Origin of the sequence: Rhodanobacter aciditrophus, from assembly GCF_050026795.1 — a bacterium.
GTDB lineage: Bacteria > Pseudomonadota > Gammaproteobacteria > Xanthomonadales > Rhodanobacteraceae > Rhodanobacter_A.
On record NZ_JALBWP010000012.1, the window covers coordinates 564,825 to 619,297 of the forward strand.

The following is a 54,473-nucleotide window of genomic DNA, read 5'->3' on the forward strand; positions in this document are numbered from 1 at the left end:
CCAGCTGGGGGATGAAGAAGGCATTCATCACCGTGGCCGAGGTGATCCTGAAGTTCACCGGCGTGTCCACCGGGAACGCGATCTGGTTGACGCTGGCCACGCCGTAGTCCGGGTAGATGAACAGCCATTTCCAGTCCATCGCCACCGCCTCGATGGTCACCGGCTTCACGTCGGACACCAGCGGCTTGTACGGGTCCAGCGCATGGGTGCTGCGCCAGGTGATCACGGCGAGGATCGCGATGATGACGCAGGGAATGCCCCACATCGCCGCCTCGATCTTCGTCGAGTGCGCCCACTTCGGCGCATAGGTGGCCTTGGTGTTGGAGGCGCGGTAGCGCCACGCGAACCACAGGGTCAGCACGATCACCGGAATCACCACCACGGACATCAGCCCGAGCGCGATCAGGATCAGGCTCTTCTCATGCATGCCCACGTCGCCCTTGGGCGAGAGGACCTCCATGTTGCAGCCGGCGAGGAACACGGCCATGCCTGCGCACGTCCAGCGCAGGGCGGAAACGACAGTACGTTTGCTCACGAACGACTCTTTGGGACGGCTATGAATGGGGATGCCGTGGGGAACGGCGCGCGCATCGTAGTGACAGGCGACCCGAATTGACACCCTGCCGAGACACAATGTCGCAGTTGAAATTTGCTGCGTGATGATCTTGCGCGTTGCATGGCGCGCACCGTTGTGGCAGGCATCCGGCCACAGGCGTGCCTGCTACCATGCCGCGCATGAGCAACCCCGTTCCCGCCCGGATCGCCGCGCTGCGCGCGGCCATGCAGCAGCACGGCATCGCCGCCGTGGTCGTCCCCAGCGCCGACCCGCATCTCTCCGAATACCTGCCCGGGTACTGGCAGGCGCGTGCGTGGCTGTCCGGCTTCACCGGTTCGGCGGGCACGCTGGTCGTGGCCCGCGAGCAGGCGGGCCTGTGGACGGACTCGCGCTATTTCGCGCAGGCCGAACAGCAGCTCGCCGGCAGCGGCATCGCGCTGATGAAGCTCCACGTGCCGCATACGCCCGAGCACATGGACTGGCTGGCCGCCCACCTGCGCGAAGGCGACGTGCTGGCGGTGGCCGGCGACAGCGTGTCGCTGGCCGGCCTGCGCGCGGTGGAGGGCAAGCTCGGCGAACACGGCGTGCGCGTGCGCACCGACCTCGATCTGCCCGGCATGGTCTGGCGCGACCGCCCAGCCCTGCCCCAAGCGCGCGTCGTCGAGCACCCGATCGCCTGGGCCTGCACGCCCCGCGCTGACAAGCTGGTGCGCCTGCGCAACGCGCTGCGCAAGCGCGGCGCGACGCACCATCTCGTCTCCAGCCTCGACGACATCGCCTGGCTCTGCAACTTGCGCGGCAGCGACGTGGAGTGCAACCCGGTCTTCCTCGCCCATCTGCTGGTGGCGGCCGAAGGCAAGGCCACGCTGTTCGCCGAGCGCGGCAAGTTCGACGACGCACTGGTGGCGCAACTCGCCGCAGACGGCGTCGCCATCGCAGGCTATGCCGGCGTCACCGGCGCACTGGCGGAACTCGGCAAGGACGACGTCCTGCTGCTCGATCCCGCCCGCGTGGTCTGCGCGGTCAGCAGCGCGGTCCCCGCCGACGTGCGGCGCATCGAGGCCGCCAACCCCAGCACCGCGTACAAGGCGGTGAAGAGCCCTGCCGAGCTGGACCACGTGCGCGAGGTGATGCGCCGCGACGGCGCGGCGCTGGCCGGCGCGTTCCGCGAGATCGAGCACCAGCTCGCGCAGGGCAAGCCACTCACCGAGCTGGACGTGCATCGCCTCGTGCACGCCGCGCGCGCCGCGCAACCCGAGTTCGTGGGCGAGAGCTTCGCCACCATCGCCGGCTACCAGGCCAACGGCGCGCTGCCGCATTACCGCGCCACCCAGGAATCGCACAGCGCGCTGCAGGCGAAGGGCCTGCTGCTGATCGACTCCGGCGGCCAGTACCTCGGCGGCACCACCGACATCACCCGCGTGCTGGCGCTGGGCGAGACCACTGCCGAACAGCGCCGCGACGCCACCCTGGTGCTGAAGGGCATGATCGCGCTGAGTCGCGCGCGCTTCCCGAAAGGCGCCAGCGGCCCGCAGCTCGACGCGCTGGCGCGTGCGCCGCTGTGGGCCACCGGCTGCGACTACGGCCACGGCACCGGCCACGGCGTGGGCTACTTCCTCAACGTGCACGAAGGCCCGCAGGCTATCCGCCCGCCGCTGAGCGGCGGCGCCCTGGTGGCGCTGGAGCCGGGCATGATCACCTCGATCGAGCCCGGCCTGTACAAGCCCGGCCGCCACGGCATCCGCCACGAGAACCTCGCGGTGGTGGTCGAGGCCGACCGCACCGAGTTCGGCGACTTCCTCGCCTTCGAGACGCTCACGCTGTGCCCGTTCGATCGTCGCGCGCTGGAGCCCGGCCTGCTCGCTCCCGACGAACGCGCCTGGCTGGACGACTACCACGCCACCGTGCGCGCTGCACTGGCCCCGCTGCTGGACGGCGCCGACCTCGCCTGGCTGGAGCGCCATTGCGCGCCGCTCTGAACCGCTTGACCCTCCGCCAGCCCGCCGCCATGCTGCGGCGCTTTCCCCGGTCCGATCCCCACGCATGAGCAGCCGCTACAACGCCGCCGACATCGAAGTCCTCTCCGGCCTGGACCCGGTCAAGCGCCGCCCCGGCATGTACACCGACACCACCCGCCCCAACCACATGGCGCAGGAGGTGATCGACAACTCGGTGGACGAGGCGCTGGCCGGCCACGCGAAAGCGATCGAGGTAGTGCTGCACGCGGACGGCTCGGTGGAAGTCACCGATGACGGCCGCGGCATGCCGGTGGACATCCATCCCGAGGAGGGCATCCCTGGCGTGGAGCTGATCCTCACCCGCCTGCACGCGGGCGGCAAGTTCAGCGGCAAGAACTACAACTTCTCCGGCGGCCTGCACGGCGTCGGCGTGTCGGTGGTGAACGCGCTGTCGCAGCGGGTGGAAGTGACGATCCGCCGCGACGGCAACGAATACCGCATGGCCTTCGAGCACGGCGACCGCGTCAGCGAGCTGGAAGTGATCGGCACGGTGCCGAAGAAGAGGACCGGCACCACCGTGCGTTTCTGGCCGGACCCGAAATACTTCGACTCGCCGAAGATCTCGCTGCCCAGGCTCAAGCACCTGCTGCGTGCCAAGGCCGTGCTGTGCGCGGGCCTTTCGGTGAAGCTCACCGACGAGGCCAGCGGCGAAACCAGCGAGTGGTTCTACGAGGACGGCCTGCGCGACTACCTGCGCGGCGAGCTGGACGGCGGCGAGGCGTTGCCGGCGGAACTCTTCGTGCACCACGTGGCGCGCGACACCGAGGGCATGGACGTCGCGCTGGCCTGGCTGCCGGAAGGCGAGCTGGTGCAGGAGAGCTACGTCAACCTGATCCCCACCGCGCAGGGCGGCACCCACGTCAACGGCCTGCGCTCGGGCCTCACCAACGCCATCCGAGAGTTCTGCGACATCCGCAACCTCCTGCCGCGCGGCGTGAAGCTGGCGCCTGAGGACGTGTGGGAGCGGCTCGCGTTCGTGCTGAGCGCCAAGCTGCTCGATCCGCAGTTCGCCGGCCAGACCAAGGAGCGGCTGTCCTCGCGCCAGGCCGCCGGCATGGTTGAGGGCGTGATCCATGACGCGTTCAGCCTGTGGCTGAACCAGAATGTGGAAACCGGCGAGCGCATCGCCCAGCTGGCCATCGAGCGCGCCAGCGCAAGGCTGAAGGCCGCCAAGCAGGTGGTGCGCAAGAAGATCGTGCAGGGCCCCGCCCTGCCCGGCAAGCTCGCCGACTGCACGTCGACCGACCTTTCGCGCACCGAGCTGTTCCTGGTGGAGGGCGACTCCGCCGGCGGCAGCGCCAAGCAGGCACGCGACAAGGAGTTCCAGGCGATCCTGCCGCTGCGCGGCAAGATCCTCAACACCTGGGAGGTGGAATCCACCTCGGTGCTGGCCTCCGAGGAAGTGCACAACCTCGCGGTGGCGATCGGCTGCGACCCCGGCAAGGACGACCTGGCCGGCCTGCGCTACGGCAAGGTGATCATCCTCGCCGACGCCGACTCCGACGGCTTGCACATCGCCACGCTGCTTTCCGCGCTGTTCCTGCGGCACTTCCCGCACCTGGTCAGCGAAGGCCACGTGTTCGTGGCGATGCCGCCGCTGTTCCGCGTCGACGTGGGCAAGCAGGTGTTCTACTGCCTCGACGAAAACGAGAAGCAGGCGATGCTGCAGAAGATCGAGCGCGAGAAGATGAAGGGCGCGGTCAGCGTTACCCGCTTCAAGGGCCTCGGCGAGATGAACCCGCCGCAGCTGCGCGAGTCCACCATCCACCCCGACACCCGCCGCCTCGTGCAGCTCACCGTGGAGGGCGACGACGGCACCGCGAAGGTGATGGACCTGCTGCTGGCCAAGAAGCGCGCCGGCGACCGCAAGGCCTGGCTGGAGGAAAAGGGCGACCTGGCGACGCTGGAGGTCTGACCGCTCAGGCCTCCTTTCGACGTCGCGCCGCCGCCGGGCTGTCCGGCGCATGGATCGCCCACAACCGGCGCAACTGTCTGGCCGACCCCAGCCCGGCCCGCTCGGCAGCGGACTCCACGGTCTCGCCATTGGCCAGGGCCTGGCGCGCCAGCGCCAGCCGCAAGCGTGCGTGATACGCGTTGACCGACATGCCGCTGGCCTCGCGGAAGTGCCGCGTCAGGCTGCGCACGCTCATGTGACCGAACCCGGCCAGGCGGGCCAGCGGCCAATCCTCGGCGGGAGCGCGGGACAGCGCGTCCTGCACGCGGTGGATGCGCGCATCCATGTGATTGCGGCCTTCCAGCCAGGGCGAAAGCGCCGGGTCACCGGGTGCGCGCCGCAGATAAACGGCCATCTCGCGGGCCACTGCCGCAGCCAGGCGGGGCGACCCGAGCTCGCCGATCAGATGCAGGGCCAGGTCGATGCCGGCGGTAATGCCGGCGCTGGTATAGACCCCGTTGTCCTCGACGAAGACCCGGCTGTCCAGCACCAGGGCCTTCGGCGCGACGCGCCGCAACTGCTCGACCAGGCTGTGATGGGTCGTGCATTCGCGCCCGTCGAGCCATCCCGCCACTCCCGCCAGCAATGCGCCCGAGCAGATGCAGGCGACGCGCCGCACGCCCAGACGACGCAACCAGGCCACGATGGCCCGGCCGCCCGCCGAACCGAGCACGCTCTCGCCCGAGCCGGTGGCGCCGCAAAGTATCACCAGCGCATTCCCTGGCAGGTCCCTGGGCAGCGGCTCGACTCCGGCCAGGCCCACGCCGAGGGCAGTCGGGGCCATCTCTCCGGGAGCCAATGGCGCGGCATACCGAAGACGAACCGGAAGGCCCATCGCCGTGGCGATCCGGAACGCGTCGGCCGCGCCGGCGAGATCCAGCAGGATCAACGCCGGCGGGAGCACGAACCAGACCTCAAGCGCCTGCGAGGACGTCGGCGACGGTGCGGATGCGTGCAAAGCGCCCATCGAGAACCAGTTCCGTACGTTGTTTGATGTCCTGGACATCGTAGCGTCGTCCGCTGGTCGCGTGGATCATCGGGAAGGTCAGTGTCGCCTCGGTCACATAGTCCACCGAAAAGCCCAGGTCGGAAGCGACGCGCGTGGTCGTTTCGCAACACTGCTCCGAACGTATGCCGGCGACGACGACGCGCCCGATGCCGCGCCGGCGCAACCACGCTTCCAGTCCGGTGCCGGTGAACGCGTTGTGCACGTGCTTCTTGAACACGACGTCGTGATGTCCGGGTACCCAGTCCATCGGGCGCACCAGGCCGGAATCGGCGGTGAAATGCGCGTCGCCATCCTCGTGGAGGATGCGCACGACCGGCCAGCCGCGCGCCGCGGCACCCTCGATCAGTGCGACCAGGCGCTCGCGGAACGCAGGCAGGTCGTCTTCGCGCCAGTACGGCGCATGCAGGAACGATTGCTGGACATCGATCACCAGAACGGCTGGACGGTCGGACATGGGTAACTCCTTGGCGAGGGAGGTGCCACTCTAGGGTTGGCCGGCCCACCCGACGAGGCCGTAGCGGGACCATGGGCGGACCGATCCGGCCACGGATTCGCCCCGACGGACGTTTATCTCCCCCTGCGGCGGCGCTAAGGTAGTGCGGTCTTCCACGGACAACCCGCATGGCCCTCACCCCGCCCTTCAACCTGCAACGCTGGATAGACGAGCACCGCCACCTGCTGAAGCCACCGGTGGGCAACAAGTGCATCGTGGACGGCGACTTCATCGTGATGATCGTGGGCGGTCCGAACGCGCGCACCGACTACCACTGGGACGAGGGTCCGGAATTCTTCTACCAGCTCGAAGGCGAGATGGTGCTTAAGGTGCAGGACGACGGCGAGGCGCGCGACCTCCCGATCCGCGCCGGCGAGATGTTCTACCTCCCGCCGCGCGTACCGCACTCGCCGCAGCGCATGGCCGGCTCGATCGGGCTGGTGATCGAACGCCGGCGCCTGCCGCACGAAAAGGACGGTCTGCTGTGGTTCTGCGAGTGTTGCAACCACAAGCTGTATGAGGAGTACTTCACGCTCGACAGCATCGAGCGTGATTTCCCGCCGGTGTTCGAGCGCTTCTACCGCTCACGCGAGGCGCGCACCTGCGGAGCCTGCGGCCACCTCAACCCGGCGCCGGAGCGGTACGCGTAGGGGCGCCCCCGGCTGCGGGCGCGCCTTTCGCGAGCGGTGCATCACCCAGGGGGGCACCCCTGCGGCGCGCGCGCCAGCCACTTGCGCGCCATGCGTCGCAGCGACGCATCGGCCTGCGGATCGTCGGCGATCCCGCGCACCGGTTTCCACGCCAGCGCCAGCGACTCTCCACTGACCTCGAAGGCCTCGTCGCCGTTCGCGCGCACCACGTGGCGCACGTCGTAGTGCCAATGCTCCGGCTCGCTGCCGCGCGCCGGGATGCGGTGCGCGTCCAGGTCGAAGATCGCCGGCTCCACCGCCAGGTCCTGCAGGCCCGATTCCTCTTCCGCTTCGCGCAACGCCACGCGCGCGAGGTTGGCATCGCCATCGGCGTGGCCGCCCAACTGCAGCCAGCGGCCCAGCTTGCGGTGGTGCGTGAGCAGCACGCGCGCACCGTCCGCACTCACCAGCCAGGCCGAACCGGTGAAGTGGCCCGCAAGATGACTGCGCTCGAACACGGCCGCGTCCGACGCGAGGAAATCCGCGAAACAGGCGACCGTGTCGCCCTCCTCCGGATGGCGCACACGGTAGTCGTCCAGGGCCGTGGCAAGCTGCGGAAATACGAGCGACATGACTTGTGGCAGGGGTGCGGGAACAGCGGGCATTCTAGCTGCATCGCGTCTTGTACCCCTCCAGTCGCTCCGCTATGGTTGGCCGTCCGTCGGCTCGTCGCGTCCCTCTTCGTCGCGTTTCCGTTCGAGCGTGACGTCGCTGTTTCCCGGGGAGCACCGCATGCTGTTCAAGCGCATCAAGCCGATCGACCAGATCATCGCCACGGCGGAAAAGAAAAGCCTTACCCGCCAGCTCGGCGCCTTCCAGCTCACCATGCTCGGCATCGGCGCGATCATCGGCACCGGCATCTTCGTGCTCACCGCCGAGGCCGGCCAGAAGGCCGGCCCCGGCATGATGATCGCGTTCGTGATCGCCGCGGTGGTCTGCGCGTTCGCCGCGCTCGCCTACGCTGAACTCGCCTCGATGGTGCCAGTGGCCGGCTCCGCCTATACCTACACCTACGGAGTGCTCGGCGAGGGCGTCGCGTGGATCGTCGGCTGGGCGCTGGTGCTGGAATACACCATCGCCGCCAGCACGGTGTGCGTGGGCTGGGCCGGCTACGTCAACGGCCTTCTCACGCACGCAGGATTCGGTCTGCCGCACTTCCTGCAGGTGGGCCCGATGGACGGCGGCAGCTTCAACCTGCTGGCCTGCCTGATCGGCCTGGCGGTCACCTTCCTGCTGGTGATCGGCACCTCGAAGTCGGCCAAGGTCAACACCGTGCTGGTGCTGATCAAGATCGCCGCCCTCACCGCCTTCATCTTCGTCGCGCTGCCGGCGGTGAAGGACCAGAACTTCACGCCATTCGTGCCGAACGGCTGGGGCAGCCCGATGGGCGGCATCGGCGTGCTGGGCGCGGCGGCCTCCATCGTGTTCGCCTACATCGGCTTCGACGCCATTTCCACGGCGGCCGAGGAAACCAAGAACCCGAACCGCAACATCCCGATCGCCCTGATCGGTTCGCTGAGCGTCTGCACCATCTACTACCTGCTGGTGAGCTACGGCGCCGTTGGCTCGGTGGGCGCGCAGCCGATGCTGGGCCCGAACGGCATGGCGCTCGAGCCGGGCACGCCGGCGTTCGCCGCAGCCTGCGACGGTTCGCAGGCGCTGGTGTGCAGCAAGGAGGCGCTGGCCCACGTGGTGCGCCTGCTGAACCACAACACCATCGCGGCCTTCATCGCCTTCGCCGCCGGCATCGCGCTGCCGTCGGTGATCCTGACGATGACCTACGGCCAGACCCGCATCTTCTTCACCATGTCGCGCGACGGCCTGCTGCCTCATTCGCTGGCCAAGATCCATCCGCGCTTCCACACGCCGCACGTGATCACCCTGATCACCGGCACCTTCGTCTCGCTGTTCGGCGCGCTGTTCCCGGTGGGCATCCTCGCCGACATCACCAACTCGGGCACGCTGTTCGCGTTCATCATGGTGGCGGTCGGCGTGCTGATCCTGCGTCGTACCCAGCCCGAGCGCCCGCGCCCGTTCCGTACCCCGCTGCCATGGCTGGTCTGCCCGCTGGCGGTGATCGGCTGCCTGCTGCTGTTCCTCAACCTGTCGAAGGAAGCCAAGATCACGTTCTTCGTGTGGGGCGCGATCGGTCTGGTGGTGTACTACCTGTACGGCTACCGCAGGAGCCACCTGGCCCGCGGCGTCGAGGCGAACTGATTCCCGCACGCCCGCCCACCGACTGCCACGCCGCCGGCACGACCTCGTCGTGCCGGTTCCATGTTTGGAAGCACCATGCTCAAGCAACTGCTCGCCCGCAAGACCGCATTCGGCACCGACGCCGCCCACGGCATCGCCCTGCAACGCACGCTCGGTCCCTGGGGCCTGACCGCGCTGGGCATCGGCGCAGTGATCGGCGGCGGCATCTTCGTGATCACCGGCCAGGCGGCGGCCGAACATGCCGGCCCGGCGATCATCCTGTCGTTCATCATCGCAGCGATCTGCTGCAGCTTCACCGCGTTGTGCTACGCCGAGTTCGCCACGCTCATCCCGATGTCGGGCAGCTCCTATTCCTACGCCTATGCCACGCTGGGCGAACTGGTGGCCTGGTTCATCGGCTGGAACATGGTGCTGGAGTACGGTGTCTCCGCCTCGGCGGTGGCGGTGAGCTGGACCGGCTACTTCACCAGCCTGCTCGACAACATCGGCGTGCATCTGCCCGCGGTGCTGACCAACGCGCCGTTGGCGTACCAGGACGGGCATCTCGTCGCCACCGGCGCGCTGTTCAACCTGCCTGCGGTGGCGATCACACTGGCGCTGACCTGGCTTTGCTACGTGGGCATCCGCGAATCCAGCGGCACGAACCTGGCGATGGTGATCCTCAAGGTCGGCCTGATCGTGATCGTGATCGTGGCCGGCTGGCAGTACGTGAACCCGGACCTGTGGCACCCGTTCATCCCGCCGCAGCAGGGGCCGGAGAAATACGGCTGGGCCGGCATCATGCGCGCCGCGACCCTGGTGTTCTTCGCCTACATCGGCTTCGAGGCCACCTCCACTGCGGCACAGGAGGCGAAGAACCCGCAGCGCGACCTGCCGATCAGCACGCTGGTGTCGCTGGCGATATGCACCGTGCTGTACATCGGCATGGCGGCGGTGATCACCGGCCTGCTGCCGTTCGACCAACTGGGCACCCCCGAGCCGGTCGTCACCGCGATAAGGGCGCACCCCGAGCTGGGCGTACTGCGTTGGGTGGTGGAGATCGGCGCGCTGATCGGCCTGTCCTCCGTGATCTTGGTGATGATCATCGCGCAGCCGCGCATCTTCATGATCATGGGCAACGACGGCCTGTTGCCCCCGGTGTTCGCGAAGATCCACCCGCGCTACAAGACTCCGCACATCAACACCGTGATCACCGGCATCGGCATCGCGGCGCTTGCGGCGGTGTTCCCGCTTGACATCCTGGGCGACCTCGTCTCGATGGGCACGCTGATCGCGTTCGTGGCGGTCTGCGCGGGCGTGCTGATCCTGCGCTACACCCGACCCGATCTGCCGCGCACCTTCCGCGTGCCATGGGCACCGCTGATCTGCACGCTGGGCGTGCTCAGCTGTCTCGGCCTCCTGTACTGGGAAAACTGGTACCAGTGGCTGTTGATGGGCATCTGGACCGTGATCGGGCTGGCGATCTATTTCGGCTACGGCTACCGGCACAGCCGCCTGCGTCGCCCAGCGGCGACTGGTGAGCCAACTTGAGCTCGAATATCGTCAAAATGCGCCGAATGTCTTCGATTCCATAGCATCTGGCAGATAGTGGCTGGTTCAGGGGGCCGCTCGGCTTTTTGCTCCCGGCGGCAACAAAAAAAGCCAAAAAAATCCTTGCCCTTGAATGGCTTAACGGAATATTTCCGAAAGAATCTCGACACCCGGCCGCCCATTTGCCCCGCCCAGGGGTATCATCCCCAGTCCGAGGGTTGATCACTTGGCAGTGGGCCCCGGATCGCCGCCCGGCGCGTCAGCTGGCCAGCTCCTCAGCCTGACGCGCCGGGCAGCACTTTTCCCGCCCCCCCCCCCCCGCTTGCATCGACGCGACGCCGCCACGCGGCAGACGCGCGCCTGCGCACCGACGATGCGAAAAGGCCGGCAACGAGTGCCGGCCTTTTGCTGTGCCCCCTGGAGAACAGATTGCGCGATCAACCCGCCTTCGGCGAATGCGACACGCACCAACCCTTCGCGTTGACGGACTTGCCCGGGAACAGCGCGCAGGGGCCGTAGCCGCTGGGGCCGCCGGAGTAGAACTGGCAGTTGGAACAATTGGCGCCAGCCTTGTGCTTGGGGTTGGTGGTCTTGCTGGCGTCCTCGACGTAACCCAGCGCCTTGGCGGTCGGATCAGCGTCGGTCACGTGCGGCAGGTCGGCGGCGCGCGCGAAGCGCGGCAGCCCGCCCAGCACCGCCGCAGCCGCCGTGGTGCCGGCCGCCACCTTCAGGAAACGGCGACGCGATTCGAGATCTTTTTCGTTCGACATGGGCAAAACCTCCGTCTGTGAAAAATCCGGCGCAGCATGCGGCGGGATGAGTGGAACGCGATGCGGCGATCTTAACCCGTTTGCTCGCGATGCTTGCTGACTTGCGAGAATGGATCGCATTACTGCCGGGCACGCGCACGACGCATGTTATAGTCGGCATCTGTTTGGACGTCCATTCGTCATGCACCAGAAACTTCCGGACACGATCCCCGCCGCCCTCTTTGCCGCGTGCGCCGATGCCATCGCCGACGCCGCGCGTGAGCTGGCGCTGGCCGGCTGGACACCGGCCACCAGCAGCAACTTCTCGATGCGGGTGGATGCGGAGCTCATCGCGGTCACCGTCTCCGGCCGCGACAAGGGCAAGCTGGGCCGCGACGACATCATGCTGGTGGACATGCAGGGCCGGGCCGTGGGTACCGACGCCCGCCCCAGCGCCGAAACGGCATTGCACACCCAGGTCTACCGCCGGTTTCCCGCGGCCTCCGTGGTGCTGCATACCCACTCCCGCACGCAAAGCGTCGCCTCGCGGCTGTTCTCCGCAGCGGGCGCGGTGCGGCTGGAAGGCTGGGAGCTGCAGAAGGCCATCTCCGGGTACACCAGCCACGAGGGCGTGCTGGAGATCCCGGTGTTTCCCAACACCCAGCACATGCCCGAACTGGTGGCACGGGTCGACGCCTGGCTGGACGCCGGCATGCCACTGGCGGCCTACCTGATCGACGGCCACGGCATCTACACCTGGGGCCGCGACATGGCCGAGGCGCGCCGCCACCTGGAGGCGCTGGAGTTCCTGCTCGCTTGCGAGCTCGACCTGAAAAAGCTGAGGGCATCATGAGCCGACTGCGCATCTTCGACGAAACCCGGCCGCAGGCGCCGTTGACGATGATCGACGAACACGCCGCGATCGCCAGGGAGCTGGGCGTGGTCGGCGTGCGTTTCGAGCGATGGGCCGCGAACCGGCCGATTGCCCCCGGCGCCGCCCAGGACGAGGTGATCGCCGCCTACCGCACCGACGTCGACAGGCTGATGCGCGAGGAAGGCTACCAGTCGGTGGACGTGATCAGCCTCAGGCCAGACCATCCCGAACGCACCGCGCTGCGCCAGAAGTTCCTCAGCGAACATACCCACAGCGAGGACGAGGTGCGCTTCTTCGTGGCCGGCGCTGGACAATTCACCCTGCACATCGACGGCAAGGTCTACGACGTGCTGTGCGAGGCGGGCGACCTGATCGGCGTGCCCGACGGCACCCGCCACTGGTTCGACATGAGCGAGGCGCCGTACTTCGTGGCGATCCGCCTGTTCACCAACAAGGACGGCTGGGTGGCAAACTACACCGGCAGCGACATCGCGCAGGGCTTCCCGCGCATGCAGCCCATCGCCGCCAGCGACTGAACCGGCGACCGCCACCGGACCGTCGGCGGAGCAACGCCGTCCTCAGCGCTTTCGCCGGTGCCGGCGTACTGCCAGAATGCAAGGCTCGGCAAGGGGAGCCATGCATGGAAACCAGCTTCAAGTCTTCGCTCAACGCATCACGCGCTTCCGGCACGCGCAACATCGGGCTGCTGATCGGCGCACTCGTGCTGCTGGCGGCGCTTTGGTCGAGCATCGTCACCATCGGCCCCGGCAACCGGGGGGTGCTGATGACCTTCGGCGCCGTGCACCCGGGCGTGCTGAACCCGGGACTGCACTTCAAGCTGCCGTTCGTCCAGACGGTGAAGCAGATGAACGTGCAGATCCAGAAATCGCAGACGAACGAAACGGCGGCCAGCCGCGACCTGCAGAACGTCTCGACCGAGGTTGCCGTGAACTGGGCGATCAACCCGCTCGACGCCGAATGGGTCTACCAGCACCTCGGCGACGAATCCGAACTCGCCAGCAAGGTGATCGCCCCGGTCGTGTCCAACGCGGTAAAGGCAGTCGCCGCCCGGTACAACGCCGAGGACCTGATCGAAAGCCGCGACAAGGTCGCCACGGAGATCCAGCAGCAGATCATCACCGCCCTGAACCAGTACAAGGTGCAGGTGCAGGGCGTGAACATCACGAACTTCCAGTTCAGCCACGTCTACACCGAGGCCATCGAGCAGAAGCAGGTGGCCCAGCAACGCGCGCTGCAAGCCACCTACGACCTGCAGCGCACCAAGATCCAGGCCGAACAGGAAGTCGCGCAGGCCGAAGGACAGGCGCAGGCGCAAAAGCTCCTGCAACAGACCATCACCCCGCAGATCATCCAGCTGAAGGCCGTGGAGAAATGGAACGGCGTGCTGCCGCAGGTGATGGGCGGCAACGGCGCGATCCCGATGATCGGGCCCGTCACCCCGGCAGGCAAAGGCGGCGCGGTGGCCGACTGACGCCCGCGCGGAGCATCGAACCGGTGCGCCGACGCGGCGCGTTGGCGGGGCACCAGCCCGGGTAAACTGGCCGTCCCGCCACCCGTTTCCCCGGCCATGCCCGAAATCCGCGCCATCGTCACCGACATCGAAGGCACCACCAGCTCGATCAGCTTCGTCAAGGACGTGCTGTTCCCCTACGCGCGCAAGCGCCTGCCCGCCTTCGTGGAAACCCATGCCGATCGCCCCGATCTGCAGCACTGGCTGCACGAAGCCGCGAAGGAGGCCGGCTACGTCGAGGCAAGTCGGCAGGAGGTGATCGAACTGCTGCTGCGCTGGATCGACGAGGACCGCAAATCCACCGCGCTGAAGGCGCTGCAGGGCATGATCTGGCGGGATGGCTACGAAGCAGGCGACTACCGCGCCCATGTCTACCCCGAAGTGGCGTCGCGGCTGCGCGCCTGGCGCGCCGAGGGCCTGCGGCTGTACGTGTACTCCTCCGGTTCGGTGCCGGCGCAGAAGCTGTTCTTCGGCTACAGCGAGGCCGGCGACCTCACGCCGCTGTTCGCCGGCTACTTCGACACCGAGACCGGCCCCAAGCGCGAGCGGGCCTCCTACGAAAAGATCGCCGCGGCGATCGGCGAGCAGCCCGCGCACATCCTGTTTTTGTCCGACATCGTCGAGGAACTGGACGCCGCACAGGCCGCAGGTTTCCGCACCGGCTGGCTGCTGCGCCCGCCCCACGCGCTGCCGGCACAGCCACGCCACCCGGCCTACGCCGATTTCGACGCCGTCACGCCCTGACCCTCGAGACCCGCCACCGCATGCGCACCGTCCTCACCATCCTGCTCGCCTCGGCCGCCGGCATGTTGCTGATGCTGTGGCTACCCGGCCACGCCCCCGCGCCAGGCACCCATACGGCCCGGGCCGCGACGGCAGACAGCCTCGCGGTGACCGGCTCCGTGGCAGCCAGCGACACCGGCGACGACGACCAAGGCAGCACCGACTGGCCGAACAACGGCCCCACGCCCGAACAGGTGCTCTACGCCCAACCGCAGATGGTGCGCGATGCACTGGCGAAGCTCGCTCCGCGCGTGCCCGGCAAGCCCAACCTCTACCTGGTCGCCTTCGCCGGCGACGGCAGCGAAAACGTATTCCGCAATGAGGCCGAATACGCGGCCCGGCTGTTCCGCCGCCGCTTCGGCGCCAGCACCCATGTGCTGGTGCTGGAAAACAACCCCGCTTCGCTGGCCACGCATCCGCTCGCCAGCTGGAGCAACCTGGAGGGCGCCCTGGACGGCCTCGCCAAGATGATGCATCCCGACGACATCCTGATGCTCTACCTGAGCACGCACGGCAGCGAGGACCACGAGCTGCTGGTGGACATGGATCCGCTGCCGCTGGACCAGATCGGCGCACAGGACCTGGCCGGCATCCTCAAGGAGCACCCGTTCAAGTGGAAGGTGGTGGTGGTCAACGCCTGCTACTCCGGCGGCTTCATCCCGCCGCTGGCCGGCGACGGCACCCTGGTGCTCACCGCCGCCAGCAGCGACCACAGCTCCTTCGGCTGCGGCAGCGAATCCGAGCTCACCTATTTCGGCCACGCCTGGCTCGTCGACGCACTGAACCGCACCGACAACTTTGCCGATGCCTTCGCCAAGGCCAAGGTCGAGATCGCGCAATGGGAGCGGCGCGACAAGCTCACGCCTTCCGAGCCGCAGAGCTATGTCGGCAAGGGCATCCGGGCGCAGCTCGATGCCTGGCGCAAGGGCATCACGCCGGGGCCGGCCGTGTCCTTCGTGCCGGCAGCGCCCGCGCCTGCCGCCAGCGCCGCCGCCGCGACGTACTGAAGAGCCGCGATCAGCGCCCGGCGTGCCGTTCCGCCAGCACGGCCACCGCGTCGGCCAGCGACAATCCGCGGGCGCGCAGCAGCACGGTGAGGTGGAACATGAGGTCCGCCACCTCGCCCAGCAGTTCCCCGTCGCCCTGCGCCACGGCGGCGAGCGCGCTCTCCACGCCCTCCTCGCCCACCTTCTGCGCGATGCGCCGCGTACCGGCCTCGAACAGCCCGGTGGTGTAGCTGCCCTGCGGGCGTTCGGCATGGCGCTGCGCCACCAGCGCATCGAGTTCGGCAAGGAAGCCCAGCGGCGGGCGCGCGTCGGCACCGAAACAACTCGGCGTGCCCAGGTGGCAGGTCGGCCCGTGCGGCTGGGCCTGCACCAGCAAGGTGTCGGCATCGCAGTCGACGCGGATGGATTTCAGCGCCAGCACGTGGCCGGAGCTCTCGCCCTTCGTCCACAGCCGCTGCTTGCTGCGGCTCCAGAAGGTGACGCGACCGCTGCGCCGCGTTTCCGCCAGCGCCCCCTCGTTCATGTAGCCCAGCATCAGCACTTCGCCCGTCAACCAGTGCTGCACGATGGCGGGCAGCAGACCGTCGCCCTTGGCCCAGTCGAGGCGGGAAAGACCGGTGTTGGAATCAGTCATCGGAATACCTGCTGCCAGCATGCGTCGACGCATGCGATGAGATTGGATTCTTCCGTCATTCCAGCGACTGGATGCGCCGTCACTGTACCGAAGATGCTGGATGGCCAGACATTCGTCTGTTGAAAACCCGGCTTTCGCCGGAATGACGAGCTAGGGAACACGTATTGCGACGCCCTGCTCCTGCAGGTATCGCTTGAGCGCGGGAATCGCGATCGCGCCGGAGTGGAACACGCTGGCCGCCAGCGCGCCGTCCACGTCGGCGTCGGCAAAGGCGTCGCGGAAATGCGCCGGTTCGCCCGCACCGCCGGAAGCGATCAGCGGCACCCGGCAGATCGCGCGCACCGCCTTGAGCTGTTCGATGTCGTAGCCCTGCCGCACGCCGTCGCTGCCCATGCAGTTGAGCACGATCTCGCCGGCGCCGCGCCGCTGTACCTCGATCACCCAGTCGAGCGTGCGGCGCGCCAGGGCGCGCGTCTTCGCCGGATCGCCGGTGTACTGGCGCACGCGCCATTCGCCGTCGTCGTCGCGCAGCGAATCCACGCCCACCACCACGCACTGCACGCCGAACGCGGCGGCCAGTTCGTCGATCAGCCCCGGCCGCTCCAGAGCCGGCGAGTTCACCGAGACCTTGTCCGCGCCGGCGTGCAGCACCGCGCGCGCCTCGTCCACCGAGCGGATGCCACCGGCCACGCAGAACGGGATGTCGATCACCCGCGCCACCTTCTCCACCCAGCCGCGGTCCACACTGCGTCCCTCGGGGCTGGCGGTGATGTCGTAGAACACCAGCTCGTCGGCGCCTTCGTCGCGGTAGCGCAGCGCGAGATCCACGATGCCGCCCATCGCCACGTGGTCGCGGAAACGCACGCCCTTGACCACCTGGCCGTCGCGCACGTCGAGGCAGGGAATGATGCGGCGGCTTAGCATGCCAGCGCCTCCGCCACGGTGAAGCGCCCTTCCAGCAAGGCGCGGCCGAGGATCACGCCGCGCGCTCCGGCTTCGCGCGCCGCGCGGATGTCGTCCAGCGAGCGCACGCCGCCGGAAGCCTGCACCGCCAGTTGCGGCACGGTGCCGGCGAGGTGGCGGTACAGGTCGAGGTTGAAGCCGGCCAGCATGCCGTCGCGGTCGATGTCGGTGCACAGCAGGTGGCGCGCGCCCTGCGCCGTGTACCACGGTGCCAGTTCGTCCAGCGTGCGCGCCTCGGTCTCCGTCCAGCCCGCGCTGGGCAGGCTCCAGCGGCCGTCGATGCGGCGAGTGTCGAGCGCCAGCGTGAAGCGATCGGCGCCGTATCCGCGCAGCCAGCCCGCCACGCGTTCGGGATCGCGGATCGCCACGCTGCCCACCACCACGCGGGCCACGCCGGCGTCGAACAGCCGGCGCAGGTCGGCATCCTCGCGCACGCCGCCACCGGCCTGCACCTGCATGCCGTCGTGGGCGACCGCTTCGATCACCGAGAGATTGTCGAGGCTGCCCGAACGCGCGCCGTCCAGGTCGACCAGGTGCAGCCAGTGCGTGCCGGCCTCGGCGTAGCGCTGCGCCAGGGCACGCGGATCGTCCGGGTATGTTGTCTGCCTGGCGTAATCGCCCTGCTTCAGGCGCACCACGCGGCCGTCGCGCAGGTCGATGGCGGGAATGACAGTGAACGTCATAGCTCGAGGAAATTCCTGAGGAGCTTCGCGCCGACGGCGGCGGAACGCTCGGGATGGAACTGCATGCCGTGGAAGTTGCCGCACGCGACCACGGCGGAGAACGGCGCGCCATGGTCCGCGCTGGCCAGCGTCCACGCGCCGACCGGTACTGCATAGCTGTGCACGAAATACGCCTGCTCGCCGGTGGCAAGCTCCTGCAGCAACGGATGCTGCCGCTGCACGGACAGGCCGTTCCAGCCCATGTGCGGCACGCGCAGGCCGGGACGTTCGGCGAAGCGGCGCGCCTCGGCCGGGATCAGGCCCAGGCACTCGGTGTCGCCCTCCTCCGAATGCGCGCAGAGCAGCTGCATGCCCAGGCACACGCCCAGCACCGGCTGGCTCAGCGAGCGCAGCAGGTCGACCAGGCCCAGCTCGCGCAGGCGCGCCATGCCCGGGCCCGCCGCGCCCACGCCGGGCAGGATCACCTTGTCGGCGGCGCGGATCGCCGCGGCATCCGAGGTCAGCGCCGCGTCAACGCCCAGCCGCTGCAGCGCATAGCGCACCGAGCCGATGTTGGTGCCGCCCGCATCGACCAGCACGACGCCCATCACAGCGCACCCTTGGTGCTCGGCAGATCGTCGCCCTCGCGGCGGATCGCCTGGCGCAGCGTGCGCGCCACCACCTTGAAGCAGGCCTCGACCATGTGGTGCGCGTTGTCGCCGCGCACCGCAAGGTGCAGGTTCGCGCCCAGCGTCTCGCACAGCGAGCGGAAGAAATGCGGCACCAGCTCGGTGGGCACCTCGCCCACGCGCTCGCGCGGGAAGCTGCCCTCGAACACGAAATACGGGCGGCCGGACAAGTCCAGACGCGCCTCCGCCGCGCTCTCGTCCATCGGCAGCGCGAAGCCGTAGCGACCGATGCCGCGCTTGTCGCCCAGCGCCTGCTGCAGCGCCTGACCCAGCGCCAGCGCGCAGTCCTCGATGGTGTGGTGCTCGTCGATGTGGGTGTCGCCGTCGCAGGTGAGCTCCAGCGCGAAGCCGCCGTGCTTGCCGATCTGCTCAAGCATGTGGTCGAAGAAGCCGAGGCCGGTGCGCACCCTGGGCTCGGCAGGCTTGTCGAGATCGACGCGCACGCGGATGCGGGTTTCCCGGGTGTTGCGCACCACCGCACCGACGCGCGGCGCATCCAGCATCTGGTGCGCCACCTCTTCCCACGCCATGCCCTGCGCCCCCACGCGGAAGCCGCGCACGCCCATGTTCGCGGCGAATTGCAGATCGCTCTCGCGGTCACCCACCATCGCCGAGGCAGTGCGGCTCCAGCCGTCGTCGGCCAGAAAATGGCGCAGCATGCCGATGCCAGGCTTGCGCGTGGCCAGCCCCTCGTGCGGGAAACTGCGGTCGATCAGCACCTCGCGGAAACGGATGCCCTGCGAGGACAGGATGCGCATCAGCAACTCGTGCGGGCCGGTGAAATGCGCCTCGGGGAAGCTGTCCGTGCCCAGGCCGTCCTGGTTCGTCACCATCACCAGTTCGTAGCCGGCAGCGACGAAGCGCTGCAGCGCGGCGATCACGCCCGGCAGCAGAGCCAGCTTCTCGTAGCTGTCGATCTGCTCGTCGGCCGGCTCCTCGATCAGGCAGCCGTCGCGGTCGACGAACAGGATCTTCCGGTTTGTACTCATGTTGCCGATCCCTCGGCAAACCCCCGACCATCCGTGGCCGGACTCTTCAAAAAAGCCTCCCCGCCAGCGGTGCCCTTGCCGGGGGCAAGGGCAGCCAGTACCCGTTCGTTCTCCATCGGCGTGCCGACCGTGATGCGCAATGCGTCACCCAGGCCCGGATAGCGCCGCACGTCGCGTACCACGATGCCCGCGTCGAACAACCGCCGATACGCGGCACCGGCATCGTCGAAACGCGCGGTGAGGAAATTCGCCTGCGAAGGCAGTACGTCGCGCACGCCCGGCAGACGGGCCAATGCCGCGCGCAGACGCGCCCGCTCCGCGCGCACGATGCCGACGCGTGCGCGTGCGTTCGCCTGTCCCCAGCCCGACAGTGCCAGCAGGGCCGCGTTCACGCTGGGCAACGGCAGCGGATACGGCGGCATGATCCGGCGCAGCAGGGCCACCACGTCCGGATGCGCCAGCAGGCAGCCGACACGCGCACCGGCCAGCGCCCAGGCCTTGGACAGCGTGCGCAGCACGGCAAGGTTGTCGTAGCGGTCGAGCAGGCCGGCCACGCTGCCCTCGTCGGCGAATTCCACGTAGGCTTCGTCCACCACCAGCAGCGCGCGGCCGGCCAGCGCCTGCGCCAGCCGCTCGATGTCGGCGCGCGGCACCACGCTGCCCGCGGGGTTGTTCGGCGTGCACACGAACACCAGCTTCACGGCGCTGGTGAGCGCGGCCAGCGTGGCGTCCACGTCCAGCGTGAAGTCGCGGCGCAGCGGCACCTCGATCACGCCGGCGTCCTGGATGCGCGCGCACACCGCATACATCCCGAAGGTCGGCGGCTGGACCAGGATCGCGTCGCGCCCGGCGCGGCAGAACGCGCGCACCAGCAGGTCGATCGCCTCGTCGCTGCCGCGGCCCACCAGCAGCTGTTCGCGGCGCACGCCGTACAGGCGCGTGAGGGCATCCACCAGCGCCGCGGGCTGCGGTTCCGGATAGCGGTTGCAGCCCATGCCACCGTCGCCGGTTGGCTCCCACGGGGATTCGTTCGCGTTGAGCAGCAGCTGGCCGCCGCTGGCCTCCATGCGCGCCGAGGAATACGGCTGCAGCGTGCGGATTTCCGCCCGCGCGAGATCGAGTACGCTCATGTCGTTGACTCCAGTTCGGCCAGGCGCAGCGTCACCGCACGGCGGTGCGCCTCCAGTTGTTCCGCGGCGGCCAGCGTGGCGGTGCACGGACCGATGCCGCGCAGGCCGTCGGCGCTGAGCTCCTGCACGGTGATCTGTTTCTGGAAGCTCGCCACCGACACACCGCTGTAGCTGCGCGCATGGCCATACGTGGGCAGCACGTGGTTGCTGCCGCTGCAGTAATCGCCCACGGACTCCGGCGTCCAGGCACCGAGGAAGACCGAGCCGGCGCTTTCGATGCCGTCGAGCAGCCGCCGCGGCGCCGTCACCTGCAGGATCAGGTGCTCGGGCGCGTAGCGGTTGCTCACCTCGACGGCCTGCGCCAGCGAGGCCACCGCGATCAGGCGGCTCTGCGCCAGCGCCAGCCGCGCGATCTCCGCGCGCGGCAGTTCGGCGCACTGCCGTTCGACCTCGCGTGCGACGCGGTCCAGCAGCGTGGCCGAGTCGCTCAGCAGGATCACCTGCGAATCCGGCCCGTGCTCGGCCTGCGACAGCAGGTCGGCGGCGACGAAGGTGGGATTCGCCGCCACGTCGGCGATCACCAGCACCTCGGATGGCCCGGCCGGCATGTCGATCGCCGCGCCGTCCGGCTCGCATGAAATCTGCAGCTTCGCCTCGGTGACCCAGGCGTTGCCGGGGCCGAACAGCTTGTCGCACTTCGGCACGGAAGCCGTGCCGTACGCCATCGCCGCGATCGCCTGCGCGCCGCCCAGCTTGAACACCTTGTGCACGCCGGTAAGGCGGGCGGCATACAGCACCGCTGCGTCGCAGCGGCCGTCGGCGCGCGCGGGCGAGCACAGCACCACCTCACGGCAACCCGCGATGCGTGCGGGTACGCCCAGCATCAGCGCGGTGGACGGCAGCGGCGCGCTGCCTGCCGGCACGTACAGCCCCACGCGCTGGATCGGTCGCAGCATACGCTCCACCCGCACGCCGGGCGCGGTGTCCACGCCCATCGGCTGCAGCGCGGCCGCGCGGTGGAATGCCTCGATGCGCGCGGCGGCCTCGCGTATCGCCGCCTTCAGGGCGGGATCGAGCGACGCCTCGGCCGCCACGAATTCGTCGTCGGCGACCTCGAGCGCCGTCAGGGCGCAATGATCGTATTTCGCGCTCAGCTCGCGCAAAGCCGCATCGCCCTGCGCGCGCACGGCCGCGACGATACGGCCCACGCCTTCGCGCAATTCCGCCGCACGCGATTGCGCAGGACGCGCCAGTGCCTCACGGCGGCCTTGTTCGTCCAGCGCGTTCCAGTCGATCCGCCTCATGTCGGGAGACTCTTCATGCCAGCATCTTCTCCACCGGCAGCACGAACATCTCGCGCGCACCGGCCTTCTTGATCTCTTCCAGCTGGCGCCAGCTCACCTCGCCCGCGCACAGCGCCTGCAGCATCAGCTGGTCTGGCTGGCCGGCCACCGGCAGCAGGGTCGGCTGCGGCCCGCCGGGCAACAGCCGGGTCACCGCATCCAGCGCGGCGCGCGGGGTCTGCAGCAACAGCAGGCGCGACTCACGCACCTGGATCACGCCGTCCAGCCGCTTCAGCAGCAATTCGACCAGGTCGCCGCGCTCGTCGGCCGGCAGGCTCTGCGGACCGGCCAGCACGGCCTCGCTCTCCAGCAGCACATCGGCCTCGCGCAACTGGTTCGCCGCCAGGGTGCCGCCGCTCTGCACCAGGTCGCAGATCGCATCCGCGGTGCCGAGCTTCGGCGCGATCTCCACCGAACCGGCCAGCGTCACCACGCCCGCCGCGACGCCGTGCTCGCGCAGCCACGCGCCGAGCAGGCCCGGATACGAGGTGGCGATGCGCTGCCCGGCCAGCTGCGCCGGCTCGCGATAGTCGAACTCCTGCGGCACGGCGATGGACAGCCGGCAGCGCCCGAAGCCCAGCGGCCGCAACTCGGCCAGCGGCTCGCTGCCCTCTTCCGCGGTGAGGCGGAACTCGTCGAGCACGTTGCGCCCGACGATGCCGAGTTCGCACACGCCCTGCGCGATCAGGCCCGGTATGTCGTCGTCGCGCACCAGCAGCAGGTCCACCGGCTCGCCCTCGCCGAAGCAGAACAGCTTGTCGCGGCTCTGCCGGAAGGTGAGGCCGCAGCGCTTCAGCAGCTCAAGCGCCGGCTCGGTGAGCCGGCCGGATTTCTGCATCGCGATGCGCAGGCGGTCGCGCGGCTTCATGCGCGCGCCCTCTTGGCCGCGGCACGGCGGCGCGACGCGCGCGCCGCTGCCGCCAGGTAGCCGCCGTTGCCCTGGTTCAGGAAGCGCGCCACCCGGCCGATCGTGGTGATGCTCACGGCGGTACGTTCGTGGATCTCGCGGTAGGACACGCCGTCGAGCAGGTACGGCACCACGCGCCAGCGATCCACCAGCACCTCCAGCTCGGCCGGCGTGCACAGGTCGCGCAGGAATGCGTCCATCTCCTCTACGTCCTTCAGCGACAGCAACGCCTGGCACAGGCTCTGCTCGGCCGACTCGACGGGCGTCTCGGGATCCAGCGATCGACGTTTCATAATGTATTAGCGCGTTAGTACAATGGATCGGCATTGTAGGCAGGGCCGGCACCTGGCGCAAGCGATCCACGTCGCGTTGTGTTCAGCGCGCCGTCGGCGCGCGCCACGCCACCGGCCTGTCCGGCCGGACAGGCGTCGGAATGCGCCGGACGAGGTGCGGCATCGCGCCAACGGCGCGGCGAACCGCCGGCATGGCCGGCGGCCATAAAAAAACCCCGCCGGGGCGGGGTCTTTTTATGGTGCGCGCCGACCGCGACTCAGGCCGACTTCTTCCTCGGCGCGGCCTTCTTGGCAGCCGCCGGCTTCGTCACGGTCGGCTTGGCGCCGACCACGGCCGGCTGCGCGCCGTGCGCGCGGGTGTTGCCGTAGCTGCCGCGGTAGGTCTTGCCGCGACGGGTCTTGCGATCGCCCTTGCCCATGGAAATCTCCTCGATACGTGATGGCGGACCATGATAGCAGCGCCGCCAGCGGCGCCATAGCCGGGCTGCGGGCTCAGCCGTGGCCGCGACGGGCGCAGCCCCGCGACTGGTCCAGGCAGGCTTCCGGGTCGATCTGCACCGTGACGTGCTGCACCCCGAAGCGCTCGCGCAGCAGGCCGTTGATGGCGCGCAGCGCCTGCGCGGCGGCGGCCGGGTCGTGCAGTTCCGCGTGCAGGGTCGCCATCCGCGACCCGGAGGCCAGCTGCCAAACGTGCAGGTGATGGATGCCGCGGATCGAGGCATCGGCGCCGCGCAGTGCGGCCTCCACCTCGCCGCTGTCCAGGCCGTCCGGCACGCCTTCCAGCAGGATGTGGGCGGAGCGACGCAACAGGCGCCACGCGCTGCCCAGGATCAGCGCCGCCACCAGTATCGACAGCAAGGGATCGGCCCACAGCCAGCCGAGCCAGCGGATCGCCAGCGCGGCCAGCACCGCCGCCACCGAGCCGAGCAGATCGCCCAGCACGTGCAGGCTGGCACTGGCCAGGTTCACGTCGTCGTGCGCATGGCCATGCAGGCTGCGCAGGACCAACAGGTTCACCAGCAGGCCGATGACGGCCACCACCAGCATCAGGCCCGACAGGATCTCGCCGGGATGCAGCAGGCGCCGGATCGCCTCCCACACCACCCAGGCCACCAGCACGAACTGGCTGAGGGCGTTGACGAAGCCGACGAGCACCTCCATCCGCCCGTAGCCGTAGCTGCGCCGCGCGTCGGCTGGCCGCAGTGCCATGCGCGCGCCCGCGAAGGCCATCAGCAAGGCCAGCGCGTCCACCATCATGTGGCCGCCATCGGTGAGCAGCGCCAGCGAGCCCGACCACAGGCCGCCAACCACTTCGGCCAGCATGGTCAGCGTGGTCAGCACGAACGCGAGCAGCAGCTGGCGACCGCGCGTGCCGGCATCCCGCGCGTGGTCGTGGCGCTGCGGCGCTCCCGGGTGTGGATGCCCGTGGACGTGGTTGTGATCGCGATCGTGAGTGTGTGCGGCGCTCATGCGCGCATGCTAGGAAGCGCGGGCGGCGTTACACAATCACCGCGCGTGCCTCCGGCGCCGGCTCACCACGGCACGATGCGGCCGCACCGATCGAGATACTGCAGGCCCGGCATCCCGCGCTTCGAGAGCAGCACGTCGACCAGCAGCGGCACGCTCTCCTCGATCGTGAAAGGCGCCCCGGGGCCACCCAGGTCGGTACGGATCCATCCCGGGGCGAGCAGTACCATGGCGCGCTGGCACGCAGCCTCACGCGCGGCGAAGCTGCGCATGAACATGTTCAGCGCGGCCTTGCTGCCGCGGTAGACCTCGCGCATGCCGGTCTCGTTGTTCGCGATGCTGCCCTGCCCGGACGACATCGCGCCGATCAGTCCATCCGCCGGCACGAGGTCCTGCAGCGCTTCGATCACCCGCATCGGGCCGAGCGCATTCGTGGCCATCACGCGGACGAATTCCTCCAACGACACGTCGCCGACCCGCACGGCCTGGTCGTGCGTGGTCGTTCCCGCGTTGACAAAGAGGATGTCGAGCGTCCTGCCCGCCAGGCACCCGCGCAAGGCGGCGATCTGGTCCGGCTCGTTGATATCGAGCGTTTCGATCCGGACCCGGCCCGGGCGTTGCTCGGCGAGCGCATGCAGCGCGGTCCGCGAGCCCGCCCTGACCGTGCCGATGACGTTCCAGCCACGACCGAGGAATTCGGCGGCCATGGCGGCTCCAAGACCGCGCGAAGCGCCGACGAGGAGGATGGTGGGAGCGGATGGCACCGGACGGACGGCCTCAGTGCGCGCACTGCACGCCGTGCACGTGCGCGGCGGCGTGGCCATGCCGGCGATCGAGGTAGAGATTCACGAAATGCGCCGAGGCGACCAGCAGACCGCCGCAGGTGACCAGCGCGCTGTGCACCGCGATCGGATACGCCAGCCCCCAGGTGACGCCCAGCAGCAGCAGCACCAGCCCCGGCGCCGCCAGCAGCAGCGGCAACGGCCGGCGATGCCGGCGGTAACCACCGGCCAGGGTAAACAGCGCCAGCGTGGCGGCGAACATCACGAATCCGCGCTCGAAGCGGTGGCCGGCCAGGAAACCCAGGCCCAGCAGCGGCAGCAGGGTCAGGACGAACGGCAGCAGCGCGCAGTGGATCGCGCAAAGAAACGAGGCCGTGGCTCCCACGCGATCGGCCAGGCGCCACCAGCGCACGGACGTGGAAGCATCGCCCGTGGCGACGCGCCCCATCGGCGCGGGGTCCAACGACACGCTGTCGCCCTTCGCGGGGCTATCGGTCCGGTCCATGCCGGCAATGTTACTTTGTAACATACAGGGCGCACAAGCGGACCGCCGCGGCGGCGCGGCATCAGGACTTGCGGCAGCGCTTGCAGACGCCGTGCACTTCCAGCGTCTGCGCCTGGGCGCGGAAGCCCAGCGCCCTGGCCTGTGCCTCGATCAGCTGGGCCACGCGCGGGTCGCAGACTTCCTCGGCCCCCGAGCAGACGTCGCAGATCAGGAACGGCACCTGGTGCGCCTCGGCCGGGTGATGGCAGGAGACGAAGGCGTTGATCGACTCCAGCTTGTGGATGAACCCCTGCTCCAGCAGGAAATCCAGCGCGCGGTACACCGTGGGCGGCGCCGCGTTGCCGTGCTTTTCGCGCAACTGGTCGAGCAGGTCGTACGCCTTCACCGGTTTCGCCGCGGCGGCCACCAGCTCCAGCACTTCCATGCGCAGCGGGGTCAGGCGCAGGCCGCGCTCCTCGCTGACGTGCGCCACTTCGCGCACGAAACCCTTCGCGTCGTGGTGATGCGAATGATGGGCGTGCGGCTTGCCGGCGGCGTCATGGGCCAAGGTGTCTCTCCTCGCGGACGATCATACATGCAGGTCCGCAGGCAGGAAGATGCGGCCGCTGGCGCGGCATTCAACGCGGCAGCGGCGGCGGCGCGACGCGCGGCCTGCCGCGCCGGCGCAGCAGGAGCACGATCCAGCCGATCGGCCCCAGCACAGCGGCCCAGGCGATGCCTTCCCACGGCCGGCCACGCCACCAGCCCAGCAGCGCGCCTACCGCCACGAACAGCAGGTTCCACCAGAACAGCGCCGCCCAGGGCACCATCGCCCAGAGATTGAGGAATACGTGCCAGAAAGCGCCTGGCGCGTCCGGGTCGACACCCTGCATGGCGCGGGCCAGCAGCTCGTGCATGGTGCCTCCGCCCGGTGGCTGCCGGCCTAACCGCGGGCCAGCAGCAGGGCGTGGTCGATGCGCTTCAGCGCCTCGTCGCGTCCGGCGAGATAGATGGTGTGGTCGATCGACGGCGACACCTGGGTGCCGGTCATCGCCACGCGCAGCGGCTGGGCGATCTTGCCCATGCCCAGTTCCAGTCTGGCGGCCACCTGTTCGATCACGCCATGGATCGGTGCCGGCTTCCACTCGACGGCGGCCAGCAGCGTCGTCGCCGCTTCCAGCACGGCGACGGCGCTGTCGTTCTTCAGGTGCTTGGCGACCGCCTTGTCGTCCCATTCGGCGATCGGGCCGTACCAGACCTTCGCGCGCTCGGCCATCTCCTTCAGCGTGTGCACGCGGTCGCGCAGCGCCACGATCACGTCGGCGGGCGCGGGGCCGTTCGCCACGTCGATGCCGGCGCGCGCCAGATGCCAGGCGAACTCAGGCGCCAGCGCCGCGGGATCGTCGGTCTTGAGGTAATGCTGGTTCAGCCAGTTGAGCTTCTCGGTGTCGAAGCGCGAGGCCGCCTTGTTGACGTCGGCGACGTCGAACAGCCTGACCATCTCCTCGCGCGAGAAGATCTCCTGGTCGCCGTGCGACCAGCCGAGGCGCACCAGGTAGTTGAGGATCGCGTGCGGCAGGTAGCCTTCCTCGCGGTACTCCATCACGCTCACGGAATTGGTGCGCTTGGAGAGCTTCTTGCCCTCCTTGTCGAGGATCATCGGCAGGTGCGCGAACTCCGGCACCGGTGCGCCCAGCGCGTGGTAGATGTTGATCTGGCGCGGCGTGTTGTTGACGTGGTCGTCGCCGCGGATCACTTCGGTGATGCCCATGTCGATGTCGTCCACCACCACGGCGAAGTTGTAGGTGGGCCAGCCGTCGGAGCGGAAGATGACGAGGTCGTCCAGCTCGGCGTTGGCCCACTCCACCCGGCCCTTCACCTTGTCCTCGAACACCACCGAACCCTCCAGTGGGTTGCGGAAGCGGATCACCCGGTTCGGATCGTCGCGGTACGGTTCGTTGCGGTCGCGGTAGTAGCCGTTGTAGCGGGGCTTCTCGCCCCTGGCCATGGCGGCCTCGCGCATCGCCTCGATCTCCTCCTTGCTTTCGTAGGCGTAATACGCCTTGCCCTCGGCGAGCAGGCGCTCGGCCACTTCCCTGTAGCGCGCGAGGCGGTGGGTCTGGTAAATCGGTGCCTCGTCGGCGGAAAGATCGAGCCACGCCATCGCGTCGAGGATCGCCTTGACGGCCTCGTCGGTGGAACGCTCGCGGTCGGTATCCTCGATCCGCAGCAGGAATTCGCCGCCGCGCCGCCGCGCCTCCAGCCAGCAGTACAGCGCGGTGCGGGCGCCGCCGATGTGCAGGAAACCGGTGGGGCTGGGCGCGAAACGGGTGCGGACGGTCATGGAGATTCTGGACATGCGCGTGGAAACCATGGATTTTAGCCGATGCCGCCGTCGGTTACGCCGATGGATCGTCGCGATGAGCCTCGCGCCGGGCTGTTTCGCCGCCGCCGCTGCCGCACTGGACAATCCGGGCTATGACCGCCCTGGCCTCGGCTTCACGCCTGCCGTGCTCGCTCCGGGTTCCGTGACCTGGGAACAGGGCCTGCCCGACGCCAGCCGCGACAGCGGCGGCACGCAATACGCCGCCGATGGCTTGTTGCGGCTGGGCATCGGCCACGCGCTGGAACTGCAACTGGGCAGCTCGTACAACCGCTTCGACCCGCGCGGCGCAGGCAGCAGCGACGGACGCGGCGACACCACGCTGGGCCTGAAATTCGCCCTGCCCGCCCGCGGCGCCTTCAGCTGGGGACTGCTGGGCAGCATGGAATTCACCGACGGCACGCGCGCGTTCCGCAACGCGCGCCGCCAGTACCTGCTGGGCGCCGACGCCAACTGGCAGTGGAGCGCGCGCGGCACGGCGGCGCTGTACCTGGAGAACGTGCGCAGCGGCGGCCGCGACAGCACCCTGCTCGCCGTCAACGACGGCTGTGCGATCACGCCCACGCTCGGCGGCTACGTGGAACTCGCCGTGCAGGACGACGCCGGCGACGGCCACGGCAGCCGCGTCGGCGCAGGCCTGGCATGGATGCCGACGCCGCGCGTGCAACTGGATGCCAGCGCGCGGCACCGTGTCGGTGGCCGCGCCCCCGACTGGGAAGCGGGGCTGGGCGTGTCGGTGTACTTCGGCCACTGAGGGTTCGCGGCTTTTTCGAACCCGGGGCCTGCCGCGGAAGGGTGCCTGCAGGTCGATCACGCCGGTGACCGGTGCACGGCAGCGCCAGCGAAACTTCCCACCGGCCAGGCGCCGTCATCACCACGTCATGTCAGCTTCAAGCGCATGCCATCGCGCCGGGCAAAGCTGCGTGCACCGCCACGCGAGGATTGCCGTCATGCGCATCGGTATCGTCAGCGAAACCTGGCCGCCTGAGATCAATGGCGTGGCGCTCACCGTGCACGGCCTTGCCGCCGGACTCGCCGCGCGGGGACACTCCATCGACGTGGTGCGGCCACGCCAGGCGCGGCGCAGCGTACCCGAACCCGGCTTCGATACCTTGCTCACGCGTGGCGTGGCGCTGCCGCGCTACCCCGGCCTTCGCTTCGGCCTGCCCACCGGGAGCGCCTTGCGCGAACGCTGGACGCAGGAGCGTCCCGATGCGGTGTATGTTGCCACCGAGGGGCCGCTCGGCTGGTCGGCGCTGCGCGTGGCGGGCGCCCTCGGCATCCCGGCGGCCACCGGCTTCCATACACGCTTCGACAGCTACGCCGGACACTACGGATTGCGATGGCTCACGCCGCTGGTGCGCGGCCACCTGCGCCGCTTCCACCGTCGCGCCGCCGCCACCCTGGTGCCCACGGAGGCACTGGCACGCGAACTCGCCGGGCTCGGCGTGGGCAACGCACGCCTGCTGCGCCGCGCGGTGGATACACAGCTGTTCCATCCCGACCGGCGCGACCCCGCGCTGCGCGCGCAGTGGGGCGCCGATGCCGCCACGCCGGTGATGCTGTACGTGGGTCGCATCGCGCCGGAGAAGAATCTCGGGCTGGCGGTGCAGGCCTTCCGCGCCGCGCAGCGGAATCTGCCCGCGATGAAGTACGTGTGGGTGGGCGACGGCCCGGCCCGCGCCGCTCTGCAGGCGGCACACCCTGACTTCGTCTTCACCGGCGTGCAGCGCGGCGAGGCACTGGCGCGGCATATCGCCAGCGCGGACCTGTTCCCCTTCCCCAGCCTCAGCGAAACCTTCGGCAACGTGATCCTGGAGGCGCTGGCCTGCGGCGTGCCGGTGGTGGCCTACCGCGAGGGCGCAGCGCGCGAGCACCTGCGCAGCAACTACAACGGCTACTGCATCGCGTCCGGCAAGGCGGCTGCCTTCGTGGAAGCGACGGTCAGGCTGGCAGGCAATCCCGGCCTGATCCGCCACATGGGCCGGGCCGCACGCGAGAGCATGGCGCGGCTGTCGCCGGAACGGGTGATCCGCGAATTCGAAATCCTGCTGCGCGAACTCGCCGAGGACAGCACCCATGGCCACGCCACCGTCGCCGTCCACGCCTGACGCGCCCCGCTTCGCTTTCGATCGCCGCGTCTGCGTGGCGGCGAACCGCTGGGGCACCCGGCGCGCGGTGGGCGCCTTCTTCGGCCTGGTCAGCCGGCTCGGCGATGGCATGTTCTGGTACGCGCTGATGCTGGCGCTCGCCCTGCTGGACGGCCGGCATGGCCTGCAGGCCGCCATGCACATGGCCGCCACCGGGCTGGCCGCGCTGCTGCTCTACCGCTGGCTGAAACGGCACACGCGCCGGCCGCGCCCGTTCCGCGCCTGCCCCGGCGTGATCGCGCATGTGCCGCCGCTGGACGAATTCAGCTTTCCCTCCGGCCACACCCTGCAGGCGGTGAGTTTCACTGTCGTGGCGCTGGCCTGGTATCCGCTGCTCGCACCACTCTTGCTGGTGTTCACCGTGCTGGTCGCCGCGTCGCGGGTGATCCTCGGCCTGCACTACCCCAGCGACGTGCTGGCGGCGATCGGCATCGGCGGCACGCTCGGCGCGCTGTCGCTGCGGCTGGCGCATGACATCGCCGCATTCGCGTGAGCAATTCCTGCCCATTGCATCACCAGGCCTTGCGCACTCAGGCACTTGCGGCAGCTATCCACAGGCTGTGCCCGCGCGCATCCACACATGCTGTGGAAAACCACCGCCCCGCTGCGCAGGAATTCGCCAGTGCGTGCCAAGTGCCTGTCGGCAAAGCGGCGAAGCGGGCTTGTCCACAGCTTTGTCCGGCAGGCATCCACACCGGCTGTGGAAAACCGCACCGCAGACGCGGCGATGCCGCCCGCAGGCGGCATCGTGCGGTCCGTCATTGCCGGCGCGTCACGCCGCGCGCGGCGCCTTCTGCAGCAGGTTGAGCAGGTCGGCCAGCTTGTCGCGCATCTCGCGGCGGTCGACGATCATGTCGATCGCGCCATGCTCCAGCAGGAACTCGGAACGCTGGAAGCCTTCCGGCAGGGTTTCGCGCACGGTCTGCTCGATCACGCGCGGACCGGCGAAGCCGATCAGCGCCTTCGGCTCGCCGATGTTGATGTCGCCCAGCATGCCCATGCTGGCGGAGACGCCGCCGGTGGAGGGGTTGGTGAGCACGCTGATGTAGGGCACGCCGGCGTCGCGCAGCTTCGCCAGCACCGCCGAGGTCTTGGCCATCTGCATCAGCGAGAACAGGCCTTCCTGCATGCGCATGCCGCCGCTGGCGGCGAAGCACACCAGGGCGCTCTTCTCGGCCAGCGCACGCTCGCCGGCGCGGGCGAACTTCTCGCCGCCCACCGAGCCCATCGAGCCGCCGACGAAGCCGAATTCGAACGCGGTGGCCACCAGCGGGCGGCCCTTCAGCCGGCCGCTCATCGCCACCAGCGAATCCTTCTCGCCGCTGGACTTCTGCGACGCCACGATGCGGTCGCGGTACTTCTTGGAGTCGCGGAACTTCAGCGGGTCGGTGGCCTCCATGCCGGGCCACAGCTCCTGCGCGGAGCCATCGTCCAGCAGGGCGAGCAACCGGGTGCGGGCGCGGATGGCGTGATGGTGCGCACACTTGGGGCAGACCATCAGGTTGCGCTCGAGCTCCGGCTTGTACAGCACCGAACCGCAGCCCGCGCACTTCTCCCACACGCCCTCGGGCACCTTGCCCTTGCCCGCGGGGGAACCCTGCGTGTGCACACGCGGTGTCATGATCTTCTGCAGCCAGTTCATAGCGACGCCTCTGGTGAAGCGCGCATTCTAGCCGAGAACGCCATGCCGCTCCGGACGCCCGCGTGTGGTGGCGCAGGCCATGCGGAGCGGCGCGCAGGTCAGCCCGCGTCCAGCGCGGCGCGGATCGGCGCCAGGAAGCTCCGGGTGCGCTCCGCGGCCTCCTCCGCCGATGCCGCCCCCGCCAGCCGCTCCACCAGCGCGCTACCGATTACCACCGCATCGGCGAAGCCGGCGATGGCCTTCGCGCTCTGCGCGTCGCGCACACCAAAGCCCACCGCCACCGGCGCGGCCGCATGTGCACGCAGGTCGGCCACGCGCGCGGCGATATCCGTCGTGCTGAGCCGCGCCGCGCCGGTGATGCCGGCGAACGACACGTAGTAGAGGAAACCCTCGGCCGCCGCGCACAGTTTCGCCAGGCGCTCCGGCGCCGTGGTGGGTGCGGCGAGGAGGATCTGCCTGAGGCCCGCCTCGCGCAACGGCGCCAGCACCGCCGACTCCTCCAGCGGACAGTCCACCAGCAGCACGCCGTCCACGCCGGCCTGCACCGCTTCCTGCGCGAAGCGTTCGTAACCATGGATCTCGATCGGGTTCAGGTAGCCCATCAGCACCACCGGCGTCTCCCCGTCCTGTTCGCGGAACCCGGCAACCCAGTGCAGCACGTCGGCCAGCCCCGTGCCGGCGGCAATGGCGCGCTCGCTGGCGTGCTGGATCACCGGGCCGTCGGCCATCGGGTCGGAGAACGGCACCCCCAGCTCGATCAGGTCCGCGCCGGAATCCACCAGCGCGTGCATCAGCGCCACGGCGTGCTCGGGCGAAGGGTCGCCGGCAGTGACGAAGGGGATCAGGCCGGTGCGGCCGGCAGCCTTCAGTGCGGCAAAACGGCGATCGATGCGGTTCATACCTGTACCCCCTCGCGCGCGGCGATGGTGTGCACGTCCTTGTCGCCGCGACCGGAGAGGTTGCACAGCACGATGCCGTCCTTCGGGTACTCGCGCGCCAGTTTGATCGCCTGCGCCACGGCGTGGCTGGACTCCAGCGCCGGCAGGATGCCCTCCGTGCGGCACAGCAGGTGGAAGGCCTCCAGCGCCTCCGTGTCGGTGACGCCCACGTACTCGGCGCGGCCGGCGTCCTTGAGGAAGGCATGCTCGGGGCCGACACCAGGGTAGTCGAGGCCGGCGGAGATCGAGTGCGTCTCGGTGATCTGGCCGTCGTCGTCGCACAGCACGTAGGTGCGGTTGCCATGCAGCACGCCGGGCCGGCCAGCGGCCAGCGACGCGGCATGGTGCCCGGTGGCGATGCCCTCGCCCGCCGCCTCGGCGCCGACGATGCGCACCTCGCGGTCGTTGAGGAAGGCGTGGAACAGCCCCATCGCGTTGGAACCGCCGCCCACGCAGGCGGTGAGCACGTCGGGCAGCCGGCCGTACTGCTGCTGCACCTGCGCACGCGCCTCGCGGCCCACGATGGCGTTGAAGTCGCGCACCATCAGCGGATACGGGTGCGGGCCGGCGACGGTGCCGATGATGTAGAAGGTGTCGGCCACGTTGGTGACCCAGTCGCGCATCGCCTCGTTGAGCGCGTCCTTGAGCGTCTTCGAGCCGGACGTCACCGGCACCACCTCGGCGCCGAGCAGCTTCATGCGATAGACGTTGATCTTCTGCCGCTCGATGTCCACCGCGCCCATGTACACCACGCACTTCAGTCCCAGCCGCGCCGCCACCGTGGCGCTGGCCACGCCGTGCTGGCCCGCGCCGGTCTCGGCGATGATGCGGGTCTTGCCCATGTGCCGCGCCACCAGCGCCTGGCCCACGGTGTTGTTGATCTTGTGCGCGCCGGTGTGGTTGAGGTCCTCGCGCTTGAGCAGGATGCGCGCGCCGCCCACGTGCTTCGTCAGCCGCTCGGCGAAATACACCGGGCTGGGCCGGCCCACGTAGTTCGCGAGATCGCGATCGAGTTCGGCGACGAAGGCCGGATCCTGGCGCAGGCGCAGGTAGGCCTCGGTCAATTCGGCCAGCGGCGCCATCAGGGTCTCGGCCACGTAGCTGCCGCCGTACCGCCCGAAGCGGCCCTGGGCATCGGGCCAAGCGTGGAAATCCCGGATTTCGGGCATGTCGATTCCATCCAGAAAGCCAGCAACAGGCTCACACCCTAGCGCCATGCTCGCCCCTGAAAAAGCGAAAAGATCGCATCGATACTTGAGCTAAACTCACGACATGTCGGATCGCGACCTGCCCTCGCTGAACGCCCTGCGCGCCTTCGAGGCCGCCGCGCGGCTGGGCAGCATGAGCCTCGCCGCGCAGGAGCTGCACGTCACCCACGGCGCGGTGAGCCGCCAGGTGCGCGCACTGGAGGAAGCGCTGGGCCAGCCCCTCTTCGTCCGGCAGGGCCGCGGGGTCGCGCTGACCGCGACCGGGCAGCAGTTGCGCGAGCAATGCAGCGCGGCGTTCGGGCAACTGCGCGAGGCCTGGCTGCAGCTGCGGCACGCCCGCGCCGCGGCGCCCTTCGTGCTCGGCTGCTCCGGCAGCGTACTGGCGCGCTGGGTGATCCCGCGGCTGGAACGCCTGCGCCACGATCTGCCCGCGCTGACCTTGCACCTGGCGGTACAGGAGGAGCCGGTCGCCGAGCATCTCGCCGACGTCGATGCCTCGCTGCTGCTGGCCGCACCGCCCTGGCCCGCCGGCTGGGGGGTGCACGAACTCGCGCCGGAGCGGATCGGCCCGGTGCTCAGCCCGCGCTACCCCGGTGCCGACCGCCTGCGCGAACTGCCCGCGAGCGCGTTGTGCGACGAGCCGCTGCTGCATACCGCCTCGCGCCCGCAGGCCTGGCCGGAGTGGGCGCGCGCGATGGGACTCCCGCCCGAATCGCTGCAGCAGGCCCAGGCCCTGCCCCATCTCTACTTCCTGCTGGAGGCCGCCGCAGCCGGATTGGGCGTGGCGATCGCGCCCCAGCCGCTGGTGGCCGACGATCTCGCCAGCGGCCGCCTGCTCGCCCCTTGGGGTTTCCGCGAGACCGCCGCGCGCTGGGTGCTGGCAAGCTCGCGGCACGCCGGCGACGCCCGCATCGCGGCGCTGGCCGGCTGGCTGCGCACGGAGCTGTCGGATCAGAGATAGCGCCGGATGCGCTGGCGCAGCTGTTCCACCTGCCCGGGCGTCAGCTGACCGAGCATGCCGCGGCGCCCCTCCGGGATGTGCGCGGCGACGTCGCCATCGCCGAACACGTAGTGGTCGAGCAGGTTCTTCCAGCCCGCCTTTTCGGCGGGCGTGAGCGCCCCGAAGCCGAGGATGCAGTGGAACAGCGCACCCAGTGCGAGATCCGATGAGCGTCCAGCGTCCGTCGCGGGTTGCCACCAGTAGTTCACCAGCGCGTTGAGCCGTTCCAGCGATTCGACGTGGTGCCACCACATCGGCGGAATGTAGATCGCATCGCCCGGATGCAGCTCTGCCGTCTGCGCCGCGGCCAGCGCCAGCTTCAGGCGCGGGTAACGCGGATCGTCCGGCCGGTCCAGCCGGGCCACGCCGATTGCCGCGCCGGTGGGCGCGAAATCCAGCGGTCCGATGTAGAGGTTCGGCAACTGCTCGGGCGGAAACAGCGTGAAGCGCCGCGCGCCGCACACCACGCAGGCGATGTTGTGATACGCGTCGAAGTGCACCGGCGTGGTGACCCGGTTGCCGATCCACAGCCGCGGCTGCACGCTTGCGTCGATGAACGGCAGCGCGTGCTCCTCGCGGAAGCCCGGCAGGCAGCCGCTGACGAGCGCGCTCTGGATGGCCAATCCCGGCGCGCGCTTCTGCCGGCTGTACTGCGCCAGCCGCTGCAGTCCCTGGGTCAACGGGACGCGATGGTGCTCGTAGTTGAACGCGCCGAGGTCCGGGGTGTAGCCCACGATGCCGTCGTGCTCTGGCGGTATCAGCAGGGTGTCCACCGGCGTGCCGTTGTCGAGTTCGGCCAGCCGCTGCGCGAACGCCGTGTCCGACGCGCGCGCCAGCCGCACGATGGGCCAGCCGCGCACCAGCCCTCGGATCACCAGCGGACGGGCCCGATCGACGAAGTCGGCCGGGCCGAACGACTCGCCGGTGGTGCGGAATTCCTCGATGGCGGCGGGCATGCGTGCTCCGGTCGCGGGCAACGGTCGGGCGATGTTACGGCGCGGCGGCATCCGCCGCGCGCACGGCGGCGATGAAGGCTGCCAGCTTGCCGCGGTCCTTGATGCCGGGCGCCGACTCCACTCCGCTCGCCACGTCCACCGCCCAGGGGCGCACCGCGCGGATCGCCGCGCCGACGTTGTCCGCCTGCAGGCCGCCGGCGATGATCACCGGCTGCCCGAGGTCGCGCGGCAGCAGCGACCAGTCGAAGGCTTTGCCGCTGCCGCCCGCCTCGCCCGCGGCATGGCCGTCCAGCAGCAGTGCGGCGGCGTGCGGGTGATCGCGCAGGTGCGGCAGCGCCGCGGCCCCCTCGCCCATCGCGATGGCCTTGAGCCAGGGGCGGTCGAACTGCGCGCACCAGGCATCCGGTTCGCCGCCGTGGAACTGCAGCAGATCCGGCTGCACCACCGCGATCACCTCTTCGACCAGGGCCGCCTCGTCATCCATGAACAGCGCCACGCTGGCGACGAACGGCGGCAATGCGCGACGGATCGACCGCGCCTGCTTCAGCGTCACCTGACGCCGGCTGCGCGCGGTGAACACCAGCCCGATCGCGTCGGCGCCGAGCCGGGCGGCCAGCAGCGCGTCCTCCACACGGGTCATGCCGCAGCACTTGATGCGGGTCACGGCAGGCATACCTCGGCGGGCAGGCCCCAGTGCGCCTCGTAGCGCGGGCCGATGAAGGTCAATCCCGACGATGGCGCGGTGGGCCCGGCCAGCTCGCGGTTGCGCCCCGCCAGCAGCTCGCCGATCCACTCGACCGGCCGCTCCGCCCGCCCCACCGGCAACAGCGAACCGACGATGTTGCGTACCATGTGGTGCAGGAAGGCGTTCGCCTCGATCTCCACGACCACCATTGCGTCCTCGCGTCGAACGCTCGCCGCCAGCACACAGCGGCGTGGGTGCGCGGCCTGGCAGGAGACCGCGCGGAACGCCGAGAAATCGTGCTCGCCAAGCAGCGCCTGGGCAGCCTCGTGCATGCGCCCGGCATCCAGCGGCAGGCGTTCCCAGGTCACGTAGCGCGCATCCAGCGCCGCACGCACCGGCCGGTTGAGGATGGTGTAGCGGTAGCGCCGGCTGCGTGCGGAAAAACGCGCGTGGAAGTCCCCGGCGACCGGCTGCGCCCACAGCACCGCCATGCTGCGCGGCAGGTTGGAGGTGGCGCCCAGCAGCCAACCGCGCATCGGGCGCGGCACCTCGGTGTCGAAATGCACCACCTGGCAGCGGCCGTGCACGCCGGCGTCGGTGCGGCCCGAACAGGTCACCTCGACCGGCTGCGCGGCCACCTTCGACAAGGCTTCTTCCAGCGCACCCTGCACCGTGTCGCCATGGCTGAGGCGCTGCCAGCCGAGGAAGTCGGTGCCGTCGTATTCGATGCCCAGGGCGATGCGCATGGATCGGTAAGAACCGCGGAAAGTGCGCAGCGTAACAGGCCTCCGCGATCGCGAAAATCAAACGGGCCGGCATGGCCGGCCCGTTTGCATTGACGTCCGGGTCCCTGCGCTCAGTGCAGGTCGTCGAGCATGCGCTTGGCCACGTCGCGCTGCATCTGGCTGCCCTCGTGCAGCACCTCCTCGAGCATCGCGCGGGCGCCGTCGGGATCGCCCATGTCCAGGTAGGCACGGGCCAGATCGAGCTTGGTGTCCACCGGGTCGTCGCTGAAATCGCGCGGCTCGATATCGTGCCCGGCCGGCTGGATCGCCGGCTCCTCGAACTGCCAGCTCGAAGCCGTCTCGCGCAACACCGTCGCATCCTCGTCCACGGCACGATGCGCCGCGGCCGGCTCGGTCTGGTCCGCCCGCTTCGGCGCCACCGCCGGTTCGTGCGTCGGGGTCAGATCGAAGTTGAAGTTGTATTCGCTCACCTTCACCGGATTCGCGGGCAGCGGCGGCGGGCTGGCCGGGGCTGGCGCCGGCACCGGCGCGGCGGCGGGCTCGGCGGCATAGCGGTCGATGTCGAAGCCGTGGTGTGCCTCGACCTCGTCCGCCGGCATGCCGTCGTGCCGGGCGAACAGCGGATGGGCAGGCACCAGGTCCTCGCCCATGCGCACCACTTCCTGCCATTCCTCCTGGTGCGGATCGGTGACGTGGGCATGCATGGCTTCGGCGGCGGCCTCGAAATGCTCGACGTCGCGGCGGCCGTAGTACAGGCTGACCAGTTCCAGGTGCAGGCCGACATCGTCCGGGTGCTCGGCCAGCTGGTCGAGCAACAGGTTCTGGTCGACGTCGTCGGCGTCGGCGGCCGGCGGGACATCGCCGAAACGATCGGCCAGCGACGGCGCCAGCTTCGGCGCCGCCGTCGCGGACTTCGCCTTGCGGCGGCGGCCGAGCAGCGCGCCGAGCAACAGCAGCACGATGGCGATGGCGCCGAGCGCCTGGACCCACAACTGGGTGTACCAGGGCTCCTCGCTGACCGGCGCCGGTGTGGCGGCGGCCGGCTTGAGCGGCGTGGTAGTGGCCGGCCTCGCGGCAGGCGCCGGCTTGGCCGCGGCGGGCGCGGTCGATGCGGCAGCCGGGCTGGTGGCCGACTTGGCGCCCGCCGTCTCGGCCATGCTGCCGGCAGACGGCGCCGTGGCGGCACTGGCCGGCTTTTCCGCCGGTGCAGCCGCGCCAGCCGCAGCCATCGTCGCGCCGGCGGCCGTGGCCGCATGCGCCGGTTCCGCCGGCAGGCCGGCGGCCTTGCGCGCCGCGGCCAGCTTCTGCTGCAGTTCGGCGATCTCGTTGTCCTTGAGCGCCAGCAGGCGCTCGTTCTTGCTGTTGATGTCGCTGAGGTCCTTCAGCCGCGACTTCAGGTCCTCGCCTTGCTGCTGCAGGCTGGCAAGGGTCTCCTGGCTGCGCAGCAGGTCCTGGCGCAGGGCGTTGCCCTTGTCCGAGCCACCTGCCGTCGGCGCGGCCTTGCCCCGCTTCGCCGGCACCAGCGCCAGATGGTCGCCGGTACTGGCCGCCGCGGCCGTGGGCGAGCTGGAGGTGCCGGCGCGCGTGCCGGCGTCGGCCACGGTCACCGGCGTGCTGCTCACGGTACCGCTGCGCCAGTCGCCGTTCTGGCGACGCACTTCCTCGGCGGCAGCGGCCACCGCGACCGCCTCCGCCTCGGCCTTGTCGGGGATGCGCAGCACCGCGCCGGCCTTCAGCGCGTTGATGTTGTCGCGGTAGAACGCGTCGGGGTTGGCCTGCTTGAGCGCCAGCATCATCTGGTTGACGTCGACGCCGGCCGGCGCCGTCTGATGCGCCACCGCGGACAGCGTCTGGCCATGCTCGACCGGCCCGAAACGGCCGTTGTTCACCTGCCCCCCCGCGGTGGCGCCAGCCTGGGCGCCGGCGCGCGCGGCCGGGGCGGCCGCCGGCCGCGCCGTGCGCGAAGATGCTGGCGGACGCGCGGCCACCGGCGCCGGACTGCTTCCGGGCGGGTCGAGCAGGATGGTGTACTCGCGCACGCTCTTGCCGCTGCCGCCGTGGATCTCGATCAGCAGGTCGAGGAACGGATCGTTGACCGCGGCGTCGCTGGTGATGCGGATCACCTTGTGGCCGTTGCTGCCGTCGACCACGTTGAACTGCAGGGGAATCGAGGGCCGTCCCCCGGCGACGCCGGCACGCGCGAACTCATCGCCCGAGGCCAGCTGCACGCTGAGCTGCTGCAGTTCGGCCGGGGTGGCCTTCCGCACCGGAATCTCCGCCAGCAGCGGCTGACCCAGCGCCGACTTGACCTGGATCTGGCCCAGGTCCAGCGCCAGGGCATGGCCGCTGCCAAGGGCCAATGCCACCAGCAGCGGCAGTTTCAACGAACGATTCATCACGCGCTCCCCCGAACAAGACCGGCGCCTGGTGAGGCCGCCACAATGGCGGCACTTCGCCCGGACGAGGCGCCACTTTAGTTAGATGCGGACGGATCAACAATAGCCGGATCGCAGACTTGCGACGCATTGCTGCCGCGCATTCCAGAACCGGCGGGGGCAGCCGGCGCCCTCAGCGCCCCTTGCCGGCGGCCGCCCCGGCCTGCTGCGCTGCCTGCAGCTGGCGCTGCAGTTCGGCGATTTCCGCATCCTGCTGCCGGAGCCGCTGCGCGTCTGCACGGCTGCCGGACTCCTGCGCGGCAACGTCGTGCTGCAGGCGTTGCACCTCGGTGCGTTGCCGGGCGAGCGCGTCGGCCTTCCGGTGCACGGGGTTGGCACTGCGCGCCGCATCAGCCATCGGCCGCCGCGCATGCGCCCAGGCCGGCGCGGCCGCGAGCACGACGGCCAGCGCCAGCCAGCCGATGCCGCGCCTCACAGGTAGTCCCCGATCAGCAGTTCGGCGATCTGCACCGCGTTCAGCGCCGCGCCCTTGCGGATGTTGTCCGAGACGATCCACAGGTCGAGGCCGCGCTCGTGCGAGATGTCCTCGCGGATGCGGCCCACGTAGACCGGGTCCTTGCCGGCCACGTCGCCCACCGGGGTGGGATAGCCGCCGGCCTTGCGTTCGTCCATCACCACCACACCCTCGGCCTGCTCCAGCAGCGCGCGGGCCTGCTCCACGGTGATCTTGTCGCGGGTCTCGATGTGCACCGCCTCGGAATGCCCGTAGAACACCGGCACGCGCACCGCGGTGGGGTTCACGGCGATGGACTCGTCCTCGAGGATCTTGCGCGTCTCCCACACCATTTTCATTTCTTCCTTGGTGTAGCCGTTGGGCTGGAAGTCGTCGATGTGCGGGATCACGTTGAAGGCGATCTGCTTGGGGAACTTGGCCTTCTCCACCTCCTGGAAGTTGAGCAGCGCCGCGGTCTGCCTGCCCAGCTCCTCCATGCCCGAGCGGCCGGCGCCGGACACCGACTGGTAGGTAGCGACATTGATGCGCTCGATGCCCACTGCACGGTGGATCGGCGCCAGCGCCACCAGCATGCCCATGGTCGAGCAGTTCGGGTTGGCGATGATGCCGCGGGTGGTGTATTGGGCGATGGCGTGCGGGTTCACCTCGCTCACCACCAGCGGGATGTCGTCCTGGTAGCGGAACTCGGAGGTGTTGTCGATCACCACCGCACCGGCCGCCGCCGCCCGCGGCGCGTGCGCCTTGCTCACCGAGCCGCCAGCCGAGAAGAAGGCGATGTCCACGCCCGCGAAGTCGTAATCGGCCAGGTTGCGCACGGTCACCTGTTTGCCCGCGAACTCCACCTTGCCGCCGGCCGAACGCTCGCTGGCCAGCGGCACCAGCTCGCTGACCGGGAAGTTGCGTTCGGCGAGGATGGCGAGCAGGGTCTCGCCCACGGCACCGGTGGCGCCGACCATCGCAACCTTGTAACTGCTCTTCTTGCTCATCAGGCGCTGCTCGTCAGGTTAGTTCTTGGTGGGGTGGAAAAGTCACGCCGGCCGCGGCCAGCGCTTCGGGATTCAAAAGGTTCGGCGGATGCCCGGCATGCGGGCCATGACCGAAGAACGCCAGCACATTGTCCACCGCCACGGCGGTCATCGCGCGGCGGGTATCGGTCGTGGCGCTGGCGATATGCGGGCTGAGCAGCACGTTGTCGAGCGCCAGCAGGTCGGGATGCACGTTCGGCTCGCCCTCGAACACGTCCAGACCGGCGGCAGCGAGCCGGCCCTCGCGCAAGGCAGCGGCCAGCGCCGCGTCGTCCATGATGCCGCCGCGCGCCACGTTCACCAGCACCGCGGTGGGCTTCATCTGCGCCAGCTCGGCGGCGCCGATGGCATGGCGGGTTTCCGGCGTCAGCGGCAACACCAGCACGAGGCAGTCCGACTCGCGCAGCAGGGTGGCCTTGTCCACGTAGCGGGCGCGGCATTCGCGCTCGATGGCTTCCGGCAGACGCGAACGGTTGTGGTAGAGCACCGGCATGCCGAAGCCCTGCGCGCGCCGCGCGACGGCCTGGCCGATGCGGCCCATGCCGAGGATGCCCAGCGTGCGGCCGCGCACGTCCGTGCCCAGCCAGCCCTTGAACTCGGTAGCCTGCCACTGCCCCGCGCGCAGCCAGCGCTCGGCCGCGCCCATACGGCGCGCCGCGCCCAACAGCAGCGCCCAGGCGTAATCGGCCACGCTCTCGTTGAGCACGTCGGCGGTGTTGCTGGCGGCGATGCCGGCGGCGCCAAGCGCGGCGAGGTCGAGGTTGTCGTAGCCCACGGCAAGATTGGCGACGATGCGCAGGCGCTTCGCGCCGGCCAGCTCGGCCGCGCCCACGTGCTCCTTCAGGCCCACGATGGCGGCGTCGCAGCCGGCCAGTTTCGCGGCCAGTTCGGCGGGCGCGAACTTGACTTCCCCCGGCTCCGCCGATACGCGGAAATGCGGTTCAAGCCGGGCAATCACCTCCGGAAAGGTCGGACGCGAGATCCATACGGCGGGCTTGGCAGCCGTCCCCATCCGGTCAGGCCCCGGCGGCCGGCAGGATTTCGTCGGCGATCCAGAACCACGCCAACGCCATGCCGAACAGGGTGCCCACCAGCCACAGCAACCAGCGCCGCCGGCGCCAGACGTCCCGGAAGGCCGAGAGCTGCACCGGCACATCCACCAGGTAGGCTGCGCAGTAGCACACGTTGGCCAGCACGGCGAGCACGAACAGCGCGAGCAGGTGCTCGACGCCGAGCAGCCCGCGCAGGCGTGTCCACGCCGCCACCAGCCAGCCCAGGACCACGGCGGCCAGCGCGAGGTTGTAGCCGACGCGCCGCGGCTCCCAGTAGCGGATGGCGTCGCTGAGCACGTTGCCCGGCGGCGGTTGCGAACCGGTATGCGGTGCGGCTGGCATGCTCATGGTCGGCGGACCCTCTCAGGGAATGCGCGGCGCCACCTCGCCCACGTCGCCGCACTGCGCGCGGTGGCGCAGCGCGTGGTCCATCAGTACCAGCGCCATCATCGCCTCGGCGATGGGCGTGGCGCGAATGCCGACGCAGGGATCGTGGCGACCCTTGGTGACCACTTCCACCGGCTCGCCGGCCAGGTTCACGCTGTGGCCGGGGATCAGGATGCTGGAGGTGGGCTTCAGCGCGATCGAGGCGACCACCGCCTGCCCCGTGCTGATGCCGCCAAGGATGCCACCGGCATGATTGGACGTAAAGCCGTCCAAATGCATCTCGTCGCGGTGCTCGCTGCCGCGTTGCGCGACGGCAGCGAAGCCGTCGCCGATCTCCACGCCCTTCACCGCGTTGATCGACATCAGCGCGCTGGCGAGGTCGCCGTCCAGCTTGCCGTAGACCGGCTCACCCCAGCCCGGCGGCACGCCCTCGGCCACCACGCTGACGCGCGCACCGGCCGAGTCGCCGGACTTGCGCAGCGCGTCCATGGCCTTTTCCAGCTCGGGCACCTGTTCGGCACAGGGCCAGAAGAACGGGTTCTGCCCCACCGCGGACCAGTCGAAGCCGGCCGGCACGATCCCGCCGAGCTGCGCGAGATAGCCGCGCACGCGCACGCCGTAGCGTTCGGCCAGCCACTTCTTGGCGATCACCGCGGCAGCGACCCGCATGGTCGTCTCGCGCGCCGAGGAACGCCCGCCGCCGCGCGGGTCGCGGATGCCGTACTTCTGCCAGTAGGTGTAGTCGGCATGGCCCGGGCGGAAGGTCGAGGCGATGTCGCCGTAGTCCTTGCTGCGCTGGTCGGTGTTGCGGATCAGCAGCGCGACCGGCGTGCCGGTGGTGCGGCCCTCGTACACGCCGGACAGGATCTCCACCTCGTCCGCCTCGCGCCGCTGCGAGGTGTGGCGCGACTTGCCGGTGGCGCGGCGGTCGAGGTCGTGGCGGAACTCCTCCGCATCGATCGGCAGGCCAGGCGGGCAGCCGTCGATCACGCAGCCGATCGCCGGCCCGTGGCTCTCGCCGAAGGTGGTGACGGTGAACAGCTTGCCGAAGGAATTGCTGGACACGGGATTTGGACGTCCATCCGGGGGACTGGGCTTCACAGCTTAACCGTGTTGGGGTTCTGTTGCTTGCGTCTGGGTGGATGCGCGTGGCGCTGGTTTTCGTTCGTTGGCTCTTGTTGCTGGCGGCGGTGGCGGGTTTTGCACCTTGGTTTGCTGGATTTTCGGCGCTGGGAGGGAGGTGGTTTCGGGCGCCGGCCGCGAGGGATTGGGCGGTGGACGCCTGTCCGCCAGGGACAGAGCGGTTTCGGTCGCCTGCCCGCAAGGAACAAGGCGGTTTCGGACGCCTGCCGCGGCCCGAAACCGCTCTGTCACTCGCAGGAACTGCCATGAACAAAAGGAGGAGAAAAGCTCAATGGCGCCCCCGCCACTCCTCAGCCAGCATCGCGTAGATCGCGTCGTCCGCCCACGCCTCGCCATCGCGCCAGCTTTCGCGGAAATGCGCCTCCTTGCACATGCCCAGGCGCTCCAAGAGCCTCACGCAGGCAAGGTTGCGCGGATCGACCGAGGCGTAGACGCGGTGGCGCCGCAGGTCGTCGAACACCATCGCCAGCACGGCATGCACCGCCTCCGCAGCCAGGCCGCGCCGCTGGTGCGCCGGCGACAGCGTGACGCCGAATTCCACCGTATCGGCATCCACGAAATGCAGGCCCAGGTCGCCAACGAGTTTGCCGGTTTCGCGCAGACGGATGGCGAACTGGAACCAGCTGCCTGGCGTGTCGAACGCCACGGCCCGCTGGCGCTCGATGAAACGCACGGCCTCGTCGGGTGAAACCGGTCGCCAGCCCTGGTAACGGCACACCGCCGGGTCGGCGCGGTAGGCGAACAGCGCGGCGGCATCGCCATGGCGCAGCGCGTCGAGCCGCAGCCGTGCCGTGACAAGTTCCATCGGCTCAGCGGCGTGCGGCCACGGCGGCACGGATCGCCGCCTTGTGCTCGACCAGATCACGCCGCTCCAGCGCGAACACGCCCATCGGGCCCACCTTGAACTCGATCCACACGAACGGCACTTCGGGCAGCAGCGCGGCCAGTGCGTGCTCGCTCTCGCCCACCTCGACGATCAAGAGGCCGTCGTCGGTCAGCAGGTCGGCAGCCTCGTCGAGGATGCGCAGGCAGATGTCCAGGCCGTCCTGGCCCGAGGTGAGGCCGAGCTTGGGCTCGTGCGCGTACTCGCCGGGCAGCGCCGCGTATTCGTCCTCGGTGACATAGGGCGGGTTCGACACGATCAGGTCGTACCTGCGCCCACGCACAGCCTCGAACAGGTCGGACTTCACCGCCTCGACACGCGACTCGACGTGCTGGAACGCGATGTTCTCGCGCGCCAGCGACAGCGCCTCGTCGCTGATGTCCACGATGTCCACGCGCCAGTCCGGGTTGTACTCGGCCATCGCGATGCCGATGCAGCCCGAGCCGGTGCACAGGTCCAGCGCGCGCTCCACGTGGCGTTCGTCCAGCCACGGCGCGAATCCGGATTCGATCAGTTCGGCGATCGGCGAGCGCGGCACCAGCGCGCGGCGGTCGCTCTTGAACTTCAGCCCGGCGAACCAGGTCTCGCCGACCAGGTAGGCCACCGGCAGGCGCTCGTTGACGCGCCGCTCGATCAGTGCCAGCACACGCGCGCGCTCCTCCGACGTGAGCTTGCCCGCGCCGTAGGCCGGCGGGATGTCCGGCGGCAGGTGCAGGCTGGCCAGCACCAGGTGGGTGGCCTCGTCGATGGGGTTGTCGTGGCTGTGGCCGAAGGTCAGCCCGGCGGCCGAGAAGCGGCTGGCGCCGTAGCGGATGAAGTCGATGATGGTGGCGAGTTCGGCGGTCACGGGCGGCCCACGGCACGGCAAAAGGCCGCTGATTATAGGCGCTGGCCCCGTATACTGGCCGGATGACTTTCAAGGTTTTCCTCCAGTACGCCCTTCCCCATCGCTTCCTGTCGCGCCTGGTCTACTGGGGCACCCGCTGGACGTTCGCGCCGTGGAAGAACTGGCTGATCGGCACCATCGTGCGCAACTACGGCGTGGACATGGCCGAGGCGGCGCAGCCCGATCCGCTGGCCTACCAGCACTTCAACGCCTTCTTCACCCGCAAGCTCAATGCCGGCGCACGGCAGGCGGATGCCGATCCGGCCGCCCTGCTCTCGCCCGCCGACGGCCGCATCAGCCAGGCCGGGAAGATCGTCGACGGGCGCATCTTCCAGGCCAAGGGGCAGGACTACAGCGCCGCCGAACTGCTGGGCGACGAGGCCGCCGCCGCCCCGTACCGCAACGGCCGCTTCGCCACCATCTACCTGTCGCCGCGCGACTACCACCGCGTGCACATGCCGCTGGCCGGCACGCTGCGCGAAACCGTGCACGTGCCGGGGCGCATCTTCAGCGTGGCGCCGTTCGCGGTGGAGGCGATCCCGCGCCTGTTCGCGCGCAACGAGCGGCTGGTGTGCCATTTCGACAGCCCGCGCGGCCCGTTCGCGGTGGTGATGGTGGGCGCGATCCTGGTGTCGTCGGTCGCCACCGTGTGGGACGGGCTGGTAATCCCGCCCTATGCATCCGCGATCCGGCGCAAGTCGTTCACCGGGCAGGACATCGCGCTCCGCCGTTTCGCCGAAATGGCGCGCTTCAACATGGGCTCCACCGTGATAGTGCTGCTGCCCGAAGGCATGGCCGAACTGGACGCGCTGCAGCCGCAGCAGGCGGTGAGGGTGGGTCAGCGGCTGGGACTGTGCACGAGCACAAACTGACGCGACACGTCATTTTGTGACGCATTGGGCGCCTCGCGCGCCGCGTGCCCCGTATCCTCGCGCCGTTGCCGCGCCCTCGCGGTGCCAGCAGACGAGGATTCCATGCAACTGCTCAGCCCGGCCATCGCCTTCCTGCGCGCGTACCAGCTCACCCGCCAGTTGCGCGAGATCGAGCGCAGCGTGCGCGCCCTGCCCCAGCGCAGCCGCGCCCAGCTGAGCCTGCTGGCGCTGCGCGAGATCGGCCAGGCCGCGCGCAGCGAGTACCCGCACCTGTACGGCACGCCGCCGGAGGCGCGTTACCTGCCCTGGGGCCACGGCACCGACGCCGGCTACGAACGGGCGCGCTCGGACAATCCCGAGGTGGCGCTGCGCGGCATCGCGCTGTGGCTGGCCGTGGCCTACCACGAAACCAAGCATTCGCCGCAGGACCGGTTGTTGCCGCAACACCGCCAGGTGCTGCAGCTGCTGCAGGAGCTCAAGCGCCTGCATCGCCCCGCCGACCCGGTCAAGGAGTGGATGCGCGCCGGCGCCACCGCCTGAGCGGGCTCTCGCCACCGGAATTCAGCGGCACTCCGGCACCTTCAGCACCTGCCCTGCTGCGATGCGGTGATGCCGCAGGTGGTTCATCTCCGCGATCTGCTGCACGCTGGAGCAGCGCAGCTTGCGCACGATGCCGACCAGGGTGTCGCCACGGCGCACCTTGTAGTGACGCACCCCGGCCGACTCAGCGGGGTGCGGCGGCGGATCGGCCACCACCGGCGCGACCGCGTTGTGCAGGTCGGCGGCGAGGATCGGCCACGGCCCGTCCACGCAGCGCGAGGCGTAGGGTTTCTCCAGCAGCTTCGGCACCTGCAACGTGGCGCCGGCCGGCTGTTCCTGTTGTGGGTCGAGCCGCGGGTTGAGGTTGCGCAAGGTGCGGAACCAGCCCTCCTCCATGCCGCCGGCCGAACCCAGGCACACGGTGAGCTCGTCGAGCGAGGCCGGCCGCTTCAGCGTGATGCTGCCGGGCACGCCGCCGATCCGCGGGAAGCGCAGGTTGTAGCTGTCCGGATGCAGGAACAGCCACGCCGCCGCCAGCACCGCCGGCACGTAGTCGCGGGTCTCCTGTGCGAGCTGACCGTAGATGCGCGGGTCGTAGAAGCTCACCGAGGTGTCGTCGCCCACCAGCCGGCGCATGCGCCCTTCGCCGGCGTTGTAGGCGGCGAGCGTCAGTTCCAGGTTGTCGTTGAACACCTTGAGCTGCTCGTTCATGTACTCGGCGTTCGCGCGCGCCGATGCGGCCGGATCGAAGCGCAGATCGAAACCGTTGAAGTTGGTGAGGCCGAAGCGCAAGCCGGTGGCGTACATGAACTGCAGCGGGCCGGCCGCGCCGGAGCGCGACACCGCGTGCACCTTGCCGCCGGATTCCTTGGCCATGATGCCGAACAGCAGCGCCTCGGGCAGGTCGGCGTTCCGGTATGCCGGCCACATTTCGCTGCGCAGGTACTGGTAGTTGATCCAGGCGTCGATCAGGTTGGGCCGCCACTGGGTCAGCCACATCTGCAGCGCGGTCTTCACCGCACCGTTCATCGCGATCAGCTGGGAGAGCTTCTGGCCATGCAGCAGGGTCACGCTGCGCTGCGCCTCGGGCAGTGCGGCGGCGCCGCGCTGGTCCAGCGCCATGCCGGTCTGCGGCTCGTCGGCCGGGCTTTCGTCGCCGATGAAGCTGCCATCCTTGAGGCGCAGCATGTGGTCGTAGGCGGAGAAGAAGCGCTGCGGGTCGCAGCCGGCCGTGTTGCCGCATTGCACGGAGGCGTTCTTCAGCGTGTCCAGCGCCTGGCCCAGGGTCTTCTGGCCCGCGGCGTTGTCGCCCGCGCGGACCTGCTGCAACGCGGTCTGGTAGCCCAGCGTGGCCTGGTCGAGTTGCGTATACAGCGCAGCCACCGTTGCCGGCGGCCTGGTGCCCCCCGCCCCTGCGCAGGCGGCCAGCAGGCCGAGCGCCGCTGCCAGCGGCGCGAGGCGCAGGAATCGAATCGCACGAACAGACCGCATGAGCAGAACCACCCGACCAAAAGCGGACACCATAGCCCGCGTCACCCGCGGACTCAATGAACCGGCACGCATCCGCCTCTCGCTACAATCGGAATCGACCCCAACGAAGGGAATCCCATGACCGACATCCTGATCGGCCGCAACGAGCACGCCACGGTCGCCCTCGACCCGCGCTACGGCAACCGCCACGGCATGATCGCCGGCGCGACCGGCACCGGCAAATCGGTGTCGCTGATGGTGCTGGCCGAAGGTTTCTCGAAACTGGGCGTACCCTGTTTCCTCGCCGACGCCAAGGGCGATCTCGCGGGCCTGGCGACGGCCGCGGACGAACCGGGCGACAAGCTCAAGGCGCGCCTGCAGAAGCTCCAGCTCGCCGACTGGAAACCGCAGGCCAACCCGGTGATCTTCTGGGATCTCTACGGCAAGCTCGGCCACCCGGTGCGTGCCACCGTGAGCGAGATGGGCCCTGCCCTGCTCGGCCGCGTGCTGGAACTCAACGACACCCAGCAGGGCGTGCTGGAGATCGTGTTCAAGCTGGCTGACGACAATGGCTGGCTGCTGCTGGACCTGGACGACCTGCGGTCCCTGCTCGCCTTCGCCGCGGACAACAGCAAGGACATCTCCGCGCATTACGGCCTGATCAGCAAGGCCAGCCTGGCCGCGGTGCAGCGCGCCCTGCTGCAGCTGGAGCAGGACGGCGCCAACGCGTTCTTCGGCGAGCCAGCGCTGGAGCTGGCCGACCTGATGCGCCAGGACATGAGCGGCCGCGGCGTCATCAGCGTGCTGGCCGCCGACCAGCTGATCCTCAAGCCCCGGCTCTACTCCACCTTCCTGCTGTGGCTGCTGTCCGAGTTGTTCGAGCAGTTGCCCGAGGTGGGCGACCTCGACCAGCCGAAGCTGGTGTTCTTCTTCGACGAGGCGCACCTGTTGTTCGACGACGCGCCGCCCGCCCTGCAGCAGCGCGTGGAACAGGTGGTGCGGCTGATCCGCTCCAAGGGCGTGGGCGTGTACTTCTGCTCGCAGAACCCCGACGACGTGCCCGCCAGCATCCTGGGCCAGCTCGGCAACCGCGTGCAGCACGCGCTGCGTGCGTTCACCCCGCGCGACCAGAAGGCAGTGAAGGCGGCCGCCGAGACCTTCGCGCCCAACCCGAAGCTCGACGTCGCCGCCGCGATCGGCCAGCTCGGCGTGGGCGAGGCGCTGGCCTCCACCCTGCGCGACGGCGGCGTGCCCACGCCGGTGGAACAGGTACTGGTGACCACGCCGTGCTGCCGCATCGGGGCGATCACCGACGCCGAGCGCGCCGCCGTGCGCCAGCGCTCGCCGGTGGGTGGCAAATACGACACGCCGGTCAACCGCGAATCCGCCGCCGAAATGCTCGCCCGGCGCGCGAACGAGAAGGCTGCCGATGCCGCTGCCGTCGCCGCCGGTGCGGCGGCGAAGGACGGCGGCGATTCGGCCTGGAGCGGCGCCGTGCACGACGCGCTGTTCGGCACCGGACGCCGCCAGGGCATGATCGAGACCATGGGCAAGCAGATGGTGCGCACCATGGGCAGCCAGCTCGGCCGGCAGATCCTGCGCGGCGTGCTGGGCGGCATCTTCGGCGGCAGGCGCTGAGCGGGAGCAGGCCCTGATGCCGCGCATCGAAGTGGTGCCTGCCGGCACGCCGTTCGGCGAGCGTCTCGTCGCCGGCTTCGGCTATCCGCTGCGCGGCGCCGGGCTGGCCACCTGCACCGCACTGGTGCTGGCGCATTACGCGGGCCTGCTGCCCGGCATCGGCACGCTGGCCAGCCTGCTGGTGTGGGCCGCCACCTGGCGCTACGCCGCCGACTGCCTGCTGCACACCGCCCACGGCTACGCCGACCCGCCGAACGTGGGCAGCGAGGGCAACGACGCCAGCGGCTGGGGGCTCACTGCCGTGCACCTGGTGCTGGTCGCGCTGTGCGTGCTGGCGGTGGCGTTCTTCCCGGACGCGCTGTGGCCGGTGCTGGTGGTGGCTGCGCTGGCACTGCCGGCGGTGGACATGTCGCTGGCCTTCGACGGCAACCTCCCGCTGGCGCTCAACCCGCTGAACTGGATGCGGGTGATCAACACGTTCGGCGCGGTCTACCTGGTGCCGGTGGCGATCAACCTCGTGCTCGGCCTGCTGGTCCTGCTGGCCTCGCTCACCTCCGCCCTGCTGCCGCGCATCCTGGCATTGCCGCTGTTCGCGTTCGCCTACACCTACCTGATCGTGCTGGCCTTCCACCTGATGGGCGCGCTGATCCACCTGCACCACGCCCGCCTCGGCCTGATGCCCGAGGCACCGGAGCTGGCCAGGGCCGCCGGCCAGGACGAGGACAGCCGCCTGCTCGACGAGGCGCGCGCGCTGGCGGCGGACGAACCGGTCGCCGCGCTGCATCGGCTCGCCCAACGCCTGCGCCAGCGCAGCGCCCCTGCGCCGGTGCACCAGTTCTACCGCGAGCTGCTGCGCCGCCAGGGCCTGCGCGACGACCTGCTGGTGCACGGCCAGATCTGGATCGCCGCGCTGATCGCGCAGGGCGAAGCGCGCCGCGCACTGGGCGTGCTGCAGGATTGCTGCGGCATCGACCCCGCCTTCGTGCCCGACGATCCGCGCACCTGCGGCGAACTGGCGGACCTCGCCGACCGCCTGGGCATGACGCACCTCGCCATCCACCTCGGCCGCGGCTACCTCGCGCGCTGGCCGCGCGATCCGCAGACGCCGCGCTACGGCCTGCTCGTCGCGCGCCAGCTCGGCGCCCACGCGGAGCGCCGCGCCGAGGCCATCGTGCTGCTGGAACGCCTCGCCGCCGCCTGGCCCGACCACCCGCAGCGCCGCGACATCGTCGCCCTGCAGCGGCAACTGGCGGGTGGCGCATGAAGGTGTCGAACGTCGCGGCCGCGACCGCCCTCGCCGGCATGGCCTCCTTCCTCGCCACCAGTGCCGCGGCACAGTGCCTGCGCCCCGATCTCGACTGGGTGCGCGTGCCGAACAGCTTCTATCTGATCGGGCCGTGGGGCGGCATGGTGCGCGCGGGCTACTACGCGATGGCGCTGGCCCTCGTGCTGCTTGGCGCCGGCGCGTACCAGGCGCTTTCGCGCGAGGCGCGCAGCGGGGCGCCGCTGCTGCTGTTCGCGACAGGCGGCGTCGCGCTGGCCATCACCGCGCTCGCCCGCACCGACACCTGGAACAACCCGCCCACGCTGCACGGCTACGTGCATGGCGTGGCCGCGCAGACCGCGTTCCTGTGCACGGCCACGGCGATGCTGCTGCAGTCCGCCCGGCTGCGCGGTGACGCGCGCTGGCGTCGCTGGTTCCGGCCCGCGTTCGCGTACGCCGCGCTGTGCTTTGCGCTGCTGTGGGTGCAGGCGTTCTGGCGCGCGCTGCCGCGCGGCCTCGGCCAGAAGGCGCTGATCGTGCTGATGCTGGGCTGGCTGCTGGCCGCGGCGTGGCGGCTGCTGCGCGGCCCGGGCTGCGACGGGGCCGGCGCATGAGCCGCTGGCGCCCACCCTCGCCCGGCTCCACGGCGATCATCACCCGCGCCGGCTTCGAGAAGCTCAAGGCCGAACTCGACCATCTCTGGCACACCCTGCGCCCCGAGGTGGTGAGGGCGCTGGCCGCTGCCGCGGCCGAAGGCGACCGCTCGGAAAACGCCGAGTACACCTACCGCAAGAAGCAGCTCGGCGAGATCGACCGCCGCGTGCGCTACCTCAGCAAGCGCATCCCCGCGCTCAAGGTGGCCGAGGGCCTACCCGCGGACCGCGAAGCGGTGTTCTTCGGCGCCAGCATCACGCTGGAAAACCTCGTCACTGGCGAAGAAGTGCACTACCGCATCGTCGGTCCCGACGAGACCGACGCCAGGCTCGGCTGGATCAGCATCGACTCGCCGCTCGCGCGCGCGGTGCTGAAGAAGCGCATCGACGACGAGTTCGAGGCGGAGCTGCCGGGTGGACGCACGCGCTTCCTCATCGTCGAGGTCGACTACCAGGTGTGCGCAAAGTGACGGCGCGTGCCGTGAAACCGGCAGCGTTCGCGGCGATCGATTTCCGCTGCCCGCCGTAGTCCTCAGTTGATGATCTCGCCCATGCCTGTTTCGATCCGGTTTCTCAATTGCCGGATGAATTCCGCGTCGTAGGATCCCCAGCTTTCAAGTTCGCCAATGATCTTCAACGGGTGTTCGCTCCGGTACGACCGTGTCGGATTGCCCGGGAATTTCTTGTTCGTGACGTTGGGGTCGTCTGCAAAGCTTCCCGTGGGCACCACGACATAAACCCGTGGCCGGCCGTCGCCTCTGGCCATCTCCGCAGCGAGACCGGCCCCCTTCGGCAGGCTTGTGAAATAGACATGGTTCATCACGACGCTATCGTCGTAGTTGGACCTGAAACCCGCGATCAGCAGATCACCGACCGACAGGCTTGCTTTGGTCCCGTGGTAGAACGGACCAGCCACCAGATCGCAATTCCCGGGGGAAACCGCAACCCATTCGTCGTTGCGCATCGTCCTGGTCGCCTCTCGCATCCTGTCCCATCGACAGGGCGGCGATTCTAGTTTTCGCCGCGAGCCTTGCTGCAAGTCCCCGCGGACGGTATAAATTCATGGTGGGAGGTGCGGTGCGCCTCCTTTCTTTTTTGACGCCGCGCACCTCTCGTGACCGCCGGGATGCGCCCATGCCCATGAGCGGCATATCCACGTGACGCGACGCGGGGCCACGAAGGCGCGTCGATCTTGACGCAGCACCCGTCCGGATCGCGAACCGGCGCTCCAGGATTCCCGTCGCCGGATTCAGGGCCGGCTCCGACCCGTCCGCATCCAGTGTCTGCCCGAAGTAGCCGCGCGCAAGGGGCGCGCGGACTGACCGACCAGATGCGGACACCACGCCGCGCTGCAGGCCCGGTCGCCACGCCTATGATGGCCGGGTGGGCTGCAAGGGCTCGCACCCGCCGCCGTGTCAATCCGCCTGGCGCGCCAGCGCCGCCGCCAGCGCCAGGTATTCCTCGCCCTTTTCCAAGCCGGCGATGAAGCGTTCCGGAATCGCCTCCAGTCCGCCGATGGCGCCGCACAGGGCGCCGACGAGCATGGCACGCGCCTGGTTCTGGCCGCCCGCGTTCACCGCGTTCAGCACGCCCTGCTCCACGTCGCCCTGGAAACGCGCCGCGAGGTAGTAGGCCGCGGGGAACTGGTGATACACCGCGCACGGCAGGCCGTAGACCAGGCCCACCTTCGAGGCCGGCTCGATCGCGACGCCGGGATCGTGCGCCGCCCGCGCCACGGACGACACCGTGAGCAAGGCATCGGGCGAGGCGAACTGGCCCGCCTGCAGGGGCGCCTCCGCCCCCTGTGGCACATCCAGCGCGCCGCTGGTCACCGTGTGGAACGGCAGCTCGCCGGACTTCACCATGCCCATCAGGCGACCGGACAAGTCGCCGTCCAGCGCCACGCCGTTCACCAGCTGCCCCAGCACCGCGGCGAACGCCAGCGTCATCGCGCCTACCGTGGGGTCGCGCTGGGTGAGTGCCACGTTGCTGCCCACATGCCGCGCCAGCCGCGCCGGCTCGCCTGCGTAACGCAGCGCGATCGCCAGCACCCGCTCCGCCGCCTCGGTGTTGTCCACCAGGCCCGCCACCTGTCCCCACGGCAGGCCCGCGCGGCGCTTGCGCCACGCCTCGCGGATCGACTGGCTGGTGTAGCCGCCCGGCCCCGCCATCGGCGTGCCGTCCAGCAACGGGAACAGCTCGTCATCCATGCGCGTGCAGAAATCCGCCTCGTCGTAGCCGCCGCGATCCACCAGCGAACGCGCGGTCAGCGCCAGGATGAAGCCGGCC

At 69.8% G+C, this 54,473-nt stretch carries 58 protein-coding genes (2 of these 58 cut by a window edge); 20 read left to right on the forward strand and 38 right to left on the reverse strand.

What is annotated here, in order from left to right:
* On the reverse strand, positions 1-487 hold the 5' portion of the coding sequence (gene cyoA, locus ACQGNW_RS15680; RefSeq protein ID WP_426664781.1) for a ubiquinol oxidase subunit II. 404 nt of this gene lie to the left of the window's left edge; only the first 487 of its 891 coding nucleotides appear in the window; its start codon is at positions 485-487; its stop codon lies off the left edge, out of view.
* Positions 488-735: 248 nt separating this feature from the next.
* Here cyoA and ACQGNW_RS15685 point away from each other — a divergent pair, with 248 nt between their 5' ends.
* Positions 736-2,535, forward strand: coding sequence for an aminopeptidase P family protein (locus ACQGNW_RS15685; RefSeq protein ID WP_426664155.1), 1,800 nt, complete (start codon positions 736-738; stop codon positions 2,533-2,535).
* 64 nt (positions 2,536-2,599) lie between these two features.
* Complete coding sequence (gene parE / locus ACQGNW_RS15690) at positions 2,600-4,489, forward strand: DNA topoisomerase IV subunit B (RefSeq protein WP_426664157.1); 1,890 nt, start codon at positions 2,600-2,602, stop codon at positions 4,487-4,489.
* Between the two features lie 4 nt (positions 4,490-4,493).
* Here the strand turns inward: parE and ACQGNW_RS15695 are convergent, their stop codons facing one another.
* Complete coding sequence (locus ACQGNW_RS15695) at positions 4,494-5,495, reverse strand: GlxA family transcriptional regulator (RefSeq protein ID WP_426664158.1); 1,002 nt, start codon at positions 5,493-5,495, stop codon at positions 4,494-4,496.
* Positions 5,443-5,991 carry a cysteine hydrolase family protein gene (locus ACQGNW_RS15700; RefSeq protein ID WP_426664159.1) on the reverse strand — a complete coding sequence of 183 codons (549 nt, stop codon included), beginning with the start codon at positions 5,989-5,991 and terminating at the stop codon, positions 5,443-5,445. Before ACQGNW_RS15700 ends, ACQGNW_RS15695 begins: the two co-directional genes overlap by 53 nt.
* 167 nt (positions 5,992-6,158) lie before the next feature.
* Here ACQGNW_RS15700 and ACQGNW_RS15705 point away from each other — a divergent pair, with 167 nt between their 5' ends.
* Positions 6,159-6,680 (forward strand): 3-hydroxyanthranilate 3,4-dioxygenase, encoded by a 522-nt coding sequence (locus ACQGNW_RS15705; protein ID WP_426664160.1) that lies wholly within the window; start codon positions 6,159-6,161, stop codon positions 6,678-6,680.
* A 41-nt stretch (positions 6,681-6,721) separates the two neighbouring features.
* On the opposite strand, the gene ACQGNW_RS15710 is transcribed toward ACQGNW_RS15705, so the two are convergent.
* Positions 6,722-7,324 (reverse strand): NUDIX hydrolase, encoded by a 603-nt coding sequence (locus tag ACQGNW_RS15710; protein WP_426664161.1) that lies wholly within the window; start codon positions 7,322-7,324, stop codon positions 6,722-6,724.
* Positions 7,325-7,451: 127 nt separating this feature from the next.
* On the opposite strand from ACQGNW_RS15710, the gene ACQGNW_RS15715 reads away from it, so the two are divergent.
* Both ACQGNW_RS15715 and ACQGNW_RS15720 read left to right on the forward strand, forming a co-directional pair.
* Positions 7,452-8,936, forward strand: a complete 1,485-nt coding sequence (locus tag ACQGNW_RS15715) for an amino acid permease (protein ID WP_426664162.1) — start codon at positions 7,452-7,454, stop codon at positions 8,934-8,936.
* 75 nt (positions 8,937-9,011) lie between these two features.
* Positions 9,012-10,466: an amino acid permease gene (locus ACQGNW_RS15720; RefSeq protein ID WP_426664163.1), complete on the forward strand. Its 1,455-nt coding sequence runs from the start codon at positions 9,012-9,014 to the stop codon at positions 10,464-10,466.
* 437 nt (positions 10,467-10,903) lie between these two features.
* Here ACQGNW_RS15720 and ACQGNW_RS15725 read toward each other — a convergent pair whose 3' ends face one another.
* Positions 10,904-11,236, reverse strand: a complete 333-nt coding sequence (locus tag ACQGNW_RS15725; RefSeq protein ID WP_426664164.1) for a high-potential iron-sulfur protein — start codon at positions 11,234-11,236, stop codon at positions 10,904-10,906.
* Between the two features lie 181 nt (positions 11,237-11,417).
* Between ACQGNW_RS15725 and ACQGNW_RS15730 the strand changes: the two genes are divergently transcribed.
* From ACQGNW_RS15730 to ACQGNW_RS15750, 5 genes are all read left to right on the forward strand, one after another.
* Positions 11,418-12,068, forward strand: coding sequence for a methylthioribulose 1-phosphate dehydratase (locus tag ACQGNW_RS15730; protein WP_426664165.1), 651 nt, complete (start codon positions 11,418-11,420; stop codon positions 12,066-12,068).
* On the forward strand, positions 12,065-12,625 hold the full coding sequence (locus ACQGNW_RS15735; protein WP_426664166.1) for a 1,2-dihydroxy-3-keto-5-methylthiopentene dioxygenase: 561 nt from the start codon (positions 12,065-12,067) through the stop codon (positions 12,623-12,625). The genes ACQGNW_RS15730 and ACQGNW_RS15735 overlap by 4 nt, the downstream gene beginning before the upstream one ends.
* A gap of 104 nt (positions 12,626-12,729) precedes the next feature.
* Positions 12,730-13,581 (forward strand): prohibitin family protein, encoded by an 852-nt coding sequence (locus ACQGNW_RS15740; protein WP_426664167.1) that lies wholly within the window; start codon positions 12,730-12,732, stop codon positions 13,579-13,581.
* A 96-nt stretch (positions 13,582-13,677) separates the two neighbouring features.
* Positions 13,678-14,364, forward strand: coding sequence for an acireductone synthase (gene mtnC / locus ACQGNW_RS15745; RefSeq protein WP_426664168.1), 687 nt, complete (start codon positions 13,678-13,680; stop codon positions 14,362-14,364).
* Positions 14,365-14,384: 20 nt separating this feature from the next.
* The gene (locus ACQGNW_RS15750; RefSeq protein WP_426664169.1) at positions 14,385-15,410 is read left to right on the forward strand and encodes a C13 family peptidase; all 1,026 of its coding nucleotides are present in this window, start codon (positions 14,385-14,387) and stop codon (positions 15,408-15,410) included.
* A 10-nt stretch (positions 15,411-15,420) separates the two neighbouring features.
* Here the strand turns inward: ACQGNW_RS15750 and hisIE are convergent, their stop codons facing one another.
* The 16 genes from hisIE to gltX all read right to left on the reverse strand — a co-directional run bounded on the left by hisIE (position 15,421) and on the right by gltX (position 28,097).
* Positions 15,421-16,044: a bifunctional phosphoribosyl-AMP cyclohydrolase/phosphoribosyl-ATP diphosphatase HisIE gene (gene hisIE, locus ACQGNW_RS15755; RefSeq protein WP_426664170.1), complete on the reverse strand. Its 624-nt coding sequence runs from the start codon at positions 16,042-16,044 to the stop codon at positions 15,421-15,423.
* 150 nt (positions 16,045-16,194) lie between these two features.
* Complete coding sequence (gene hisF / locus ACQGNW_RS15760; protein WP_426664171.1) at positions 16,195-16,968, reverse strand: imidazole glycerol phosphate synthase subunit HisF; 774 nt, start codon at positions 16,966-16,968, stop codon at positions 16,195-16,197.
* Complete coding sequence (gene hisA, locus ACQGNW_RS15765; RefSeq protein ID WP_426664172.1) at positions 16,962-17,690, reverse strand: 1-(5-phosphoribosyl)-5-[(5-phosphoribosylamino)methylideneamino]imidazole-4-carboxamide isomerase; 729 nt, start codon at positions 17,688-17,690, stop codon at positions 16,962-16,964. The genes hisF and hisA overlap by 7 nt, the downstream gene beginning before the upstream one ends.
* Positions 17,687-18,277 carry an imidazole glycerol phosphate synthase subunit HisH gene (gene hisH, locus ACQGNW_RS15770; protein ID WP_426664173.1) on the reverse strand — a complete coding sequence of 197 codons (591 nt, stop codon included), beginning with the start codon at positions 18,275-18,277 and terminating at the stop codon, positions 17,687-17,689. Before hisH ends, hisA begins: the two co-directional genes overlap by 4 nt.
* On the reverse strand, positions 18,277-19,347 hold the full coding sequence (gene hisB / locus ACQGNW_RS15775; RefSeq protein ID WP_426664174.1) for a bifunctional histidinol-phosphatase/imidazoleglycerol-phosphate dehydratase HisB: 1,071 nt from the start codon (positions 19,345-19,347) through the stop codon (positions 18,277-18,279). The genes hisH and hisB overlap by 1 nt, the downstream gene beginning before the upstream one ends.
* Positions 19,344-20,477 (reverse strand): histidinol-phosphate transaminase, encoded by a 1,134-nt coding sequence (gene hisC, locus ACQGNW_RS15780; protein WP_426664175.1) that lies wholly within the window; start codon positions 20,475-20,477, stop codon positions 19,344-19,346. Before hisC ends, hisB begins: the two co-directional genes overlap by 4 nt.
* Entirely contained in the window at positions 20,474-21,781 is a 1,308-nt protein-coding gene (gene hisD / locus ACQGNW_RS15785; RefSeq protein ID WP_426664176.1) for a histidinol dehydrogenase, read from the reverse strand. Before hisD ends, hisC begins: the two co-directional genes overlap by 4 nt.
* 13 nt (positions 21,782-21,794) lie before the next feature.
* Positions 21,795-22,688 (reverse strand): ATP phosphoribosyltransferase, encoded by an 894-nt coding sequence (hisG, locus tag ACQGNW_RS15790; RefSeq protein ID WP_426664177.1) that lies wholly within the window; start codon positions 22,686-22,688, stop codon positions 21,795-21,797.
* Complete coding sequence (locus ACQGNW_RS15795; protein ID WP_426664178.1) at positions 22,685-23,020, reverse strand: YerC/YecD family TrpR-related protein; 336 nt, start codon at positions 23,018-23,020, stop codon at positions 22,685-22,687. The genes hisG and ACQGNW_RS15795 overlap by 4 nt, the downstream gene beginning before the upstream one ends.
* Positions 23,021-23,277: 257 nt before the next feature.
* On the reverse strand, positions 23,278-23,439 hold the full coding sequence (locus tag ACQGNW_RS15800) for a 30S ribosomal protein THX (protein ID WP_426664179.1): 162 nt from the start codon (positions 23,437-23,439) through the stop codon (positions 23,278-23,280).
* Between the two features lie 73 nt (positions 23,440-23,512).
* Positions 23,513-24,490 carry a cation diffusion facilitator family transporter gene (locus ACQGNW_RS15805; protein WP_426664180.1) on the reverse strand — a complete coding sequence of 326 codons (978 nt, stop codon included), beginning with the start codon at positions 24,488-24,490 and terminating at the stop codon, positions 23,513-23,515.
* A gap of 62 nt (positions 24,491-24,552) precedes the next feature.
* Entirely contained in the window at positions 24,553-25,311 is a 759-nt protein-coding gene (locus ACQGNW_RS15810) for an SDR family oxidoreductase (protein WP_426664181.1), read from the reverse strand.
* Positions 25,265-25,717: a MerC domain-containing protein gene (locus tag ACQGNW_RS15815; protein WP_426664782.1), complete on the reverse strand. Its 453-nt coding sequence runs from the start codon at positions 25,715-25,717 to the stop codon at positions 25,265-25,267. Before ACQGNW_RS15815 ends, ACQGNW_RS15810 begins: the two co-directional genes overlap by 47 nt.
* Positions 25,718-25,835: 118 nt before the next feature.
* Positions 25,836-26,321: a transcriptional repressor gene (locus tag ACQGNW_RS15820; RefSeq protein WP_426664182.1), complete on the reverse strand. Its 486-nt coding sequence runs from the start codon at positions 26,319-26,321 to the stop codon at positions 25,836-25,838.
* 70 nt (positions 26,322-26,391) lie between these two features.
* Positions 26,392-26,670, reverse strand: a complete 279-nt coding sequence (locus ACQGNW_RS15825; protein WP_426664183.1) for a hypothetical protein — start codon at positions 26,668-26,670, stop codon at positions 26,392-26,394.
* Between the two features lie 26 nt (positions 26,671-26,696).
* Positions 26,697-28,097 (reverse strand): glutamate--tRNA ligase, encoded by a 1,401-nt coding sequence (gene gltX, locus ACQGNW_RS15830; RefSeq protein WP_426664184.1) that lies wholly within the window; start codon positions 28,095-28,097, stop codon positions 26,697-26,699.
* A 76-nt stretch (positions 28,098-28,173) separates the two neighbouring features.
* Here gltX and ACQGNW_RS15835 point away from each other — a divergent pair, with 76 nt between their 5' ends.
* The 3 genes from ACQGNW_RS15835 to ACQGNW_RS15845 all read left to right on the forward strand — a co-directional run bounded on the left by ACQGNW_RS15835 (position 28,174) and on the right by ACQGNW_RS15845 (position 30,779).
* Complete coding sequence (locus ACQGNW_RS15835) at positions 28,174-28,890, forward strand: transporter (protein WP_426664186.1); 717 nt, start codon at positions 28,174-28,176, stop codon at positions 28,888-28,890.
* Between the two features lie 196 nt (positions 28,891-29,086).
* Entirely contained in the window at positions 29,087-30,247 is a 1,161-nt protein-coding gene (locus ACQGNW_RS15840) for a glycosyltransferase family 4 protein (protein WP_426664187.1), read from the forward strand.
* A complete protein-coding gene (locus ACQGNW_RS15845; protein WP_426664188.1) occupies positions 30,216-30,779 on the forward strand; it encodes a phosphatase PAP2 family protein in 564 nt (187 codons plus the stop codon). The genes ACQGNW_RS15840 and ACQGNW_RS15845 overlap by 32 nt, the downstream gene beginning before the upstream one ends.
* Before the next feature lie 279 nt (positions 30,780-31,058).
* Here ACQGNW_RS15845 and accD read toward each other — a convergent pair whose 3' ends face one another.
* From accD to trpB, 3 genes are all read right to left on the reverse strand, one after another.
* Entirely contained in the window at positions 31,059-31,928 is an 870-nt protein-coding gene (accD, locus tag ACQGNW_RS15850; RefSeq protein WP_426664189.1) for an acetyl-CoA carboxylase, carboxyltransferase subunit beta, read from the reverse strand.
* Between the two features lie 98 nt (positions 31,929-32,026).
* Positions 32,027-32,827, reverse strand: a complete 801-nt coding sequence (trpA, locus tag ACQGNW_RS15855) for a tryptophan synthase subunit alpha (protein ID WP_426664190.1) — start codon at positions 32,825-32,827, stop codon at positions 32,027-32,029.
* Positions 32,824-34,035, reverse strand: a complete 1,212-nt coding sequence (trpB, locus tag ACQGNW_RS15860; protein ID WP_426664191.1) for a tryptophan synthase subunit beta — start codon at positions 34,033-34,035, stop codon at positions 32,824-32,826. The genes trpA and trpB overlap by 4 nt, the downstream gene beginning before the upstream one ends.
* Before the next feature lie 103 nt (positions 34,036-34,138).
* Here trpB and ACQGNW_RS15865 point away from each other — a divergent pair, with 103 nt between their 5' ends.
* Positions 34,139-35,035, forward strand: coding sequence for a LysR family transcriptional regulator (locus ACQGNW_RS15865; RefSeq protein WP_426664193.1), 897 nt, complete (start codon positions 34,139-34,141; stop codon positions 35,033-35,035).
* Here ACQGNW_RS15865 and ACQGNW_RS15870 read toward each other — a convergent pair.
* The 11 genes from ACQGNW_RS15870 to prmB form a co-directional block, all read right to left on the reverse strand.
* On the reverse strand, positions 35,026-36,030 hold the full coding sequence (locus ACQGNW_RS15870; protein ID WP_426664194.1) for a cupin-like domain-containing protein: 1,005 nt from the start codon (positions 36,028-36,030) through the stop codon (positions 35,026-35,028). The genes ACQGNW_RS15865 and ACQGNW_RS15870 overlap by 10 nt on opposite strands.
* A gap of 34 nt (positions 36,031-36,064) precedes the next feature.
* Positions 36,065-36,694: a phosphoribosylanthranilate isomerase gene (locus ACQGNW_RS15875; protein WP_426664195.1), complete on the reverse strand. Its 630-nt coding sequence runs from the start codon at positions 36,692-36,694 to the stop codon at positions 36,065-36,067.
* A complete protein-coding gene (gene truA, locus ACQGNW_RS15880) occupies positions 36,691-37,461 on the reverse strand; it encodes a tRNA pseudouridine(38-40) synthase TruA (RefSeq protein WP_426664196.1) in 771 nt (256 codons plus the stop codon). Before truA ends, ACQGNW_RS15875 begins: the two co-directional genes overlap by 4 nt.
* 110 nt (positions 37,462-37,571) lie before the next feature.
* Entirely contained in the window at positions 37,572-39,857 is a 2,286-nt protein-coding gene (locus tag ACQGNW_RS15885; RefSeq protein ID WP_426664197.1) for a motility hub landmark protein FimV, read from the reverse strand.
* A 172-nt stretch (positions 39,858-40,029) separates the two neighbouring features.
* Positions 40,030-40,332 carry a hypothetical protein gene (locus ACQGNW_RS15890; RefSeq protein ID WP_426664198.1) on the reverse strand — a complete coding sequence of 101 codons (303 nt, stop codon included), beginning with the start codon at positions 40,330-40,332 and terminating at the stop codon, positions 40,030-40,032.
* A complete protein-coding gene (locus tag ACQGNW_RS15895; protein ID WP_426664199.1) occupies positions 40,329-41,357 on the reverse strand; it encodes an aspartate-semialdehyde dehydrogenase in 1,029 nt (342 codons plus the stop codon). Before ACQGNW_RS15895 ends, ACQGNW_RS15890 begins: the two co-directional genes overlap by 4 nt.
* A gap of 13 nt (positions 41,358-41,370) precedes the next feature.
* Positions 41,371-42,408 (reverse strand): 2-hydroxyacid dehydrogenase, encoded by a 1,038-nt coding sequence (locus ACQGNW_RS15900; RefSeq protein ID WP_426664200.1) that lies wholly within the window; start codon positions 42,406-42,408, stop codon positions 41,371-41,373.
* Between the two features lie 4 nt (positions 42,409-42,412).
* Complete coding sequence (locus tag ACQGNW_RS15905) at positions 42,413-42,796, reverse strand: hypothetical protein (protein ID WP_426664201.1); 384 nt, start codon at positions 42,794-42,796, stop codon at positions 42,413-42,415.
* Between the two features lie 15 nt (positions 42,797-42,811).
* On the reverse strand, positions 42,812-43,900 hold the full coding sequence (gene aroC / locus ACQGNW_RS15910; RefSeq protein ID WP_426664202.1) for a chorismate synthase: 1,089 nt from the start codon (positions 43,898-43,900) through the stop codon (positions 42,812-42,814).
* 346 nt (positions 43,901-44,246) lie between these two features.
* Positions 44,247-44,783 (reverse strand): GNAT family N-acetyltransferase, encoded by a 537-nt coding sequence (locus ACQGNW_RS15915; protein ID WP_426664203.1) that lies wholly within the window; start codon positions 44,781-44,783, stop codon positions 44,247-44,249.
* A gap of 4 nt (positions 44,784-44,787) precedes the next feature.
* Entirely contained in the window at positions 44,788-45,708 is a 921-nt protein-coding gene (gene prmB, locus ACQGNW_RS15920; protein WP_426664205.1) for a 50S ribosomal protein L3 N(5)-glutamine methyltransferase, read from the reverse strand.
* Between the two features lie 62 nt (positions 45,709-45,770).
* Here prmB and asd point away from each other — a divergent pair, with 62 nt between their 5' ends.
* Both asd and ACQGNW_RS15930 read left to right on the forward strand, forming a co-directional pair.
* Positions 45,771-46,619 (forward strand): archaetidylserine decarboxylase, encoded by an 849-nt coding sequence (gene asd / locus ACQGNW_RS15925; RefSeq protein WP_426664206.1) that lies wholly within the window; start codon positions 45,771-45,773, stop codon positions 46,617-46,619.
* Between the two features lie 102 nt (positions 46,620-46,721).
* The gene (locus ACQGNW_RS15930; RefSeq protein WP_426664207.1) at positions 46,722-47,159 is read left to right on the forward strand and encodes a hypothetical protein; all 438 of its coding nucleotides are present in this window, start codon (positions 46,722-46,724) and stop codon (positions 47,157-47,159) included.
* Positions 47,160-47,180: 21 nt separating this feature from the next.
* On the opposite strand, the gene ACQGNW_RS15935 is transcribed toward ACQGNW_RS15930, so the two are convergent.
* Positions 47,181-48,650, reverse strand: coding sequence for a transglycosylase SLT domain-containing protein (locus tag ACQGNW_RS15935; RefSeq protein ID WP_426664208.1), 1,470 nt, complete (start codon positions 48,648-48,650; stop codon positions 47,181-47,183).
* A gap of 117 nt (positions 48,651-48,767) precedes the next feature.
* On the opposite strand from ACQGNW_RS15935, the gene ACQGNW_RS15940 reads away from it, so the two are divergent.
* From ACQGNW_RS15940 to greB, 4 genes are read left to right on the forward strand one after another with little or no spacing between them, the layout of a single operon-like run.
* Positions 48,768-50,267, forward strand: coding sequence for a helicase HerA-like domain-containing protein (locus ACQGNW_RS15940; protein ID WP_426664209.1), 1,500 nt, complete (start codon positions 48,768-48,770; stop codon positions 50,265-50,267).
* A gap of 16 nt (positions 50,268-50,283) precedes the next feature.
* A complete protein-coding gene (locus ACQGNW_RS15945; RefSeq protein WP_426664211.1) occupies positions 50,284-51,531 on the forward strand; it encodes a tetratricopeptide repeat protein in 1,248 nt (415 codons plus the stop codon).
* Positions 51,528-52,145, forward strand: coding sequence for a DUF998 domain-containing protein (locus tag ACQGNW_RS15950; RefSeq protein ID WP_426664212.1), 618 nt, complete (start codon positions 51,528-51,530; stop codon positions 52,143-52,145). The genes ACQGNW_RS15945 and ACQGNW_RS15950 overlap by 4 nt, the downstream gene beginning before the upstream one ends.
* Positions 52,142-52,654 (forward strand): transcription elongation factor GreB, encoded by a 513-nt coding sequence (gene greB, locus ACQGNW_RS15955; protein WP_426664213.1) that lies wholly within the window; start codon positions 52,142-52,144, stop codon positions 52,652-52,654. Before ACQGNW_RS15950 ends, greB begins: the two co-directional genes overlap by 4 nt.
* Before the next feature lie 62 nt (positions 52,655-52,716).
* Here the strand turns inward: greB and arr are convergent, their stop codons facing one another.
* Positions 52,717-53,148 carry an NAD(+)--rifampin ADP-ribosyltransferase gene (gene arr, locus ACQGNW_RS15960; RefSeq protein ID WP_426664214.1) on the reverse strand — a complete coding sequence of 144 codons (432 nt, stop codon included), beginning with the start codon at positions 53,146-53,148 and terminating at the stop codon, positions 52,717-52,719.
* A 451-nt stretch (positions 53,149-53,599) separates the two neighbouring features.
* Positions 53,600-54,473, reverse strand: partial view of an ADP-ribosylglycohydrolase family protein gene (locus ACQGNW_RS15965; RefSeq protein WP_426664216.1) — the 3' portion only. It continues 155 nt past the right edge of the window; the window shows 874 of its 1,029 coding nt (coding positions 156-1,029); its start codon lies beyond the right edge, outside the window; its stop codon occupies positions 53,600-53,602.

Coding starts and splice junctions, on each gene's coding strand:
- ACQGNW_RS15915 (WP_426664203.1), bottom strand. CDS start 44,783: ATGGAACTTGTCACGGCACGGCTGCGGCTCGACGCGCTGCGCCATGGC.
- gltX (WP_426664184.1), bottom strand. CDS start 28,097: ATGACCGTCCGCACCCGTTTCGCGCCCAGCCCCACCGGTTTCCTGCAC.
- ACQGNW_RS15735 (WP_426664166.1), top strand. CDS start 12,065: ATGAGCCGACTGCGCATCTTCGACGAAACCCGGCCGCAGGCGCCGTTG.
- hisH (WP_426664173.1), bottom strand. CDS start 18,277: ATGGGCGTCGTGCTGGTCGATGCGGGCGGCACCAACATCGGCTCGGTG.
- ACQGNW_RS15950 (WP_426664212.1), top strand. CDS start 51,528: ATGAAGGTGTCGAACGTCGCGGCCGCGACCGCCCTCGCCGGCATGGCC.
- ACQGNW_RS15705 (WP_426664160.1), top strand. CDS start 6,159: ATGGCCCTCACCCCGCCCTTCAACCTGCAACGCTGGATAGACGAGCAC.
- ACQGNW_RS15695 (WP_426664158.1), bottom strand. CDS start 5,495: ATGGGCGCTTTGCACGCATCCGCACCGTCGCCGACGTCCTCGCAGGCG.
- ACQGNW_RS15685 (WP_426664155.1), top strand. CDS start 736: ATGAGCAACCCCGTTCCCGCCCGGATCGCCGCGCTGCGCGCGGCCATG.
- ACQGNW_RS15740 (WP_426664167.1), top strand. CDS start 12,730: ATGGAAACCAGCTTCAAGTCTTCGCTCAACGCATCACGCGCTTCCGGC.
- hisG (WP_426664177.1), bottom strand. CDS start 22,688: ATGAAGCCGCGCGACCGCCTGCGCATCGCGATGCAGAAATCCGGCCGG.
- ACQGNW_RS15710 (WP_426664161.1), bottom strand. CDS start 7,324: ATGCCCGCTGTTCCCGCACCCCTGCCACAAGTCATGTCGCTCGTATTT.
- ACQGNW_RS15815 (WP_426664782.1), bottom strand. CDS start 25,717: ATGGGGCGCGTCGCCACGGGCGATGCTTCCACGTCCGTGCGCTGGTGG.
- ACQGNW_RS15795 (WP_426664178.1), bottom strand. CDS start 23,020: ATGAAACGTCGATCGCTGGATCCCGAGACGCCCGTCGAGTCGGCCGAG.
- trpA (WP_426664190.1), bottom strand. CDS start 32,827: ATGAACCGCATCGATCGCCGTTTTGCCGCACTGAAGGCTGCCGGCCGC.
- hisB (WP_426664174.1), bottom strand. CDS start 19,347: ATGAGTACAAACCGGAAGATCCTGTTCGTCGACCGCGACGGCTGCCTG.
- trpB (WP_426664191.1), bottom strand. CDS start 34,035: ATGCCCGAAATCCGGGATTTCCACGCTTGGCCCGATGCCCAGGGCCGC.
- ACQGNW_RS15720 (WP_426664163.1), top strand. CDS start 9,012: ATGCTCAAGCAACTGCTCGCCCGCAAGACCGCATTCGGCACCGACGCC.
- ACQGNW_RS15805 (WP_426664180.1), bottom strand. CDS start 24,490: ATGAGCGCCGCACACACTCACGATCGCGATCACAACCACGTCCACGGG.
- mtnC (WP_426664168.1), top strand. CDS start 13,678: ATGCCCGAAATCCGCGCCATCGTCACCGACATCGAAGGCACCACCAGC.
- hisD (WP_426664176.1), bottom strand. CDS start 21,781: ATGAGGCGGATCGACTGGAACGCGCTGGACGAACAAGGCCGCCGTGAG.
- ACQGNW_RS15730 (WP_426664165.1), top strand. CDS start 11,418: ATGCACCAGAAACTTCCGGACACGATCCCCGCCGCCCTCTTTGCCGCG.
- ACQGNW_RS15750 (WP_426664169.1), top strand. CDS start 14,385: ATGCGCACCGTCCTCACCATCCTGCTCGCCTCGGCCGCCGGCATGTTG.
- ACQGNW_RS15715 (WP_426664162.1), top strand. CDS start 7,452: ATGCTGTTCAAGCGCATCAAGCCGATCGACCAGATCATCGCCACGGCG.
- ACQGNW_RS15940 (WP_426664209.1), top strand. CDS start 48,768: ATGACCGACATCCTGATCGGCCGCAACGAGCACGCCACGGTCGCCCTC.
- ACQGNW_RS15725 (WP_426664164.1), bottom strand. CDS start 11,236: ATGTCGAACGAAAAAGATCTCGAATCGCGTCGCCGTTTCCTGAAGGTG.
- ACQGNW_RS15905 (WP_426664201.1), bottom strand. CDS start 42,796: ATGAGCATGCCAGCCGCACCGCATACCGGTTCGCAACCGCCGCCGGGC.
- ACQGNW_RS15935 (WP_426664208.1), bottom strand. CDS start 48,650: ATGCGGTCTGTTCGTGCGATTCGATTCCTGCGCCTCGCGCCGCTGGCA.
- ACQGNW_RS15835 (WP_426664186.1), top strand. CDS start 28,174: ATGAGCCTCGCGCCGGGCTGTTTCGCCGCCGCCGCTGCCGCACTGGAC.
- ACQGNW_RS15810 (WP_426664181.1), bottom strand. CDS start 25,311: ATGGCCACGCCGCCGCGCACGTGCACGGCGTGCAGTGCGCGCACTGAG.
- ACQGNW_RS15865 (WP_426664193.1), top strand. CDS start 34,139: ATGTCGGATCGCGACCTGCCCTCGCTGAACGCCCTGCGCGCCTTCGAG.
- ACQGNW_RS15870 (WP_426664194.1), bottom strand. CDS start 36,030: ATGCCCGCCGCCATCGAGGAATTCCGCACCACCGGCGAGTCGTTCGGC.
- ACQGNW_RS15945 (WP_426664211.1), top strand. CDS start 50,284: ATGCCGCGCATCGAAGTGGTGCCTGCCGGCACGCCGTTCGGCGAGCGT.
- ACQGNW_RS15845 (WP_426664188.1), top strand. CDS start 30,216: ATGGCCACGCCACCGTCGCCGTCCACGCCTGACGCGCCCCGCTTCGCT.
- ACQGNW_RS15885 (WP_426664197.1), bottom strand. CDS start 39,857: ATGAATCGTTCGTTGAAACTGCCGCTGCTGGTGGCATTGGCCCTTGGC.
- hisA (WP_426664172.1), bottom strand. CDS start 17,690: ATGACGTTCACTGTCATTCCCGCCATCGACCTGCGCGACGGCCGCGTG.
- hisC (WP_426664175.1), bottom strand. CDS start 20,477: ATGAGCGTACTCGATCTCGCGCGGGCGGAAATCCGCACGCTGCAGCCG.
- ACQGNW_RS15895 (WP_426664199.1), bottom strand. CDS start 41,357: ATGAGCAAGAAGAGCAGTTACAAGGTTGCGATGGTCGGCGCCACCGGT.
- greB (WP_426664213.1), top strand. CDS start 52,142: ATGAGCCGCTGGCGCCCACCCTCGCCCGGCTCCACGGCGATCATCACC.
- hisF (WP_426664171.1), bottom strand. CDS start 16,968: ATGCTAAGCCGCCGCATCATTCCCTGCCTCGACGTGCGCGACGGCCAG.
- ACQGNW_RS15930 (WP_426664207.1), top strand. CDS start 46,722: ATGCAACTGCTCAGCCCGGCCATCGCCTTCCTGCGCGCGTACCAGCTC.
- ACQGNW_RS15840 (WP_426664187.1), top strand. CDS start 29,087: ATGCGCATCGGTATCGTCAGCGAAACCTGGCCGCCTGAGATCAATGGC.
- hisIE (WP_426664170.1), bottom strand. CDS start 16,044: ATGACTGATTCCAACACCGGTCTTTCCCGCCTCGACTGGGCCAAGGGC.
- ACQGNW_RS15800 (WP_426664179.1), bottom strand. CDS start 23,439: ATGGGCAAGGGCGATCGCAAGACCCGTCGCGGCAAGACCTACCGCGGC.
- accD (WP_426664189.1), bottom strand. CDS start 31,928: ATGAACTGGCTGCAGAAGATCATGACACCGCGTGTGCACACGCAGGGT.
- ACQGNW_RS15900 (WP_426664200.1), bottom strand. CDS start 42,408: ATGGGGACGGCTGCCAAGCCCGCCGTATGGATCTCGCGTCCGACCTTT.
- truA (WP_426664196.1), bottom strand. CDS start 37,461: ATGCGCATCGCCCTGGGCATCGAATACGACGGCACCGACTTCCTCGGC.
- arr (WP_426664214.1), bottom strand. CDS start 53,148: ATGCGCAACGACGAATGGGTTGCGGTTTCCCCCGGGAATTGCGATCTG.
- ACQGNW_RS15825 (WP_426664183.1), bottom strand. CDS start 26,670: ATGCACGAGCTGCTGGCCCGCGCCATGCAGGGTGTCGACCCGGACGCG.
- ACQGNW_RS15700 (WP_426664159.1), bottom strand. CDS start 5,991: ATGTCCGACCGTCCAGCCGTTCTGGTGATCGATGTCCAGCAATCGTTC.
- parE (WP_426664157.1), top strand. CDS start 2,600: ATGAGCAGCCGCTACAACGCCGCCGACATCGAAGTCCTCTCCGGCCTG.
- asd (WP_426664206.1), top strand. CDS start 45,771: ATGACTTTCAAGGTTTTCCTCCAGTACGCCCTTCCCCATCGCTTCCTG.